This is a genomic window from Vibrio sp. M250220 (assembly GCF_036533795.1).
Taxonomy (GTDB): domain Bacteria; phylum Pseudomonadota; class Gammaproteobacteria; order Enterobacterales; family Vibrionaceae; genus Vibrio.
In genome coordinates this window covers 115,343-173,013 of the sequence record NZ_JATABI010000005.1, presented here as the reverse complement: position 1 = coordinate 173,013, position 57,671 = coordinate 115,343, and the positions used below count along the sequence as shown (strand labels likewise).

Here is a 57,671-nt window from a genome sequence, read left to right as displayed (position 1 = left end):
ATGAAGTCGCTAATCGTCCTAACTCATCCATCAATTCTGGAATTTTCTCATCGCGCATCGAGAGCATAGCTCCGATTTTGCCATCAATATCCTTGGTGGTAATCGCCTTGATACCTTTACCTTCAATCATGGCAAGACGACGCTGATGAACATCTGGATAACCATCAATCATCTTGAGTTCACTCGCTTCAGTTCCTGAAACGAGGGTGTGTCCATTACCAATGTGAATATTGAAACCTTCAGCGTTTTTACGTGGCGTGACGGTTACCTTGGTGTACTCAGACAGTTCCGCGACCAGTTTTTCATGGGTATCCATCAAATCATTGTGTGGCCCAGGTGTACGCATCATCAATCGATGTAAGTCTCTAATTTCCAAAGCAAGTTGATTGACACGCTCTATGCCAAGCTCAAGTTTTTTATTGGTGACATCGGATTGACGACGGATGGTTTCATGGAAATCATTAAAGTTTTGCGTAATCAGATTCGCTTTCTCTAGCACAACCTTACGTGCCCCCACATCATTCGGACTGTCTGCGAGTGATTTCACCCCATCGAACCATTCATTAAGATTTTCAGGAATTTTTTTCGATGCCACTGAAGAGAGCATGCTAGATAGCATCTCTAAATTGCCTTCGTCATCGACTTTATGCGCATAGTTAGTGGTAGAGACATTGAGTTCATTGACGGCAAACTGATCCCAAGAGCGGCGAACTTTTTCCACATGGACGCCCATACCGTAGGTTTCCCCACCGTATTGACGTGGCATGTTTGTGCCTTGTATCACCGACTGACGGCTGTAACCCTCTGTATTTACATTAGAGATGTTATGACCAGTGGTGTTGAGTTGTCTCTGAGCCGTCAGTACGCTTTGCGAACCAAGATTCAGAAGATCAGACGCCATATTGCCCCCAAGAAACCTTTAAAAATCAGTGTTAACTGAATATCTGAATTAAGATTTGCAATATGTGTGCCAAAGCGAGAAGCGAGAAGCGAGAAGCGAGAAGCGAGAAGCGAGAAGCGAGAAGCGAGAAGCGAGAAGCGAGAAGCGAGAAGCGAGAAGCGAGAAGCGAGAAGATTCTGAAAGGGTCGACAGTGCATATCAACACTTTCCTTTTAAATTCAGGTAATTAGACTAAAATATTAGCCTGCACTGCCTGCAACTTTCGACTCACTCACCACCAGCTCCTCTCGATGGACGAAGTCCGTTCTCGATTCTCGGAGCGAAGCGTTCTGGTTCTCCATCGGCGCAGCCCTCGAGTTACATCTGATCAATCCGCGCCTTAACGCTTAGCACCTTATCGGCGTAACGAGGATCAGTCGCGTAGCCAGCTTGATGAATGCCACGGATAAACTCTTCATTGTTTCCACCATGACGAAGTGCAGTGGTGTAACGAGGGTTTTGATTGAGAAAACGAACATAGTCGTTAAAGCTCTCTTCATAACTTTGATAAGAGCGAAATGCTGCGTGTTCTTTGACTGGCACCCCTTGATGGTACTCAAGAGTTTGTGTCGCAACACGGTCACCTGACCAGCTACGGTCAGCTTTAATATTGAACAGGTTATTACTGCTGCCGGCCGCGTTGTTCACAACCTTTTGGCCCCAGCCGGTTTCAAGTGCGGCTTGAGCAAGCAGCAATGAAGAATCAATACCTAATGCACGAGCTGCTTTCTCTGCGTAAGGCTTCATTGATGCGACAAACGACTCAGGCGAGTCAAATCGAGAAGGCTCTTTAGTTGCAGAAACTGCGGTTGGCGCTGAAGCGGTATTCGCTTGCTGTTGACGGATACGATCGACTCTTTCCATCATTGTCTCAAAATCAGCGTTGCGTGCGTTGGCGTTCTGGTTTTCAACCTTACCGGAAGTCAGCTGAGCGACAATCATATCGGCTAAGCCCAGAGAACCTGATGCACTCAATTCACTCGCCATCTGCTCATCCATCATCTGACGATAGAATTGTTGGTTTTGGCTATCCATCAAGCCAGACTCAAATGTGGAGTTAGCGTCACGCATTGACTTAAATAGCATGTTAGTGAAGATAGCTTCGAACTGTTTCGCGGCAGCAGCCAGCGCTTCTTTTTCACTCCCCTCATCACCTTCAACCGCTTTCTTACGCAGTTTATCTAGGTTAGCGATATCATGAATAAAACCGATGTCATTACCGTTGTTAATCATGTTCTACTCCTTAGATAACAATGAGTTGGCCTTCGATTGCACCCGCTTGTTTGAGTGCTTGAAGGATTGCCATTAAATCCGAAGGTGCAGCGCCAACTTCGTTCACCGCGCGAACGAGATCATCGAGCGTCAGACCTGGCTCAAACTTAAACATCTTGCCCTGCTCTTCAGTGACTTCAATGTCAGTATCCGGTACCACAACGGTCTCACCACCACCAAAAGCATTAGGTTGGCTAACATTGAGGTTTTCTTTAATCGCCACTGTCATGCCGCCATGTGTGACTGCCGCAGGTTTAAGTCGTACGTGCTTACCAACCACGATAGTGCCAGTGCGCGAGTTAACAATGATTTTTGCGGAGCCGTCTGCTGGGTCAAACTCAATGTTCTCAATCGCAGATAGGTAAGCAACGCGTTGTGTAACATCACGAGGTGCACGGACTTTGACGGAAGTTGCATCGACCGCCGATGCCGTTTGAGGACCGAGGAAGTTATTTACCGCATCAGCCATACGCTGTGCAGTTGTAAAATCTGATTCAAGCAAGTTAAAGGTAATGTAGTCGCCGCGGCTAAATGGCGTTGGTATTTCACGTTCGACCATCGCGCCGTTTGAAATCATACCTGCTGCTGGATTATTCCCAACAATTTTCGACCCATCCGCCCCCGAGGCACTAAAACCGCTCACGACCAAATTGCCTTGGGCAACGGCATAAATTTGCCCGTCGAGACCCTTTAGCATCGTCTGCATTAACGTACCGCCACGTAAGCTTTTTGCCGATCCAATTGAAGAGACCGTCACGTCAATGGTTTGTCCTTGCTTAGAAAATGCAGGCAGTTCAGCGGTAACGATAACGGCAGCCACGTTTTTACTTTTCGGTTTCGTACCTGGTGGCATCTGAATACCAAAGTTCTGCAACATGGCGTTAAAGCTCTGATCGGTAAAGGGAGTGGATTCTCCAGTACCTGGCAGACCTGTAACCAGACCATAACCGACCAGTTGGTTGCTACGAACACCAGCGACCTGAGCAACGTCTTTGATGCGTGCTGCTTGCGCTGAAGCCGCGAGGACCAACAAGCTTGTAAATAGGAGAAACAACTTTTTCATGACCATACCTTTACTCTAACTCTTTGCCATCTTTACTGTCGTGCCAAAAATGCGGCATCAGATGGATTTAGAGAGATACATTAAAGAATCGTGCCAAGAAACCTGGCTCTTGCATATCTTGCTGTGTTCCTGTACCTGAGTACTGAATTCTTGCGTTTGATATGCGGTTTGACGCAATAGTGTTGTCGTAATCAATATCATCAGGACGAATCGTTCCGCTGAGTCGGATATATTCATCGCCAGTATTAAGTGTCAACCACTTCTCACCACGTATGACCAAGTTGCCGTTCGCCAGTACTTCAATCACTTCAACTGTAATTGAACCAGAAATGCTGTTACTTTGATTTGCCGCGGCACTGCCACTGAATTTATTGTCGTTGCTTAAATTGTACGAAAAGTTGTAGTCACCAATGTTAAGTTGCTGACCACCCACTTCTAGTGGATCCATCGACGCATCATTGTTTTTAGATAGATCTGCGTCAGAGCTTTTTGCCGCTTTAGTGCTTTCATCTAACGTAACCGTGATGATGTCGCCGATACCGCGTGGTTTGGAATCGTCATATAGGCTGGTAGTTTGAGCCATGTTAAACAGCGATCCCGTTTCCGCCGCATAATGCTCAGGACGATGTGTCGGATGTATCGGTGCCCATGCAGGATCCCCCGCAACAGGGTCAGCTCGACCGCGCAAGGTATCGATAACGCCTGCGCTTTCGTCATCCGATTTGTCCCCTTCGACCGCGTCAACGGTTGTGGTTCCTTGAACGACATCAGGAGTTTCAATCGGTGGCTCAAGCATAGTACAGCCTGAAACAACTGTAAGAGCGAAAAGTGCGAGTAATCGATTCATTGCCCTATCCCTAAATTAAAGCTGCTGATTAACAAAGCTCATCATCTTGTCTACCGCAGAGATGACTTTGGAATTCATTTCATAAACACGCTGAGCTTCGATCATATTGACCAGCTCTTCCGTCACGTTGACGTTTGATGTTTCCAACATTGACTGTCTTACTTCACCGAAACCGTCGAAACCAGGAACACCTTCTTGTGGATCACCACTCGCACCTGTCGGTAGGTATAAGTTTTGACCAATAGGTTCTAAACCACCTGGGTTGACGAAATCTACCGTCGCGATCTGGCCAATCACTTGGTTATCTTGCTGGCCTCGCACGCGAACTGATACTTCACCGTCGGTACCGATCGTGACACTAATCGCGTCCTCAGGGATGGCAATTTCTGGCTCTAGGGCGTAACCCGCACCAGAGGTGACAATAACGCCTTCATCATTGACCGTGAACTGCCCGTTACGTGTATAACCGATGTTGCCATCTGGCATCAGGATCTGGAAGAAACCATCACCCTCAATCATCATATCGAGACTGTTGTTCGTTGTTTGAGTGTTACCCTGAGTGTGAACTTTTTGCGTCGCCACTACTTTAGAACCCGCGCCTAACATCAGGCCGCTTGGCAGTTCTGTATTTTGCGATGACTGACCACCTGGCTGATTGATGTTCTGGTAGAACAAGTCTTCAAAAACGGCGCGGCTCTTTTTGTAACCTACCGTTGATGCGTTAGCCAAGTTGTTTGAAATTGTTGAAATATTGGTTTGCTGAGCGTCTAACCCAGTCTTACTTACCCATAGTGCCGGATGCATAACCTTCTCCTAAAATTTGTTAGCTCATACGAAGCAGAGAGTCAGACGCTTTGTCCATATCTTCTGCGGTGCTCATCATTTTCACTTGCATTTCAAACTGACGTTGCAAGTCAATCAGGCTAGTCATCTCGCCAATTGCATTGACGTTGCTGCCTTCAATTGCGCCTGTGAGCAGTTTTACACCGGTATCCGCTTCGTATGCCGCATTAGGATCTTTTGCACGGAACAAGCCGTTTACATCTTTGAATAGTGATTGATTATTGGTGCTAGTGAGCTTGATTCGATCAACGATTTCTATTGCATCTGCCGGAGCTCCTTGAGGAACAACCGAGATGGTGCCATCGTTGCCGATTTCAATTTTGCTGACTGGAATTGGCAGAGTAATTGGCGCACCTGCTTCACCAAGAACAAGATTACCGTTGCCACTCACCAACATACCGTTAACGTCAACTTTTAAGTTGCCATCGCGTGTTAGGCCTTCTTTGCCGGTTTTATCGAGAACCGACATCCAGCCTTGACCTTGGATGGTAACGTCGAGATCTCGTCCTGTCGTGATCACGCTACCTTGTTGAAAATTATGTCCCGGACGTTCAGTCATGCTAAAGACGCGACTTGGTAAACCATCGCCATATGCTTGCATTGAACGAGCTTGCGCCAAATCAGCACGAAAGCCCGTAGTACTGACGTTCGCCAAGTTGTTTGCTCTAAGCTGTAGCGCTTGCATATTCTGCTTGGCTCCGCTCATCGCTAGAAACAGTGCACGATCCATAATTTGCTCCAAAAATCACAATTCAGATCAATGAAAGCAACTTATGTGCCAATATTAATTTTCCTTTATTATCAATAAACTAAAATGAAAGCGGCAAAAATAGAAAGGAGTAAGAGGAGTGCATTGCCTGTTGCGGCAACAATAGCAAGCTGATGATTGCCACCAGCTTGCTAAACAGATGATTGCGAGTATCGCTAAATAGAGATTAACGAATCTGTAGGATGTTTTGTTGCGTTTGGTTATGAACTTCAAGTGAACGAGAGTTCGCTTGGAAGTTACGCTGCGCAGAGATCAAGTCGACAAGTTCTTGCGTCATATCGATGTTAGATTGTTCAAGGACACCACTGTTAATGGAACCAAATGAACCTTTGTTCGACTCACCCCAGACTTTCGCGCCCGACATCTGAGTTGCATCCCATTGCGTACCACCTTTCTTGTCTAGACCCTGCTCATTTGCAACACGTACCAAGGCAACACGGCCCAGAGTGTTCGATTCACCATTTGAGTAGGTTCCAAGAACGCTGCCATTTTCATCGATGTCAACTTTGGTCAAGAAGCCGGTAGTCGCCCCATCTTCATCAAACCTAGTTAACTCAAATGGTGCGGCAAACTGAGTTGCACCATCAAGCCCGAACGACAGAGTTTGATTGATATCGGCACCGTTGAGGTCGACTGGGTTTGCTCCCGCACCTAATGGTTCAGATACAATGTTTTGTCCATTGTTCAAGCTTGCCAGTGTACCGTCGTTGTTAAAACGCATAGTATGACCGATGTGCCCGGTAGGGCTCGTAGCATCACCACCTACAATATTTATCGGTTTCTCACCCGCACTGTCGGTGACAGTGTAGTAAGTTTGCCACGTATTAGGCTGATTTTGATCTTTGAGGTAATACGTCGTCATCTTGTACGACTGCCCCATAGAGTCATAAATCGTTGATGACGTAGAACGGTTGTAGGTTTCTGGATCGGTATAGTCAAACAGCGTCGGATCTTTGAGGTCGCCATTTGCAGGTAGGTTAACACCGACTTCAATATTCGACGTTTGTTTTGGTTTACCGAACTCTTTTGGTATGTTGATAGGAGATGGCTCATAAGAGAGCACATCACCGGTGTCCGGGTTAACTTGGTAGCCAAGTAAGAACTCATCATTGGCCGTTACCATGTAGTTATCTTTATTGAGGTGGAATGCCCCATTTCGAGTTAACTCATTGGAGGTTGGTGTGAGTCTATCTTTAGCGACAGCAAAGAACCCTGTACCGGACACTCGCAAGTCCATCGGATTGTTCGTATAAATACTTGAACCTTCGTGGAACTGCTGAGCAACCTGCGCCGCTTGAACACCTTGCCCAGGCGTGGTTTTCGCATGAGTAAAGAGTGAATTTGAGTATACATCGCCAAACTCTGCACGTGACTCTTTAAAGCCGTACGTGTTTGCGTTCGCAATGTTGTTACTGGTGGTATTCAGATCTAACTGAGCTGCGGATAAACCGCTTAGTGCAACATATGACATTCCAAAATCTCCTATCTAGCTAGCATATCTACTTGAGAGTTACGCTTTGCCAACTTCTAGTACTTCAGCAAGTCGAACTGGCGACTCAAAGCCAGCCAGATTGAGTAGTACGTTACCATCGCCTTTACCTAACAGGACGCTATTGACGTTTGCATAGGTCGAAACCTCAAACTCTTTAGCTTTCCCATCTAGCAAGCCCGAGGCTTTCACCTTGTATTTGCCAGCCGGCAATGGGTTACCGTTTTGATCTTTGCCGTCCCATACAACTCGGTTATCGCCACCTGGCTTTGAACCGACATCGAAGGTACGAACTAGCTGCCCCATTTGATCTTCTATTCTCACCATCAAGTTATCGACGGCTTGAGGAAGTTTGATCATAGCAGCCATACTGCCGTTATCGTTTTTCACGCCAGCAGCACCAGGGACCAAGACGTCACGCCCTACTAAAGAGGACGCCTGTAGCGCTTGGTTTGATGTCATCGAAGTGTTCAGTGTTTCAAACTGATTGTTCATCTTCCCGATACCATCTACCGTCGCGAATGACGCCATTTGTGCAATCATCTGGTCATTACTGACCGGCTTAAACGGGTCTTGCTGGGCAAGTTGCTTGGTGAGCAAAGATAAGAAGTCTTCTTGCTTAAGTTCCTGCTTACCTGTTGTCTCGTTCGGCTTATTCTTGTCCTGAAGCTGTTTAAGCTGATCGATATAGGACAAGCCGCTTTGACCAACATTATTATTAATGCCTCCGGCCATACGTTACCTCCTTATCCCTATTGACCCATCTGCAGCGTACGCAGCAGCATTTGTTTGCTTGCATCTGCTAATTGAACGTTCGTTTGGTAAGAACGTGAAGCAGAAATCATGTTTGCCATTTCTTCCATCACATTGACATTAGGCTTGTAGATATAGCCCTCATCATTTGCGAGTGGGTGATCAGGGTTGTACTCCGCGGTAAGCGGTTTATCGCTTTCTATAATACCCATCACTTTCACCGGCACGGTATGGTCGCGGCCATACTTTGCCTTACTTAACTCAGCACCAAACACAGCATGACGCGCCTTATAAGTATCTTTTGCAGAGCTAGAGATACTGTCCGCGTTAGCCAAATTACTCGAGGTAGTATTTAGACGAACGGATTCAGCGCTCATGGCAGAACCAGTTACATTGAATACGTTAAATAAGCTCATCTATCTATTCCCCTTTAATTGCTTTCGTTAAGTTCTTGAATTTACTTCCTAAGAAGTCGAGTGATGCTTGGTGTCTGATTTGGTTTTGCATAAACAAGTTACGCTCTAAATCCACATCAACCGTGTTGCCATCACCGGTGTCAGGTTGTGTTGGAAGACGATACATTACTTCCCCTGTCACTTGAGTAGAGGCAGGTATGTGCCGACCATCGGTACGGCTAAGACCAATGCTTGCCCCCGAGGTTGCCGCCTGCAATGCCTTCTGGAAATCCATCCCTTTTGATTTAAAGCCAGGTGTGTTCGATTGAGCAATGTTGGTGGAGATCACCTCAGCATTGCGCTCACGTACGCCCACCGTGTGCTGGTGGATACCTAATGCGTTGTCAAAAGAAATAGCCATGTTGACCTCTACTCAAAGAACTGACCGTTACTATTAAATATAAAGCAATTAGCGTACCAACTTTTAAAGTCGTTCCACTGTTACTTCATTTTTTACTGAGCAATAACCACGCCAACTTTACATGTTGTTCGCAGCTAGGTGAGATTTTGGAATTACTCAATCAAAAGTATACAGGTAACTTTTGCCGTCGTACAAAAAAGCCCAGCACTATGGCTGGGCTTAATAAAACAACGCTTAACTATTTAAGCTTGTAGATAATTCCTGGATTACATCTGACCATCTCAAATCGATCCGTTAATCCGGTTAACGACTCTGATGCCCCGAGCAGCAGATAACCACCTGGATTTAAACTGTTAGCCATTTGATTAAGCACTTGAGACTTCATTTCCGGTGAGAAGTAAATCAATACGTTGCGGCAAAAAATAATGTCAAACTTACCGAGCAAAGCGTAGCTATCCATTAAGTTTTGCGGTCTAAAGTTAACCAGACGCTTAACGTTATCTTTAACCTTCATTCGACCATCGCCCGCATCTTCAAAGAAAGTGCGACGGCGCTCTGGAGAAAGTCCTCTCCCCAACGCTAGGTTGTCATACACGCCTGCTCGACACATATCAAGCATGCTTGCAGAGATATCCGTTGCGGTAATCGCAACGCTAGGCAACATGCCTGGTTTGCGTTGCTGGGTCTCTATGATGGTCATCGCCATTGAATAAGGCTCTTGACCTGATGAACTCGCAGCAGACCAAATCTTAATTGGTCTTTTATTTGCCGCGACTTCTGGCAACAACTTGTTCGCCAGTACTTCGAACGGATAGGTATCTCGAAACCAAAGCGTCTCATTTGTCGTCATCGCATCAACAGCAGCAACACGCAACTCACGATTGCGTCCCGTCACTACGTCTCTCAGCAAATCAGACAACGAAGCCAGCTTGAACTTGGTGACAAGTGGGCTTAGTCGGCTTCTTACCAGATACTGCTTACTGTCCCCAAGAACAATACCGCATTGTAACTCTAAGAAACGGCTGAAATCACGATATTCTTGATCGCTTATAGTTATTGCTGTCATTAACTTCTCTTTTTATTTTGTAAGTGCAGTTTTCACCGCATTACCAAGCTCATCGGGGTTAAATTTGGCAATAAATGCGTTTGCCCCAACTCGTTCAACCATTGCTTGGTTAAATACACCACTAAGTGATGAGTGAAGAATAACATAAAGATCTTTTAGATCAGGATTACGGCGTACTTCCGCAGTCAATGTATAACCGTCCATTTCTGGCATCTCGATATCAGAGATAACCAGAGATATCTGATCATAAATACTGCCTTCAGATGCCATTTCCACAAGCTTTTCATAAGCCTCTTTGCCATCTTTCACAGCAACGACGTCGAAACCTAAGGAAGTAATTGCACGCTCAACTTGCTTACGTGCCACGGTAGAGTCGTCAGCAATAAGTATACGACGTACAATTTCTTTTTCCGTTTCCGCCTGCGCAATTTCTTCACCAATGGATGCGTCCATCGTTTCATCAACAGGCGCAATCTCTGCCAGTATTTTTTCTACATCGAGAATTTCTACTAACTCATTATCGATATTCGTTACAGCCGTCAGGTAGTTCGCTTTGCCTGCTCCTTCTGGTGGCGGCAAAATCGCCTCCCAGTGCATATTAATAATGCGCTCGACTGAAGTAACTAAGAAAGCCTGAATTGTTCGGTTAAACTCTGCAATTACAACAAACGCTTTTTCAACGTCCATTGTCGGACGGCCACCAATAGCTAAACTTAAATCAATGACTGAAACTGTATGGCCACGAATATGGGCAACCCCTTTCACTAAAGGGTGCAAGTTTGGCATTGAAGTAAGTTTAGGACACTGGAGAACCTCTTTTACTTTAAATACGTTTATTCCATAACGCTGACGCCCCATTAGGCGAAAGGTTAGGAGTTCTAATCGGTTTTGACCGACGAGTTGCGTACGCTGATTCACAGAATCAAGAATACCCGTCATAAGCTCATCTCCATCTCAAACTTTCATGCTAAAAAAGTGGTAGTCTACTGTAGGCCATGAAAAACCAGAGAAACAAAATGACATATCCTAAATCACACTTGTGCTCATTTTCCATAACTAATTGTAGAGCTTTCTATAAAAAGTTTTGTAAGTCTATCGGCTTTTTATTCTTTTTCTTTAGTTTTTCAGCGACATCCGCAACAGAAAACCAAATTGCGCAGATTCAGCAAGCAGCCGAAGAGTACATTTTGTCCACAATTGAGTGGCCTACTGGTGGTACCTTACAGGCGACCGCTGCTAGCGTTGATAGCCGAATATTCGCTACTGACTGCCCCGCCCCGTTAGAGACTTCCTCCTCCTCTACCAATCCTAGTGCAAGTAACATCACTGTGCTCGTCGAATGTCCTGATGACAGTTGGCGAGTCTATGTACCTGTAAGATTAGTTCGTACTGGACCACAAGTCGTGCTGACCACCGCACTTTCTCGTGGGCAACTGATCTCTGGGCAAGATGTCGCTATTAATATGGTAGACTTGCAACGCTTTAGGCGGCAAGGCTTTTCCTCAGTTGATGCTGTTATTGGCGCAAAAGCCAAAAAAAATCTCCGTGCTGGAGAAATTCTTGAAGAACAAGATATTTGTGTAGTCTGCCGCAATGAAACCGTGACAATAAAAGCGGTGAAATCCGGTATGACCATCACAACAAAAGGCGTCGCTCTAACGGATGGCTCACATGGTGAACAGATTAGAGTGAAAAATAGTAAATCCAACCGTATAATTGAAGGGCGTGTATCTGGAATTTCGGAAGTGACGGTAATTTTTTAACTGGTTAGAAAAAAAGCTAAAGTTCTTACCCTAGTAGTCGATATTGACAGTACAAGTTCTAATTCGTAAAAGGCTCAACATATGGCAGGTATTGATAATATTCGTTCAGGGCAACCTCTTTCTACATCGACGAGGCACTCTGTACGTAACGACAGCACTCAAACGAGCGGTTCTGAATCCGCAAAGAAGTCGTCTGTCACGCAAGATGCAGTTTCACTTAGCTCACAAGGAAAAGCGGTGGGAGAAATGCACAATCAAATGGTCAGCCAACCTAGTTTCGACAAAGCAAAGGTTGCGGCAATTAAAGAGGCTATCGCGAATGGCTCCTACTCAGTTGATCCTGAAAAACTTGCTGATAACATGATGAAGTTCGAAAAAGAATTGGGCGGATTCTAAACCAAGAGATATCTGTAAATGGCAGCACTGCAAGGACTAGTTGAATTCCAATTTAAAAATGCACAAGAACTGAGTGAAGTCCTTGTGTTGGAAAAGCACGCTATCGCTAATCGACTATCCAAAGATATTGAACAGATTGCCAAACAAAAGATTACGCTTATTGAGCAACTTCAAACGACTGATGATCGTATTCGTCGCCACCCTGAAGTAGAGACTCTTACCACCAACCCAGAGTTGAGCCCTCTGGTAGAACAGATAAGAGCGCTTATTAGCCAATGCCAACAAGCTAACGATATTAATGGTCAAGCTCTCCAGCGTGCCCAACTGAGTTTTAACAAACTCAACAATCTGATGAAACAGTCACAAGGGAAACTTGGTATGACTTATACATCTGAAGGACAAACCAAAAATATCACCACTTTGGGCACAAATATCAAAGCCTAAAAGCATTCAATAAAAAGCGGCAATGATTGCCGCTTTTTTTGTATCAGAGAGAATGGGTAAGTTAGAAAAGAGTTTGCTGCCTTTTTTCAGGTACTTGCTGAACTTCGCCGTAATCACGCAGCTTGTTCATTTTCTGGATATCAAGACGCAGTTCAGTGACATAACTATCCCCGACTTTGTAACTTCTGACGACTTCCGCGCCACGGATAACGCCATCTACCGCCCCTGATGTGAGCTCTGTACCTAGACGTTGGTCTTGCAAATCAGCTCGACCACTCACGCGCATGCCGTAGACCTGCTCAGCAAGTTCACGATAAGCATCGATCTTCGAAGCTCGCATCGCACGTACTTGCTTCTCTTTCTCGTTACGTCCTTTCTGTTCGCTAATACTGGCGTAGCCAACAGCCGTTAACCAGTCACCAGAACGCATGTTACTTAACGGCTGACAACCGACCATTATGAGAACGACAGCAAGGAGTAATATCTTTTTCATCTCGGCTCCTACGGGCGTAAAATCACGGTGTAAGGTTGGGTAATCGTTGGGTCTGAGCGAATTAATACACCATCTTGAGTACGAATACTATTAAGGGTATCAAGATCTCGACCAATTCGATCTGCAGGTAAGAAGCCTTGAGCTGTAGCGACAACAACGCGAGATTGCATCCCTACCACACGGGCGTTCACAATAACACCGCCCTCTTGGCGCAGCATTGTCCCTGTCAGTACATATTGGATATCTTGCTCTTGAGCCAGATCTTTCCAATCTCGGCTAAATGCAAAGTCACCCTGATGAGTCACTTGAATAGAGCCTGTCGTTTTAAAGTCTACAACTTTAAAACCACGACGCTGGAACTGGTGAATAAAACCTTCTGATACCGAATTACCTAGCCAGTTTGTCGCATCCATATTTTGTAGATCTACAAATGATGTGACGGCAATAGGTGTCCGTGCAGAAACACTGGTGTTAGAAACCATCAAGTCTTCGGTCATACTCTCCACAAAGAAGTCAAGAGTATGACGCGGACTCTCCATCAGCATAAACTGAGAACCCGCATAAGGTTCTTTACCATTGTATATTGGGGCATAGGCACAAGCGGTTAAAAACACCACTGGTACTAGCGTTAGCCATTTTTTCATTCTCTAATCTCCGATACATTAAGGCCTAAAATGTCGTTTCTTTTAGCTCTCTTCTAAAAGTGGAACATTCCTTGCTTTTCTAATTATGCACCTATTCAGAAAGGCAATGCCTAAATCAGCTAAGATTCAATAAGCAAAAAATGAACCAACTTGGTAAATAAACATGAAAAAATCGCTTCTGAAGCTCTTTTCAACCGTATTCATCAGCCTCATTGCTAATTCAGCGTTGGCAGGTTGGTATGAAGTGACTGGCACAGCCACTGTCGTGTCATCCGAAGAGGTAGCTAGAATCCATGCGTTGGAAGATGCGCTCTACAAAGCCGTCCGATTCTCTGGCGCGGATATAGGCAGCATTGCAAACCTTCGTCCGCTGTTGGAAAGTGAACGCAAAGAGTACCAATTCACGAATAGTGAAGTACGTTACATCTTGGTTGAAGAGCAAAAGACACGTCGCGGAGTGATGTTTGTCAGAGCAAGGGTAGACATTTACCCATCGGCAACCAGTTGCCACGTTGAGCAGTACAAAAAGACGTTTTTGGTTGGCAACATTGCGCTTGCCTCTCCTAGCCAAGCAGTCATGGGGCAAATTTATGATGTGGGTGATGACTTTGCCAATGTTATTAACCGCCAACTGGATCAGGAATCAGCCAACTTTATCTCCGTTGGCACCACTGACTATGAAATCAGTAAAAAGTACCCAGAACGCCTTAAAATGATTGCCCAAGATACTGGCGCACAGTACATCATCGGCGGAGTGATTACGGATTTAACCGCGACCATAGAGCAAAACCTGATTAAGGACGACATTATTAATCGTCAGTTTGCTCTGGAAATGACGGTATTCGATGGTAAGACAGGTAATGAGGTTTATAACCGCAACTATCGCGAAGTCGCACGCTGGCCTTTCGCTAAAACCAGCCAAGTTGACACCAAAAGTGCTCGTTTTTGGGCTTCTACTTACGGAGATATGATGCTTCGAGTAAGCCGAAATATCATGCTCGACTTAGAATCAGAAGTGTCATGTAAAATCACGCTTCCAGAAGTGGTCGCCAAATGGGGAAATACCATTACCATGGATCTCGGTAGAATTCATGGTGTGGAACCTGGTGATAAATTGCAGTTGTGGCATACCGGTTCGTTTATCGACCAGCGCGGACTTCCACGTAACAAAGTCACCGAAACAGACATCACTTTAACGGTCTCACGTGTTTATGAGAACGAAGCAGAACTCACCATCGATCAAGCGGAACTTGCTGGCAGCATCCAGATTGGCGATGTAATGCACAAGCTGTTGTAAAACCACCACAATGAGCTTAACTTCTGGATTTAAATCAGTATCATAGCGTTACGCTCCCGTGGCACAGCTGGATAGCGCGATCCCCTCCTAAGGGATAGGTCACAGGTTCGAATCCTGTCGGGAGCGCCATATTTAAAAGGGCTAGCAAGTTAGTAACTACTAGCCCCATTCTGTCGGTGTGCAGATTGCCCTTGTCTCAATGTCGATTCAATTGACAAGTTTCACACAATTCCCTTACTCAAGCTGAAGCTATTCAAACTACACTCATATTTCAGCCTTGTTTTCAGCATAAGAAACCCGTACATCCTTACAAACAAACCTTCAACATTTGAATACAATCATCTAAAATAGTTATTAATAAAGTTATCGATAGCGAAAGAATGAAAAAGAGTAACTTAGAGACGAACACTGGTCACCGCTTCATCTCAAAAGCTAAAACAGCCTATAAAATCCATATTCACACTCCGGACGACAAAGTTCTTCACCGCTCTGTGGGCTACATTCGTATAGGTGAAAAGAAAGGACTGAAGAAAGCCATTAAGCTTCGCAATGAGCTGGGGAGTAAAATGTGGGGAAAGTTTTGGCGTAAGTTACTGAAAGATCCTTACCTGATGACGCGATTACCTCACTCTCTGGAACCCAAGATAATTTTCAAACCCCGGCCTACAAAGGAAAATCCAGCGGCAAAAGATGAGTGCTATATTGCGGCATGGCGTAACTACGATGAGCACGGCAAACTAATTTACAAAAGTGTCGTTTGCTCAATAAAGAAACATGGCCGTTTAGCTGCCTACACAAAGACGAAAAAAGCGCTGTTAGAAGCAAACAAAGAGAACCTTGAAATTCTCGAGTTTATGGGACGATTGAATAGCATCGATCTTAAGTAATTTAAAAAATAAAAGGCCTTGTTATACAACAAGGCCTTTCTTTTAGAGTCACTCTTTTAACCAAACGACCTATACAGTCTTAATAGATTACTGTTGGTATTCAAAAGCTGGTACAACAATCTACGCGACGATTTTGTTCTCGACCTTCGCGAGTTTCGTTCGAAGCGATTGGGTTATTTTCCCCTTCACCACGTACTGTGATACGACGACTTTCAATCCCTTCATTGATCAAAACATCCACGACAGATTGAGCTCGTTTTTCAGACAAAGTTTGGTTGTAAGCGGCTACGCCAGTCGAATCGGTGTAGCCTGTCACTTCGACATTAGACTGCGGGTACTGGTTCATAAACGCCACCAGTTCATCAAGAGTTGATTGGCTTTCTGGTTTTAGTTTAGTGCTATTTAGCTCAAAACTGCCTGAATCGACCAGTTTTATTTCGAAAGTCTTAACTACAGGCGTGACAACAACTTATTTCTCTAAACTGGAACCTATTGATAAGCATATTGGTAGTACTGCACATCTAATAACTATCGATATGCAAACAATATAACGATGGAATTATAGGTGCTTTTTCTTTCTCATATATAAGACAAAGCCCCAACCATGGGGTTGGGGCTCAATTACTAACGTTGTTATTTTAATTATTACTGCTGAACTTGGTACTCAAAGCTAGGTACGATCACTTCAACACGGCGGTTTTGCTGACGACCCTCACGAGTGTCATTTGATGCAATTGGGTTATTCTCACCTTCACCACGAACGGTAATACGAGACGCATCAATACCTTTTTGCTCAAGAGTAGACGCTACAGACTCTGCACGCTTCTCTGATACCACTTGGTTGTACTCAGCCGCACCAGATGAATCAGTGTGACCAATCACTTCGACTTTCGCTTGTGGGTAAGTATTAAGGAACTCTACCAGCTCATCCAGTTGAGAAGCGCTCTGTTGGTTTAGCTTTGTACTATTTAGTTCAAAACTACCTGTGCCTAGTAGCTGAGTCTCAAACGTCTTAGTCTCAACAACAGGCTCTGCTGGAGTCTCTTCAACGACTTCTTCAACCATCTCTTCTTCTACTACAACTGGTGCAGCTTCTTCGTTGCTACCAAACTTGTAAACTACGCCTAGCGTCGCACTATTACCCATTGCACGAACCAGCTCATTGTTTGCATCAGTAATGGTTTGGTATTCAACTCGCAAAGTCACGTTCTTATGTGAGTCAAATTCAATACCCGCAGCCCCCATGTATGAAGCATCTTCTTTGTCGCCATATTTGACGTATGCACCACCAAATTTACCGTAAAGTGAGATATCGTCAGTAATCGGTAGGTTTAACTTTGGAGCTAGCGTAAATGCTTCAACTTTATCGTCATTAAGACCATCAGTTGTAAACTTACCTAGGTAGTCGTAACCACCTTCGATTGATAGAAAGTCCCACATTTCGTAACCGATGAATGCACCTGCTGTTGAAGCTTCATCATCACAGTTTGCTGTCGCTGTTGTACATGCATCATCCAACCAAGATTTACCTACTTTACCACCGACATAAAGCTCTGCCATTGAAGGCGCAGATGCAAGAAGAAGTGATGCTGAAATTACCGCTGCTAATTTTTTCATGTTTTTTATTCCTCAAATCTGAAAGTTGTTTAGCCTTAGTGCACATTTCCATTTCCCCTTAGAAAAAGCCCATATGGGAACAGAATACGACTCATAATTTTATTTTGACCAAAACAATACCCACGGCATAAACATCTAAATCCGTAAGCGAACTATATACGCATTTCCCAACATTCAAAGTAGGATTTTGTCAGCGAACTGTCAGGGAATAATCCGAAAAAAAGCACGAAACCACGTAAAGCTAGTTAGGATAAGGGATTGGCGCATGTATGAATTTACCCAATAAAATTCAGCCAACTAGGGAACGAAAAACAAATTCTCAATAACGAGAAAATATATTGTAAGTACTCTCTCGCTCTGGTCTTTACTAGAGACAAAAAAACCGCAGCGTAGAGCTGCGGTTTTCGAACTGGCAATAACCATTATGCGTTGGCTTCGCGCTCTGCGATGTATGCCAATGCCATTTTGATACGAGCAACACAACGCTCTTTACCGATAAGAGCCATAACTGTATCTACCGATGGAGACTGACCGCCACCCGTAACCGCTACACGTAGTGGCATACCAATTTTACCCATACCAATTTCAAGCTCTTCACAAACAGCGGCAATAACACCATCTTTAATGCTTTCCGTCGTCCACTCTGTTAACGCTTCTGCTTTTGCTAGTGCTAGTTCTAGTGGCTCTTTCGCTACACCACGTAGATGCTTTTTCGCCGCACCCGCTTCAAATTCAGAGAAGTCTTCATAGAAGTAGCGAATCTGTTCTGCTAGCTCAACAAGCGTATTGCAACGTTCACCAACAAGCTTGATTACTTCAGTAATAGCAGGACCGTTAGTCACATCTAATTTCTGCTCATCAAGATGCCATTGTAGGTGCTCTGCAACATACTCAGGTTCTGAAGTCTTAATGTAGTGGTTGTTCAACCATTGTAGTTTATCTGTGTTGAACGCAGACGCTGACTTAGATACTGCGTTTAGACTGAACAGGTTAATCATTTCCTCTTCAGAGAAGATCTCTTGGTCACCGTGAGACCAGCCTAGACGAACAAGGTAATTGTTTAGTGCTGCTGGTAGGTAACCCATGTCACGATATTGCATTACAGAAACAGCGCCATGACGCTTAGACAGTTTCGCACCGTCATCGCCAAGAATCATTGCACAGTGAGCAAAAGTAGGTACTGGTGCACCTAATGCTTCATAGATATTGATTTGACGAGGCGTGTTGTTGATATGGTCTTCACCACGAACAACATGAGTAATGCCCATATCCCAGTCATCAACTACAACACAGAAGTTGTATGTTGGTGAGCCGTCAGTACGACGAATAATTAGATCATCCATCTGGCTGTTGCGAATTTCGATACGACCACGAATTTGGTCATCGAATACCACGCTGCCTTCCTTAGGGTTACGGAAACGGATAACGCATGGATCGCCATCTTTAGCTGCATCGTTTGCTGCTTTAATCTTAGGGTGTTCAGCATCGTAACGAGGCATTTCTTTGTTCGCTTCTTGTTGTGCACGAATTTCATCTAGCAACTCTTTAGATGCGTAACACTTGTATGCTTTGTCTTCAGCCAGCAGTTTATCAACCATCTCGTTGTAACGATCAAAACGCTGAGTTTGGAAGTAAGGCCCCTCATTCCACTCAAGACCTAGCCATTTCATACCTTCTAGAATCGCGTCTACTGCTTCTTGCGAGTTACGCTCAAGATCCGTATCTTCAATACGCAGTACGAATTCACCACCTTGGTTTTTAGCGTATAGCCAAGAGTAAAGTGCAGTACGCGCACCACCAACGTGTAGGTAGCCTGTTGGGCTAGGAGCAAAACGAGTTTTAACCGTCATGTAAAATACCTTGATTGTCTGAATGACTGCACCACGCCTTCAATATGTGCGATGGTGCTAAAATTGCGCGTTATTTTAGCACCGATATGCAAATCTACAATCAATCGTTAATATGTTTTACCGCCCAAGAGATAAACTCTTGGCGCTCTGATGACGTCATAGAGAGAAAATCACGCTGGATCACTTTCGATTGCACTTTTTGATCCACGTTGACAGACGCCACTGACGCGGAACTCGTCTTAATGTTTGGCTCAGAAGGTGTAACAGATATCGCCGCAATACCACCAGTCAAGTTGTAGTCGTTCAGCATCGCGTCGTAATCGTGAATCAACGCAAAAGACTGATTCACAATCTGATCCATCACGATCTGCACTGATTGTCCATTACTGGTAACTTTAACTGTTGGACTCTTTTCAAACTTACTTACCCCACGCTGATCTCGAATCGCGAAAGGCGTTTCAAACAATAGAGTTTCGTTCTGTGCGTCAAATGTGACCACCATTGGATGAGAGTTAAACTTCTTCTTGCCACCATTGCCATCAACCATTGCCGTGACTCGTAGCAATATCTGATTGTGACCATTAGCTATTTTCAGATCCCCCTTAGCCTTTTTTGGTATCTGATTGAGCTGTTGATTTACCGCTAGAATCTCTATTCGGCTATCGGTGTGAATCGTCACTTGAGCATGAGCCATACTACACATCAAAAGCACAATGGCCGCTGCAATGATTTTTTTCATTCTCTCTTCCTCACGGTTACAAACGGAAAAAGGCGGACAAACTGTCCGCCGGGTCATAATGTATTTATTAGAATGTCCACTCAGTACCGATACGAACCATTAGGTCATCATCGTACGAAGAGTCATCTTGTTGAGTTAAACGAACAAAGGTGTATACAGAACTAAATGAGTAACCCAATTCACCACTGATAGAGGTTGAATCCATATCTTTGTTGTCTACGCCATCTTGCTTACCACTTTGGTCTGCGTAACCAACACGAATGTTTGCGTTACCAAAGAAGTAGTTCGCTTGAATCGAGTAAGCGTCGATTTCACGTTTGGTGTAACCGTAGTCACCACCACCGTTAGTTGAGTCGTACGAACCCGTTTTGTATGCACCAAGGATATTAAAGTTGTCCATTGGACGAAGTTCGAAGCCTACAAAGTATGAATCCGTATCACCGACAGAAGCCGCTTTCCCTAGTTCTTTAATATCTAGAGGGTTACCTGGTGTTGCATTGTTTGTATCAAACACGTTGTCGGTAGCACTTTCAAATACTGTACCTTTAGCCGTTTCAAACGCTGCATGTAACGTTAGCATATCAGCTGGCGCCACTGTGATAGAACCACCGAAGAAGTTAGAATCTTCGTGGTTTTCACTACCATTACCACCCGCTAGGCTGAATTTAACCATCTCACCAAACATTGGTGAATCGTAGCGTGCCATTTGGCTCTTACGGTCAAAGTGGTAACGTTCGCCGCTGCGCCATGCGCGGTCAAAAGTACGACCTAGGTTAGATGCTGAGTATGGCCAGTCAACAAGTTCATATAACGGTGTCAACATACGACCAAAACGAACCTGACCCCAATCATCGCCGCGCAGACCGACGAAAGTATCGCGGTTACCTAAATCGGCACCGTAGTCCAATACCCAACCTGACTCAACTTGAGCAAACGCAGTTACGTTATCTGTCATTGCTTTAGCCGCGCGGAAACCGATGCGAGTTTCATTTTCAAGCGCCCAACCATCATCTGGACCTGTCGCTTTCGATGCTCCGTAGTCTACAGCAGAGATAGAGACGACACCGTAGACTTCTACGTTTGCATCATTCGGATCGCCCAGCATATACGCGTTAGCAGTACCAGCGGCCATGGTAGTTGCGGCGATTGCTGCGCCAAGAAGAGTCTTTTTAAAGTGAGACATAAGATTAACCCCTATTTATTTGAATTTTTCCTTGTTCCCCTCACACAAAACTAACTGGTTGTTTTGAAGGGAACTATTTATGGACGGGGTCATGGTGGCAAACTTTTTTCGCGACACAAAAGGAATGAAAAGATAATCTGACCAGCTTCAAATCAGAAAATTGTAAAATTGAGCAAACCAATTAAAATCAACAACTTAAAAAGAAACCTCAATAAACATAAACGTCAATACTGCTTGCGCGTTGCGTACATGGAGCGCTTGTTCGCCAAATCTGCTGGCTAGATCACTGTGATTTTTTATCTATTTACGGAACTTTATATTTCCCAAATAAAAAGTTTGAATTGCCTCGCATGCTTCCTGCCCACTAATTCACGGCAATCGGTGATTTTGACGTTTTATTTAAATACTTGACCTTACCCTTGCGGTAAGGTTTACGCTTAGCAACAGTTGAATAATTAAGGTGATGTTATGACTAAGTTTGATATCCCACTCTCTGGCTTAAACTGTATGGGCTGTGCAAGAAAAGTGGAGCGAACAATTACGGCAGAACACCAAGTCAGCATTGATCAGTTGTCTCCCACTCACATCTCTTTAGAGACAGGCAGTTCTTTTGCCGCACTTGCAGATTCAATTGAGAAGCTAGGCTATCAGGCAGGCCACAAACATCATTTGTTCTTAACTGGACTCAATTGCGGTAAATGTGTTGCTAAGTTGGAACAAGCTCTTGAGCAGTCTCCACTCAATGGCTCCTTTCGTGTATCGAAAACAGAGCTAGAGCTTGTATCGCTTCACTCACAACAAGAAGTCATCCAATTGATTGAGTCATTGGGTTATCAAGCAAGTCCATTCTCCCCGCAAGTGGAAGCTGTACCCGCTGACGAAGAAATCGCCGCCCCTATAGAGAGAGGGCAACCATTACCCATTAAACACTCGGCGCACCTTCTTATATCGGGTATGACTTGTGCCAGTTGTGTCTCTTCGGTCGAGAAAGCCTTAATCTCAGTAAAAGGCGTAGAAAAAGCTCAAGTCAATCTTGCTGAACAAAGCGCACTTATTTTTTCCAACCAACCCATTGAGGAGATCGAGACTCAGCTATTACGCTCGGTCTCTCAATCTGGCTATCAAGCCCAACTGATTGACGATCCTCAAAACCAGCAGCAAAAACAACTCGAATTGCAGCAAGCAGTTCAAACCCACCATAAGAAAAGTGCTTGGTTAGGTTTGATGATCGGTGCGCCACTCATGCTGTGGGGAATTGCAGGCGGTAATATGATGATTCGCAATAACGCAGACCAAATCTTTTGGGGCATCATTGGTGTTATCTGTTTATGGCTACTTGCGACAGCAGGAAAAACATTTTTCACTAACGCATGGCAAGCGCTCACTCACAAACGAGCGACAATGGATACCTTAGTCGCCCTAGGGACAGGTACAGCTTGGTTATTCTCAATGTTAGTGGTCACTTTCCCCAACTGGTTTCCTGCCGCATCTAGACACGTCTACTTCGAAGCAAGCGCAATGATTATTGGCCTGATATCGCTTGGTCACTATATAGAAGCCAAAGCTAAGGCGAATACCACCCGCTCACTTCAGGCTCTGATTAATCTTCAGCCTCAGGTGGCGACTCTGGTGACGGAACAAGGCGATCGAGACATCACCATCGACGAAATTAACCTGGGAATGAGACTGCGGGTGAAATCCGGTGAAAAAATACCTGTTGATGGCATCGTTGAGTCTGGTGAATCTTATCTAGACGAGTCAATGTTGACTGGCGAGCCAATACCGGTGAATAAGCAAGTTGGGGATTCTGTATCCGCAGGAACCATTAATCAGGATGGTAGTTTAATCATTCGCGCTTCAAGTGTAGGTAGCGACACCATGTTGTCACGCATCATCACTATGGTCCGCGAGGCTCAAAGTAGCAAACCAGCTATCGCTAAACTCGCAGACCAAATTTCTTCAATTTTCGTTCCAGTTGTAGTAGCAATTGCTCTCCTATCTGCATTGGTCTGGTTTATGGTTGGTCCAGAACCTAAAGCCAGCTACATGCTAATTGTCACTACTACCGTTCTTATTATTGCGTGTCCATGCGCATTAGGGTTGGCGACCCCGCTATCTGTAACGGTTGGTATTGGTAAAGCGGCCGAGATGGGGATCTTGATTAAAGATGCCGACGTTTTGCAGTCAGCAGGCAAAATAGATACGGTGGTCTTTGACAAAACAGGCACCTTGACTCAAGGCAAGCCAAATGTTCAAGGCATCTATGCAGTCAATGGTCATAATGACCAGTTGCTAACGCTCACAGCTTCAATAGAACAACAGTCAGAACATCCACTTGCTAAAGCTATTGTTCAACAAGCTCATCAGCAGTCTCTACCACTGTTCGAGGTATCGGAATTTGAAAACCGCCGCGGTCAGGGAGTGTTTGCAAAAGTAGAACAACAATCTATTACCGTTACCTCACTGGCTTATGCGCGTGAGCAAGCATGGCGTTTAGATGAGGTTGATAGTGAACTTCAGCAATATCTAGACAACGCTTGGACACCGATTATTGTCGCTGAAAACTCAACGGTGATTGGCGTTATCGCCATCGCAGATCCGATAAAGCCCGATGCGAAACAAGCTGTAGAAGCACTAAAAGCCATCAATATCACGCCAATAATGCTCACTGGTGATAATTCGAGTGTCGCACAAGCCATTGCACAAGAGCTGGGAATTGAGCAAGTAATCTCGCAAGTATTGCCAGATGAGAAAGCAGGCCATATTGCTGATTTACAAAGTCAAGGCCACTGCGTTGCAATGATAGGCGATGGCGTTAACGATGCGCCAGCTCTAGCCCTTGCTGATATTGGCATCGCGATGGGGGGAGGCAGCGATATCGCCATCGAGAGTGCACAGATGACACTGCTTAACTCGTCACCACTGTCTGTTGTTCGAGCAATTGAGCTCTCTAAAGCAACAGTACGTAATATGAAGCAAAATTTATTCGGGGCCTTCGTCTATAACTCGCTAGGTATCCCTATTGCCGCGGGTGTTCTTTATCCCGGCTTTGGCTTTTTGCTTAGCCCTGTAGTTGCAGGTGCAGCAATGGCACTTTCCTCGATTACCGTAGTAAGCAACGCTAATCGTTTAAGACTTTTTAAAAGCTCGTAGAGGTTATTATGAAACGTAAATTTTTTGCCCTAGCAACACTAACTCTGATTTCTGGTCACGCATTGGCTACCGATGTACTCAACCATAAATCACCATACTGTGGCTGTTGTACTGAGTGGACGAAACATATGCAAGATGCAGGCTTCACAGTTAAAGAGAAGTTACACGAAAACATGAATCCTATTAAGCAAACGTTGGGGATTACACCTGAACTTGCTTCTTGTCATACAGCAGAAATTAATGGCTACGTATTCGAAGGTCATATTCCTGCGGAAGACATTCAAGCTTTCCTTGAAAACCCACCACGCAATGCGAAAGGACTTGCTGTTCCGGGAATGCCAATGGGTTCTCCAGGCATGGAATATGGCAATGAAAAAGACGAATATTCAGTCTACGCGTTCAACGAAAAAGGTCAGGTATTTGAGTACCGACACTATAAAGGCAACAGCGGCTCTAACAAGTAGTGTACCTGCCAAGCAAGTTTTGGCTCACTATACGAGTGAAAACAGGCCGGCTGCCTGCTTAGATTTATGGAAAAATGCGCTCTCAAACATTGACTATATCCAAATGCCAGACAGCATTCTTTGGCAGGCAGTGGAACGGTTTTGCTCGCCTTTAGATGGCGCATAGATGGCAAAGCCCAGTATAGGATGCACAAAAAAGGCTGCCACCGGCAGCCCTTTTAGAATCAGTTAGCGCGCATTAACCTTGAGTAACTAATTGCGTCATCATCTCAATATGCAAGTCATCGTCATTGAGGCAAGGAATATAGGTAAATGTTTCACCACCATTCTCGGTGAAAATCTCACAACACTGCTCAGCCAGTTCTTCCAGTGTTTCCAAACAATCGACAGAAAATGCAGGCGCAAGAATATCGAGTTTTTTAATCCCTTTACTCGGTAGTGTTTCCAAGGTCTTGTCCGTATAGGGCTGTAGCCACTCTTCACGACCAAAACGAGACTGATAGGTCATACCGATTTGATTGGGTGCCAATCCTAACTCACGTGCAAGTAGCGTCGTGGTGACATCGCAATGCTGTGGGTAGATATCACCATTATCCGCATAGCGCTTAGGAATTCCATGGTAAGAACACAGCAGATAGTCACCTTTGCCGTTCTCTTGCCAAGAACGTTTTACGCTCTCTGCCAACGCTTTGATGTACAAAGGATGATCATGATAATCACGAATGAACCGATAACTTGGTACAACGGGCATCTTTTTAAATGCTTTGGTCAATCCATCCGAGACTGCCGCCGTCGTTGTACCTGAATACTGAGGATATAGAGGCAGAACAATAATGTCTTCCACACCTTGTGCCACCAGCGCTTCTAGTCCGGTTTGTAGGCTCGGGTTGCCATAAGTCATACCCAGTTCAACGGGCATATCAATTAAAACTTGTAGCTTCTCGACCTGCCTTTTCGAATAGACCATCAATGGCGAACCTTGCTCCATCCATACTGACTGATACAGCTTAGCCACTTTCGGTGCACGGATTGGGAGTATCACACCATGCAAAATCGGACACCACAACCAGCGCGTCATATCGACCACTCGTTTGTCATGGAGGAACTGACCCAAAAACTGCTTTACTGCAGGGGACGTTGCTTCATCAGGGGTACCCAGGTTAACGAGTAGCACACCTTGTCTCTTACTATTTTGCATAGCTTCCTATCAATCCTAAAAGGGATATTTACGTAAATAAGATCTTGATAGATCAACGAATAAACATAAAAAAGCGACCCAACTTGGGTCGCTTTAACTATAACAAATTTTCAAAATTCGCTGTTAGCTATTTATGCTAGCGCTTTCTCGATATCAGCACTGACTTCAGCAACTTGCTTAGTACCATCGAATTTAAGGTATTTAGTGTTACCCGCTTCTGCTTCTTTACCGTAGTACTCGATTAGTGGCGCAGTTTGATCATGGTAGACACCAAGACGAGCACGTACTGTCTCTTCTTTGTCGTCGTCACGAACAACAAGGTCTTCACCCGTTACGTCATCTTTACCTTCAACTTTAGGCGGGTTGTAAACAACGTGGTAAGTACGACCTGAAGCCAGGTGAGCACGACGGCCAGCCATACGCTCTACAATCACGTCATCGGCAACGTCAAATTCGATAACGTAATCGACCGCTACACCCATTTCTTTTAGACCATCAGCCTGAGGAATAGTGCGTGGGAAGCCATCTAGTAGGAAACCTTTTTCGCAGTCATCTTGAGCGATGCGCTCTTTGATTAGACCAAGGATGATTTCATCAGAAACTAGCTGACCAGCGTCAATAACAGCTTTAGCTTGCTTACCAAGCTCTGTACCTGCTTTGATAGCAGCACGTAGCATGTCACCAGTAGAGATTTGCGGAACACCGTATTTTTCCATGATGAAATTTGCTTGTGTGCCTTTACCTGCACCTGGAGCACCTAGAAGAATGATGCGCATGTTGAATCCTCTTAAGATAATGATGATTTATACCGAAGCTCACTATGGTGTCGTAAATCACACAGCCTTAGCTCACGGTAAGTTTCGGTATAACTGTTATTACAAGTTAACAATAAAACAGGCGTGCACATTACACGCCCGCTCGTTTGGTTTCAAGAATGCATTCTATCATACAATTTAAAACCAAAGCGCGAATTACGACTAAAGAATGCTTAAACACTCACATTTGCCGCTTATTTAACGCGCTTCATTCACAATTAAAGCAATTAAGCTAAAAAGCCCGCAAGATGCGAGCTTTTTACCAATTTTCAGCTATTAGCCCTTAGTCAAAAGCGCATTAATTGCACCTAAGAATTGAGATGGATCTTCCATTGAGCCACGCTCAGCTAACATCGCTTGACCAAGTAGAAGTTCAACCCAACGGCCAAAGGCTTCTTCGTCTGCTTCATCAGCCATACGCTTAACCAAGGTATGTTCAGGGTTAATTTCGAAGATGTACTTCACTTCTGGCGCAGCTTGACCTGCGGCTTCCAGCAGTTTGGCCATCTGCGTACCCATTTCAAAGTCGTCAGTCACTACAACGGCTGGCGTTGTTGCTAGCTTAAAGGTGGTACGAACCTCCTTAACACGATCACCTAAGTACTCTTTAGTACGTTCAACGACTGACTTGAACTCTTCTTCGGTTTCTTTGTGTTTCTCTTTCTCAGCTTCATCTTCAAACTTGCTAAGATCTAGCCCCGCCTTTGTGATCGACTGGAACTGTTTACCATCAAATTCGGTGAGGTAGTTCATCAGCCACTCATCAATACGGTCAAACATTAGAATGACTTCGATGCCTTTAGAACGGAACTGTTCTAAGTGTGGGCTATTCTTAGCCGCTGCATAACTATCCGCTGTTAAGTAGTAGATCTTATCTTGGCCTTCTTTCATGCGCTCAACGTATGACGCAAGGCTAACAGTCTGTTCAGAAGAGTCCACCTCCGTCGAAGCAAAACGCAACAAGGCCGCAATTTTTTCCTTATTGCTGAAGTCTTCTGCTGGGCCTTCTTTTAGGACCAAGCCAAACTCTTTCCAGAATGATTGATACTTTTCTTCATCATTCTTAGCCATGCGCTCTAGCATCGTTAGAACACGCTTAGTACAAGCATTGCGCAGAGACTGAGTCACTTTGTTGTCTTGTAGGATTTCACGCGATACGTTGAGTGGCAGATCGTTGGAGTCTATCAGGCCGCGTACGAAACGTAGGTACGATGGCATAAACTGCTCTGCGTCATCCATAATGAATACGCGCTGTACATACAATTTCAGACCAGACTTGTGGTCACGGTTCATCATATCCCAAGGTGCTTTCGCAGGGATATAAAGTAAGCTGGTGTAGTCGTTTTTACCCTCAACACGGTTGTGGCTCCATGTTAGAGGATCGGCAAAATCGTGAGAAACGTGCTTGTAGAACTCTTGATACTCTTCTTCAGAAATATCGGATTTATTGCGAGTCCAAAGTGCTTGAGCCTTATTGATCTGCTCCCATTTTTTCTCACCTGTTTCTTTACCTTCATCATCACGAACTGACGTTTGAATCGCAACAGGAATACCAATGTGATCGGAATACTTGCTGATCACTTCACGCAGACGCCATTCGTTTAGGAACTCTTTACCTTCTTCTCGCATATGAAGAACGACATCTGTACCGCGAGTTTCTTTGGTGATGTTTTCGATGGTGTACTCACCTTCACCCGCTGAGTGCCATTGAACGGCTTGGTCACTCGCTAGGCCAGCTGCGCGAGTGCGAACCGTGACGGCATCAGCAACGATGAATGCAGAGTAAAAGCCGACACCGAATTGACCAATTAACTGAGAGTCTTTCGATTGATCTTCTGATAGCTTAGAGAAAAACTCCGCTGTGCCAGATTTCGCGATGGTGCCCAGATGCTCGATGACATCCTCACGACTCATACCAATACCGTTGTCTGAGATCGTTAAGGTATTCGCTTCTTCATTAAAGGAAAGTTTTACGCCAAGTTCAGCGTCACCTTGGTACAAGTCTGGATTTGACAGTGCTTGAAAGCGCAGTTTGTCAGAAGCGTCAGACGCATTAGAAATCAGCTCGCGAAGGAAAATCTCTTTGTTTGAATAAAGAGAATGAATCATCAAATGAAGTAATTGTTTTACCTCAGACTGAAAACCGCGAGTTTCTTTGTTTTGTGTTACTGTTTCGCTCATGATAACTCCATAAGTTCTTTAGTTATCAAGCCACTACCCTAATCAAAAAAAGAGTAATTTGGCCCAAATCTGTCAGTTAACATGAGGGTGATAAATGTAAATTCAAGGTCAAGAATCATAAAAACAGTGTTTTTTTATCTCAATCTTTACTATCCTTGCACTCTCTAAAAATCAAAAAATCTAAACTAGAGTAATTTTGGACTAGTCTTAGAAAGCGCCTTACTTGAATAACTGTCTGAAACTTAAATTAAATGGCCATCATTAATGAGTAATATAGGTACTAAGTTTAATCTTGCGAACAGATTTACTTTTGATCCCAATACAAACTCCCTCACAGACAAGGAATGCGAAAACGAACTGATTCGTTTAGGGAGCAACGAAAGCCGGATTCTTCTTTTACTTTGTGAAAAACCGAGTGAAATCGTCTCGCGTAATGATTTACACGATTTCGTATGGCGTAAACAAGGCTTCGAAGTCGATGATTCAAGCCTAACGCAAGCCATTTCTACACTACGTAAGCTTCTCAAAGACTCAACAAAGTCACCAATGTTCGTTAAAACGGTGCCAAAACGCGGTTACCAGCTAATCTGCTCGGTAGAACGTACAACACCATTGATGAGTGGTGTTAACGAAGTTGAACAGCCTGCTGTTGCAATGGAAGACGTAGAAATACCTCTTCAGCATGCTTCTGAACCTGTAATTGATACTGAGCTTCTTTCTACAGAACCTCAATTAGAAGCACCTATTCCAGCGCCTGAAGTAACGAAGTCTTCAAGCTTAATGGCTAAGGTGTTGGTCGCACTCGCTCTGCTACTGCCACTGTGCGTTGTTTTATTTACTAACCCGAGTGAATCAAAATTCCGTCAACTTGCTGTTTATGACAATACTCCGGTTAAAACGCCACTCAATCATCCTGATTTAAGTCACTGGTACCCGTCAATTGAGCAATGTGTGAAAAAGTACAATGAAACACATACTAACGAGCTTGCGCCAGTCGAAGTCATTGCCACAGGTGGTCAGAATAATCAGTTGGTTCTCAACTACATTCATTCTCTGGATAACTCAGGCGAGAACGTGACATTACGTATCTTCGCTGAGCAACAAGATCTCAGTAAAGTTTGCCAATAGGAACCACCAAGATGAATCAGAAAATTGCAGCAGGCCTACTTATTCTGTCAGCGGTATTTAGTGGTTGGCTTTACTGGGGAAGTGACCTCAAAGTAGAGCAAGTGCTAACTTCAAATGAGTGGCAGTCAAAAATGGTTACTGTTATCGCGGCAAAGATTCCCGATGACTCAGTGGGTCCTTTACGTAAAGCGAATGTCGTCTCTAACGTTAAGTATCTGCCAAACAATACTTATATTCGTGTAGCGACAGTACGTCTCTATGGTAACGACACTGAAAATGAAAGCATTATCAACATTTCAGAGACAGGCCATTGGGACATCAGCGATAACTACTTACTCGTCTCTCCGACCGAGTTTAAAGATGTCTCTTCGGCGCAAAGTAAAGACTTTACCGAAGATCAGCTAAGTCTGATTACTCAGCTGTTTAAAATGGACGCACAGCAAAGTCGCCGTATCGATATTGTGAATGATAAAACATTACTTCTGACTAGCTTAAGTCACGGTTCTACGGTACTTTTCACCAACTAAACAATAAAGTAAAAGGGGCATGACGCCCCCTTTTTTCTAAGCATCACATGGATTGGACAAACACTGTTGGCCTATTTGTTGGCTCTCTGATTGCTAACACTCTCGCCTCACTCTCTGGCGGAGGCGCTGGACTACTTCAGTTCCCATTACTGATATTCTTAGGTCTACCTTTCTCGATTGCTCTAGCAACCCATAAGATAGCCAGCGTTGCGCTCGGCATTGGGGCCGCCTATACCCATATCAAACACAAAAGCTTTAGCTACAAGGTTGCGTTATATCTGGTTATCGTCGGTAGCTTAGGCGTCATTATCGGTGCGAATATTGTCCTTCTCATCCCAGAGCAAATCGCGGAAACCGCTCTCGGTCTGATGATACTCGCTCTAGGAATCTACTCTCGATTTAAGCCACAACTCGGCCAGCAAGAGATCCAACGCAACCGTCATCACTTTGGCTGGGCGCTAGGTGGAATTGGTATGATGGTCATCGGCGTTATCAACGGTTCGCTGACTGCGGGTTCAGGTCTCTTAGTGACCATTTTTCTTGTTCGTTGGTTTGGATACAGCTATAAACAAGCCGTTGCGTTAACCATGTTGTGTGTTGGTTTATTCTGGAATGGGATTGGGGGTGTCGCTATGGTTCACGCTGGAGCTCCCGTTTACTGGCCTTGGTTACCCGCTTTGCTGTTAGGCTCGTTTATTGGTGGTGGGCTGGGTGCCTACCTGACGACCCGTGTGAACAATCGCGCAATCAAGCTATGTTTCGAGCTGCTTACCTTTGCTGTCGGCATTAAATTAATTATCTAGAGGGAAGGACCATGCAAAAAGCCAATATTAATATCTACTACTGTCGTCAGTGTAACTGGATGCTCCGTTCAACTTGGCTCAGTCAGGAGTTACTGCATACCTTTAGTGAAGAGATTGAGTCACTCACTCTTCACCCTGATACAGGCGGGCGATTTGAGATCCACTGCAATGGAAAGATGATTTGGGAACGTAAGCGCGATGGCGGTTTTCCGGAAGCTAAAGTGCTTAAACAACGCGTCAGGGATCTGATCGACCCTGAGCGCGATCTTGGTCATTCTGATTCTAAGTAACGACGTTCAACTAACATCAACTGCGCCATTAACGTGGCGCTATCGTTGTTTGCATCACCACTTGATTGTCAAATGTCATGACTTTCAACTGAGAGTCGTCAAACATGCCATAGCTTGCTGCGTAACCTTGCCGAGGAAAGGTTGCAGAACCAGGATTAAAGATATACTGATCGCCATCTAACTCAGCAGACGGAATATGACTGTGCCCGTGAACAATCACATCTCCAACCTTTAGTGGTGGTCGATTAGCAGCGTTGTATAGGTGACCATGCGTTACAAATAGGCGTTGACCGCTTTCCAACATAACCCAGGCGTAATCCATCATCATGGGAAACGAAAGCAGCATCTGATCCACTTCACTATCACAATTTCCGCGAACAGCAATGATTTGCTTAGCATACTGATTAAGCCGTTCACTCACTTGCTGTGGGTTATATCCTTCTGGTACAGGGTTGCGGGGACCATGATTTAACGTGTCCCCCAACAAAAATAAGGTTTGCGCACCAGATTGCTCAAACGCATCCAAGACAAGTTCGGTTGCAGGCAAAGAACCATGCAGGTCAGAGGCAAAAAAGAGTTTCACGACATCATCTCCTCAAAAATACGCTGCAGATTCTACTCCCTGAGACCCAATTAGTCATCTCTGACCATGCCGTTTATCACTATGTTATTGTAGCTGACCATACCAACCACTTTGCCTTGTTCAATAACGGGAGCACGGCTGATACCAAAACGTTCAAACAAGCGAGCGCAATACTTCACATTCATATCAGGAGAAACAGACAACGCGGGTTTGGTCATGATTTCATAGATATTGGTGCGTTCTGGAGAACGATTCTGAGCGAGCACCTTCTTGGCTATGTCATTCATCAACACTACGCCGTACTCATCTTCATCGTTACGTTTGTCGACCACCAGCGCTTTCACTTCATGGCTGCGCGCTAGTTGAATACCCTCTTTAACGGTAGTTAAGCCATCCACAATGACATAGTTGCTAGTCATTACATCACGCACACGGACTTTCACATGCTCTGTCATATCTCATCCTCCACAACTTTTGTTAGTTTCTCGACCTGATGGGCGACACCCACCGCATCTTCAATATCGATCTGAATCGCAATCCCCTGTCCGGACTCCTGATCAAACTCCCCCACCTCATTAATCGTCTCCAAGATGTGTCTTGATAAGTGTTCTTCAACCACAAAGAGCAATACGTCCTTTTGGACATCTAGGGTTAAACCAAAAAAGGTCCTTTTTTGATTTAGGCCCTCACCACGAGCATTATTTATCACTGTCGCCCCTGTTGCCCCAGCCTTTCGAGCGGCGTCCAGCACAACATCTGTTTTACTATCTTCAACAAATGCAACGAGTAATTTAAAGCGCATTTTCTTTGTCCTCCTGCTCAGTACCTTTGTTGAGCCACTGAGTGATTTGTGCGTATCCCATCACCGAGATCATCGGAAATAAACTAGCAAAAGCAATTAGTCCAAACCCATCTATCATTGGACTTCGTCCCGGTACGGTTGAAGCAAGCCCTAACCCTAACGCTGCCACTAAAGGAACGGTAACCGTGGATGTCGTCACCCCGCCTGAATCGTATGCGAGGGGAATGATTAATTGGGGTGCGTAGAAGGTTTGGATAACGACAATGATGTAACCAGAAATGATGTAATAGTGAATTGGGTCTCCAACAACAATGCGATAGCTTCCCAACGCAATACCAAATGCAACCCCTAGCGCAACCGCAATTCTCAAACCGTTGACGCTAATACTGCCCCCCGAGACCTGATTGGCTTTTATAGCCACCGCGATTAAAGAGGGTTCGGCTATGGTCGTGCTAAAGCCGATAAAGAATGCGAACAAATAGACCCAGTAGTAGTCGAACCACTCAATTTTCTCGCCAACCGAGACACGAAACTCAGCAATAAAATTTGGCTCAGTTAGCTGGGTTGCCATGGTTTCACCCAGTGGGAATAAGGCAAAATCAAGGCCGATAAGAAACAGCGACAATCCAAGAATGACATAGAAGAAGCCCAAAATGACCTTAGGCAAGTTGTTAACTGGTCGTCTCAATACCGCAAACTGAAAACCAAATATAATCGTCGCAATCGGTACAACATCACTTATGGTACCGATGAAAACGTCAATAAAGTGGGACCATTCGATCATGCGATCACCATTCCGTAGACCATCACGAACATCATGGGAAGTAGCGATGCAAACGCAATTAAACCGAATCCATCAATCATCGGATTGCGTCCTTTAATCGCTGATGCAAGCCCAACCCCTAAAGCCGTAACCAAAGGTACAGTAATCGTAGAAGTGGTCACACCGCCAGAGTCGTAGGCAACACCAATAATGCTTTGAGGCGCAAACATGGTCAGAACCACGACTCCAATGTAACCACCGATGATCATGTATTGAATCGGCCAACCTTTCAGAATTCGAAGTACACCAAGTAAAATCGCGATACCAACAGAAAGCGCAACGGTGTAACGCAATCCATTCGCGTAATCTTCCATCGCTTGCTCTTGGTGGGCAATCATACCTCCTTCAGCGGCCACTTCTGCGGCTTCATCAGCAACAGCGGTAAGTGCAGGCTCTGCGACGGTAGTACCAAAACCTAAACAAAAAGCGAAAGCCAGCAACCAAAATACACTGCCTTTGCGAGCAAATGCCTGAGCCATCGTCTCCCCTATAGGAAAGAGCCCCATTTCCAAACCAAAGATGAAGAAGGTCAGACCGAACACCACCAGCACTAAGCCAAATAGGATTGAAACTAAGTTCGGTAAGGGTTCCTGTAATACCACCAGTTGAAAGAAAGCAATTACAACCACAATAGGCATTAAATCCCTGAGACTTCCAAGTAGCGCCTTAGCTAACGCTATCATTGCCTGCACATAACCTCCTGTCCGTCGGTGCTATATCCCTACTTATTAGCATGGCAAACAAATACGACTTCGGCTGTGACTGCCCCTACGTAGAGGAATAGAAAGGTAACAAAATGTAAAAATTGTGATATTGATACATGTGATCACTTTTCATGCTAAGTCGCTATAATTAGTAACAATAGTTGTCTATGGTAAAACCTAATTTAGGTTACCATGAATCATAAAAGGATAAGGAATGAAGGTACTGCTCACAGGTGGGACAGGTTTTATTGGCCGAGAACTCCTCAAACACTTAACCACCCATGAGATTGTACTGCTTACTCGCGACCCCAAAAGGGCAAAAGAGAGACTCAGCCACACCGATATGGGCAACGTGACCTACGTAACGACCTTAGATCGCTTTCAACATCTCAACGATTTTGATGCCGTAATTAACTTAGCCGGTGAACCTATCGCGGATAAACGTTGGAGTAAAACGCAGAAAGACATTATTTGTGACAGTCGCTGGTCATTAACAGAGCATTTAGTTGAATTGATTCATGCCAGCACAAATCCCCCTGACGTATTGATCAGCGGTTCTGCGGTGGGCTATTACGGCGATCAGCAAGAACACCCTTTCGATGAGTCTCTGCACGTATCCGATCGTGGATTTCCTCACCATGTGTGTAGCAAGTGGGAACAAATAGCCAATCGCGCGCGTTCCGAAATGACGCGTGTCTGTATTCTTCGCACTGGTGTCGTACTAGCCCCGCAAGGCGGTGCACTGCTTAAGATGCTACCACCCTATCGATTTGGTTTAGGTGGTCCTCTAGGGAGTGGACGCCAGTATATCCCTTGGATTCATATGCTAGACATGGTGAGGGGAATCATCTATTTACTCGAAACCCCTCACGCGCACGGTGAGTTTAACTTCTGTGCACCACATCCGGTGACAAACAAGCTGTTTAGTCAGACTCTAGCCAAAACCTTAAAGCGCCCTCACCTATTACGAACACCTAAATGGTTGATGTCCTTAGCGATGGGTGAAAGCTCCGTGTTGTTGTTTGACAGTATTCGAGCCAAACCTAAAAAGTTGACTGAGCTGGGTTTTCATTTTAGCTATTCACGTATTGAGCCAGCGCTAAAAAATCTGTTACAACACCAAGATTAATCCAGTACTCTAAAATTCACTATCGCTCAACTTATTACTTGAAATGCAAAAATCCATTCTCATTACCGGTTGCTCAACAGGCATCGGGTATACATGCGCCCATGCCTTACACAAGCGTGGTTATCAAGTCATCGCCTCTTGTCGTAAACAAGCTGACGTTGATAGGTTACGCTCCGAAGGACTGACTTGTCTGCAACTTGATCTCAATGACAGCAACAGCATCAAGCTCGCCGTCAAACAAACTCTCGAGCTAACCGATGGGAAGCTCGACGCGTTATTCAATAATGGTGCGTATGGTCAACCGGGAGCGTTGGAAGATCTACCTACTGACGGGTTACGTGAACAATTCGAGAGTAACTTTTTCGGTTGGCATCAGCTAGTGTGTGAAATCTTACCCACAATGCGCCGCCAAGGTTCAGGAAGAATCATTCAGAACAGCTCCGTGCTCGGATTTGCAGCCATGAAGTACCGAGGTGCTTACAACGCCTCTAAATTCGCACTTGAAGGTTGGAGTGATACATTACGTTTAGAACTCAAAGGCAGTAACATTCATATCAGTCTTATTGAACCCGGCCCTATCGAAACTCAATTTCGAGCCAATGCCTTAAAGGCATTCCAGCGCTGGATTGCCATTGAATCAAGTGTCCATCACAAGCAATATCAGCAACAAATGTCTCGGCTTGATAGCCAAAGTTCAAACAATGCTTTTGTCTTACCAACTGACGCATGTGTTGGTCCTCTCATCCATGCCCTTGAATCAAACAAACCAAAGATTCGTTATCGGATTACTACCCCGACTAAAGTTTTTGCCGTCCTCAAACGGATTCTGCCCACTCGGCTGTTGGATAAAATATTGTGGCATGCCGCGTAAAATAACTAACGCGGTTGTCATGATTTCGTAACATTGAGACACTATATTGAAGCTTGGGGAAACCCTTATACAGATTTTGCCAATGCTACATTATTCGGAATAACTCAATGTCTTTAATACAGTTAAACTGGCTGAGTGTGGGAGTTGCACTAACGTTGTTTATCGTTTTATAGACCCCCTTCGCTTGCCCGTTTGGGAAATATGAACACCGCCTACACTAGGCGGTGTTCTTGTTTTCGTCACGAGATATTTCAACTCGTTAACTTGAACTCAGCCTGTCACGCCCATATCTTGTCTATACAGACCATGTTGCAAGGAAACCTTACATGCAATCACCATTTATTGTTGAGCTCAATGAGCAGAACTTCCGCCAAGTACTTGAAGAATCGATGCAAACACCTGTGCTTATTCACTTCTGGGCGCCAATGAGCCAAGAGAGTTCACAAGTGATACCTGAACTGCAAACACTTGCCCAACAATATAACGGCGCATTTACTCTGGCACTGCTTAACTGTGAGCAAGAACAGATGATTGCAAGTCAGTTTGGCGTTCAAGCCTTGCCTACGATTGCACTGTTTATGAATGGTCAACCCGTGGATGGACTGGGCGGCCCTCAGCCGATTTCAGCAATCCAAGAGATGCTGACTAAACACCTGCCAAGCCAAGACGAACGCAACCTACAACAAGCATTTGAGTGGATCCAAACAGGTAACCATGCACAAGCGCTACCGCTATTAGAATCATTAGATGCAGCGATTCAACAAAAAGGCGACGTTAAGTTGGCTCTTGCAGATTGCTACATTGAAGGAAAAGATTACCAGCAAGCGAGAGCGCTGCTTGACCACATCCCCCTTGAATACCAAGACAACTACTACAAAGGCTTAATTGCCAAACTCGATCTGCAAGCCCAAGCTGCAAATAGCCCTGAGATCCAGTTGCTGGAACAAGCACTAGAAGCAGCTCCAAACGATTTAAAGCTCACCAACGAACTCGCGCTCAGCTACCATCAGGTGAACAGAGATGAAGAGGCACTTGAATTACTAATGTCAGCACTAAAGGGCAACCTGAATGCCCTTGATGGTGAAATTAAAAAATCATTTATGGATATTCTTGCTGCTTTGGGACAGGGAAATACAATCGCCAGTAAATACCGCCGACAATTGTATTCAATGCTATATTAGTGCCCTCTAAATCATAAAATTAAAGTCGGTCATTCCGGCTTTTATTTTGTCAAAACTCGCCTTAAGTTCTCACTTATGCCATTGTTTCAGTCGTTCAATTAAGCAACAATTATAAAATGACTCTCATAAGGAACTCTAATATGGCTATTGATTCATTAATTACTATTGGCGTCTTCATCATCGTCGCCATTGCCTTAGTGGTGGCAGGAGTAAAAACTGTCCCTCAAGGCAATAACTGGACGGTTGAGCGCTTTGGACGTTATACACATACCCTAAAGCCAGGTCTTAACTTAATCATTCCGTTAATCGATCAAGTTGGACATAAAATCAACATGATGGAACGAGTGTTGGATATCCCCGCACAAGAGGTCATCTCCAAAGATAACGCCAACGTCACTATTGATGCAGTTTGTTTCGTTCAAGTCATTGATGCCTCGCAGGCTGCCTATGAAGTTAACGACCTCGAACATGCCATTCGTAATTTAACCCTAACAAACATCCGTACAGTGCTAGGCTCAATGGAACTCGATGAAATGCTTAGCCAGCGCGACATGATCAACACCAAGTTACTGGCAATCGTTGATGAAGCAACCAATCCTTGGGGTGTAAAAGTAACCCGTATTGAAATTAAAGACGTACAACCACCTGCCGATCTAACCGCAGCGATGAACGCGCAAATGAAAGCAGAGCGTAACAAACGCGCTGAGGTACTTGAAGCTGAAGGGGTTCGACAAGCAGAAATCTTGCGTGCAGAAGGTCATAAACAATCTGAGATTCTTAAAGCTGAGGGCGACAAACAAGCCGCTATACTTCAAGCAGAAGCTCGTGAACGTGCTGCCGAAGCGGAGGCTCGTGCGACCACAATGGTTTCTGAAGCGATCGCCAAAGGAGACATGCAAGCCGTCAATTACTTCATTGCTCAAGGTTATACCGAGGCTTTAAAATCAATTGGTCAGGCAGAAAACGGTAAGATTATCATGTTGCCTCTCGAAGCCGCTGGCTTGATGGGTTCGATCGCTGGTATCGCTGAAATGTTTAATCACAACAAACCTACAGACAAATAGAGGTTCAATTGCTGGAATTACTTGAAACTGTTAACTACTGGCATTGGCTGGCCTTGGGGCTTGTGCTGCTCGCTTTTGAACTGCTCGGCACCGCTGGCTACTTACTTTGGTTAGGTCTGTCCGCAATGGTGGTTGGGGCTCTGCTGACTTTGATACCCATGAGTTGGCAGTTGCAGTGGGTCTCGTTTGGCGTATTTTCCTTGGTAACCACATGGCTATGGTGGCGCAGGCAATTTAAAAGTGATAAGAGTAGCGATGCTCATCGTGATCTTAACCAGAAGCACAAACAGCTTATTGGGCAAACGGTTCGTTTAGAGCAAGATTTCCCTGCGGGTAAAGGTCGAGTAAAAGTCGGTGATACGACTTGGAGTGCTCAATCAGATTCATCTATTAATGCGGGTAAAATGGTACAAATAACGCAAGTAAAAGGAATTATCTTAACCATTAAACCAATTTAATATTCTAAAAGAGCACAACATCAGTATCAGCCATAAAATAGATTTAACTGGCTGATAGCGTAGTTCTTAACACAAAGTTATCTCTTATCCTAAGAGTAGTTACTTTATAGAGAAATAAGATGAGATAAGATCTGTTTTCTTTGTTCGACGCTAGCTTTGTTGTACCAGTAACCTAGCATTTGCAGAGCTTGACTCTCGCCTTCAGGAATCGAGATTGAAGCTTGCTTACGACCCTCAAATGCAATTTGTGCAAATTGATCGATATCCTCTGCGTTAGCTTGTTTGAGCCAGTATTCGAACATATTCGGCTCAGAGCTCTCTGAGACTAATTCAAGGGTAGATGTATTGCCAACTTCTGCAGTACTAACCGCCGAGGCGGTTGATGCGACGGCTAAACTTGGATGATGTTTTTTGTTAAATTTAGCAAGTTCTTTTTCATAGTCTCGGGTCAGACCACCCAAGTTTGGCAATTCCGCCAATTCAAACTCTATCTCTTCATTTTGCGCATTTTTCACAGAGAACTTAGGCGCTTCGTCAAACTCTTGCGCTTGTTCTACTCGCACAATTTTAGCGTTTGGTTCAATAAATAGTTCTTGATCAGTTTGATCAAAAGTTAAAACAAAGGCCTTAGAATTAAACTTTTCTTTTTCACCTAATTTTTCAACTAGTTTCGACACCCTTAGTACGATTTGATTATTACCATCTGGAAGCATGTATGAAGACTTGGCAAAAAAAGAGTATCCCACAGGATCTCCGCCAACTAACAGTGGTGAGATGTCAGAATGAAAATCAACACTTACCTCCGCTCGTGGAGCAAATGAAGCAATCATAGCACCAACAACAACCAAACTTCTTATTACCTTCATTTATCTATCTCCTTGAGTGAAAAGAGCATTCTTAAAAAGAATGCTCTTGATTGGGTATGGTTAAGAGTCTTTAACTTAGAAGTAGTATTCCATACCTAGCAAGATACGGTGTGCCCAATCACCATTGTAGCTATTGTCTTTGTTGTTGATTTCGTAGTTACGAGAATCAATGTACCAGTATGAGCTTGGTAGTAGGTAACCAAAACGTGCAGTAATTGCTGTATCAGCACTGTTGTCAATACCATCAGCATCATCTGTAGCAGCATAACCTGCTTTTAGAACGTACTTGCTATCAATTACGTATTGTGCAGTTGCAGAGTAAGCGTTCTGACCAACACTACCTACTTCCATCGCTTTGTATGCTGCTGTTAGCGTTAAGTCACCTAGGAATACAGAACCACCGATAATTGCGTAGTTACGGCTGTCAATTGTTTCTTTCTGAGTGCCGCCACCATTATTTTTCCATTCAGTCCAGTCTGGGTTTACTGAAACTTCATCATTTGCACCGGTAACGATGAACTTATCTGGCTCACCTGCAGCTTGCTCGTACGAACCTTGGTGGTAGTAACCAGCGTGAACGCTGAACGTATCAGTAGAGAAAGAGGTACCAACACTTGAGATCATCTGGTCAACATCTTGCGTCATGCCGCTAAGTGTTGCTTGGAAGTTAAAACCGCCAAAATTAGCAGAGTCAAAACGTAGAACACTGTCAGCACGGTCTTGGTAACCACCATTGATATCATTGTTCCAGTCAAATACGTTACCTAGACCTGGATTTGAGTGTGGCCAGTCTACGTAGTTATATGCAGCAACTAGCTGACGACCATATTTGAATTGACCAACGCCTTCAAACTCAAGACCAAGGTAAGTATCACGAGCACCTAGACCACCAGTTTTGTCGCTGTTGTTCGCGTTACCACCTTCTATCTGCCAAATAAAGTTTGGTGCAATATCATCAAACTCAACCACGCCACGGAAACCAATACGTGATTCGATTTCAGCACCAATACTTTCGCTATCACCAGCGTCGATTAGCGTGATGTTACCTGCTGCCTGACCGTAAAACTGAACTGCTTTACCAGCTAGCTCGATAGCTGCATTTGCCGAACCTGACATTGCAGCAGTAGCTACTGCAGCACCAAGAAGAGTACGTTTAAACATTTTGTCCATGGAAAAACTCCTAAAAATGGATATAGCTGTCTTATTTTTTCTCACCTTAAGTTGGCCGCCGAAGGGAGAAATCATTTCCTATCTGAGAGCTGCAAGTTAGTCATTAATTGTTAGCTCTCTATTTCCTGCATACACACCGTGTATCCATGGCTACAGACTAACTTCGCGGCAAAAAACATCAATCAGAACTTAATTTTCATATAAAAAAATATGACCAGCTACAAAGTTTTATCAAACGAGTGATCTAGATCGACAATAAGCATACACCGTTAATCAAAAAACAAATTAAAATATAAAAAACAGATACTTACATATAAAAAGTCAAAAATCACATTGAAGTGCATCGCATTTTTTTGTCAAAAGAAGATAAATTTCAATTTTATTGACAAGCTTCACAGACGCAAAAATACGCCAAACCTAGACAAAAAAACCCTATTAATTACAAACAAAAAAAAAGCCACCATAACGGTGGCTTTCATCATTTTTTCCAGTGTTACATTAAGGCAATTAAGTCTGCTTCTGTGCGAATTTCCACACCCAGTTCCTGCGCCTTCGCGAGCTTAGAGCCGGCGTTGTCGCCAGCAAAAAGAATATCTGTTTTCTTAGACACACTACCGGTCACTTTTGCGCCAAGCCCTTCTAAGGCGGCTTTTGCATCCGTTCTCGTTAGCTGCGACAACGATCCAGTTAATACAACTATCTTGCCAGCCAAAGGTTGAGGGGCACTTGAATCTTTCGCTTCAACATCTGGCCAATGAACACCTTGAGCACGCAGTTCATCTATCACCAGTTTGTTTTTATCCTGAGCAAAAAATGTCGTGATATGACTCGCAACAATGCCACCAATATCTTGAACTTCGATAAGTTCTTCATGACTCGCCGATTGCACCGCTTCCAATGATTTGAAATGTTGAGCTAGGTTTGCCGCCGTTGCCTCACCTACTTCACGGATCCCCAACGAATATAGGAATCGAGGCAATGTGGTGGCTTTGGCTTTAGATAACGCATCCACGATATTCTGCGCCGATTTTGGCCCCATTCGATCGAGCACGGTTATCACACCAGCAGAAAGTTTAAACAGATCAGCAGGAGTTTCGACCATCTCGCGATCCACAAGTTGCTCGATGACCTTTTCGCCTAAACCATCGACATCAAGCGCCTTTCTCGATACGAAGTGTTTAAGTGCTTCCTTACGTTGAGCCTGACACACTAAGCCGCCGCTACAGCGAGCAACAGCTTCACCTTCGACACGCTCAACAGCGGAGCCACATACTGGACAAAGGGTTGGAAACACGATCTCTTGAGCGTTTTGCGGACGGAGGTCTAAAACAATTGAGACAATCTGTGGAATAACATCGCCAGCTCGGCGAATGACAACACTATCACCAATTTTTACGCCTAGACGAGCGATTTCATCCGCGTTATGCAAAGTGGCATTGCTGACCGTAACACCACCGACAAAGACAGGTTCTAGTTTTGCTACTGGCGTAATGGCGCCAGTGCGTCCAACTTGGAACTCAACATCATTTAAAAGAGTAATTTCTTCTTGCGCAGGAAACTTGTAAGCAATGGCCCAGCGTGGAGCTCTAGCGACGAAGCCTAGTTGCTCTTGGATAGCAATATCATCCACTTTGATTACAACGCCATCAATTTCATACGGCAGTTGATCTCGGCGATTGAGAATATCGCGATAGTAATCCTTAACTTGATCGAGATTTGCTACCCGTCGAGTTTCTGGACACATCGGCAGCCCCCAGCCTTTTAATTGGAGAAATCGCTCGTAATGACTTTCTGATAATGACGTCCCCTCTACCACGCCCACGCTGTAGGCATAAAAGCTCAACGGGCGCTTAGCCGTAATGCGAGAATCAAGCTGACGTAAACTACCCGCTGCGGCATTGCGAGGATTAACAAAGACTTTGTCACCTTTCTTTAGTGCCTGTTCATTGAGCTTGGCAAAACCTTCTTTAGGCATAAACACTTCACCACGCACCTCAAGTCGCTCCGGCCAGCCTTCTCCTTGCAACTTCAAAGGGATCGCTTTAATCGTGCGCACATTTTCCGTGATGTTTTCTCCTGTGGCACCATCACCGCGAGTTGCCGCTTGGACAAATAGACCATTGACGTAGAGAAGACTCACCGCCAAGCCATCAAGCTTAGGCTCACAACAAAATGTGTCTATCTGAGTACCAGTGAGTCGATCAGACATACGCTTGTTAAACGCGTCAAGTTCGCCATCATCGAAAGCGTTGTCGAGAGATAGCATTGGGATCTCATGGCTGACAGAATCAAAGCCATCTAATGGAGCACCGCCAACACGCTGGCTTGGAGAGTCAAGTGTTACTAGGTCAGGATGCTGGGCCTCAATGTCCATCAGCTCGCGCATCAAGCGATCATACTCGGCATCTGGAATTTCGGGACTATCCTCTACGTAATACTTTACACCGTGATAATGCAGGCTTTCACGTAACTGGTTTAGTTTTTCTTGAATCTGTTGCGACATAACTAACTCTGATTTTTATCTAGTTTGAATTACAGACCGCATTGATATGCAGTACGGCAATTTAGTTGCCATGAAGTATGACCATGCCAGTACAAGTTATCAATAGCCTCAAGCTGTAATCAAAAATAATAAAGGCTCCATTTAGGAGCCTTAAAATTGCGGTTCGTGGTAACACCACTACGCTGTAGCGGCGGCCTTAAACTTTTGGATTTGAGCTTTGTAAGCATCGATACGATTTGGCGTCATTAAGTTTCTCGCATCGTCGAGTACATTCGCACCAAGATCGTCAGCAATTTGCTGTGCCGTTTTTAGCATCAGTTTGAAGTTTGGATCTGGGTCACCGTAACATGGTAGTGTCATAAAGAACGAGATGCCTTTTGTAGAAAACTCTGCTGGATCATCATGCTGCAACGTCCCTGGCTGCATCATATTGGCAACGCTAAATAACACTTTTCCAGTCCCAGAAAGATCTGCATGTCGGTGGAAAATATCCATCTCACCGTAAATTAGGCCATTCTGCTGCATACTTTCAAACAGTTTAGTGCCAATAAAAGGCTCATCACCCGAGCAGTGCACATTAAGCACAATCACTTCTAATGGCGCTTCTTCAACACGGTCTGCTTCTTTAACTTCCAAAGCTTCAGACTCGGCAGCTATTTCGATGCTCGTGTCGCCAATCGGTTCAATCTCATCCAACATTTGAGTTGAAATGGATGGTACCTCCAGCTCTAGCTCGTCTTCTCTCTTAGCAGGTTGCACAGGCTCTGCTTGCTCAAGATCTTGATAACTATCAATCAACGGATCCGCTATCACTTCATCCTGCGCAACAAATCCCGGCTCTTTACGCTCTTTTTTGATAATCTCGAAATCGTCTTCTGGAGCAAAGGCTCGTTCAGGTACTACGTCCGACTCTTCATTTTCGACATCTAACTTACCAAGTGGCTTACTTCCAAACTTGGTCTTACCTTCTTTTTTACTTGTCCATAAACCATGGAACAAAAGAGCGGCAATCGCTAATGCTCCAACAATTATGAGTACAAATCGCAGTTCCTGCATGTTTAGCTCTCATTTGTTCAATAAGACAATGCGATAACATTGCTTAGATTGAATCTGTTTAAACCTATATCTAAGTTACTCTACCAAAACTCTGGCCCGTTTTAGAACAACTTAATGTTAGAAGTTCTGATAATGTTGTGATTTTGAACACGCTTTTTTCTTGATAAGATAGAATACGTTCGTTTTTAAACCACTAAAAATCACTATGAATACACATATTCGACAGCGTTCTGGATTTGGCTATTTCTTTCATGGCTTGGAATTGGCGCTCACTCCTGGCATTCGCCAGTTTGTTGTTTTACCTCTGTTGGCCAATGTCCTACTGGTCGGTGGTGCCCTATTTTATCTTTTCTCTCACCTAGATATGTGGATTGAGCAGTTGCTAGGGCAATTGCCAGAGTTTCTTTCTTGGTTGAGCTACCTTTTATGGCCTTTGCTTGTGTTAACTATACTGGCTACGTTTTCATACTTTTTTAGTACTCTAGCAAACTTCATCGCAGCTCCCTTTAATGGGCTTCTGGCTGAAAAAGTAGAAGTTTACCTCACTGGACATAAAGTTAATGACGATGGAATGCTGGCGGTAGTGAAAGATACACCAAGGATCCTTGCGCGTGAATGGCGCAAGTTGGTCTATGTCCTGCCAAAGGCAATTGGTTTATTTTTGCTCCTGCTCATCCCAGCTCTAGGCCAAACAATGGGTCCGATACTCTGGTTTATATTTACAGCTTGGATTTTAGCGATTCAGTATTGTGACTACCCGTTTGACAATCACAAAGTCTCCTTTAACGAGATGCGTTACAATTTGAAACAAAAACAAGGGAAGGCATATAGCTTTGGCGCACTGGTGTCGGTATTTACGACGATTCCTATCTTAAACCTTATTGTTATGCCTATTGCCGTATGCGGTGCCACGTCGATGTGGGTGGCGGAGTTTAAGAAGTAGAGGCGAGAGGCGAGAGGCGAGAGGCGAGAGGCGAGAGGCGAGAGGCGAGAGGCGAGAGGCGAGAGGCGAGAATATTATCTCTGCGCAGGGACAAGTTATGTCAATGCCTTTGCACTAAAGGTTCTATCAACTCACTCCCCGCCCACACCTCTCGCAGGGCGGAGCCCGATCTAAACTCTCTCAGCAAGAAGTCCAGTCTCGGAGCGACGCGTTCTTTAGGGCGGAGCCCGCTCCTTCCTCTCACCCTTTCATATCATATAACTATTTAATCCTTTTCTCATTTTTCAAGCTGTCCTAATCTCTACCCAATAAATTATCTCCATACATACTTCTGTTTGATAACTATCAAGCAGACCGAAACAAAGATGAAGGATCACACCATGAGCAAAATCTACGAAGACAATTCTCAAACTATTGGTAACACTCCTCTAGTACGCCTAAACAAAGTAAGTAACGGTAAGGTGTTAGCGAAAATCGAAGCACGTAACCCGAGCTTCAGCGTTAAATGTCGTATCGGTGCAAACATGATTTGGGAAGCAGAAAAGGCTGGTACTCTTAAACCAGGCGTAGAGCTTGTTGAACCAACGAGTGGTAACACTGGTATTGCTCTAGCCTTCGTTGCAGCAGCTCGTGGTTACAAACTGACTCTTACAATGCCTGAGTCAATGAGTCTAGAACGTCGTAAGCTGCTAAAAGCTCTAGGTGCAAACTTAGAACTGACTGAAGCAGCAAAAGGGATGAAAGGGGCAATTGCTAAAGCAGAAGAAATTGTTGCTAGCAATCCTGATAAGTACTTGCTTCTTCAGCAATTCAACAACCCAGCAAACCCGCAGGTTCACGAAAAAACAACCGGACCTGAGATTTGGGATGCCACTGACGGTCAAATTGACGTATTCGTTGCGGGTGTTGGTACTGGCGGTACTATCACAGGTACGAGCCGTTACATTAAGGGCGAAAAAGGCAAGAACATTGTCTCTGTTGCGGTAGAGCCAGCTGAATCTCCAGTTATCGCTCAAGCGCTAGCGGGTGACGAAATCCAGCCTGCACCACACAAAATTCAGGGTATCGGTGCTGGTTTCATTCCAGGAAACCTCGATTTAGAGATAATTGACCGTGTTGAAGCCGTGACTTCTGATGAAGCGATTGCGATGGCTCGTCGCCTAATGGAAGAGGAAGGTATCCTAGCGGGTATCTCTTCTGGCGCGGCAGTGGTTGCAGCCAACCGCCTTGCAGAACTTCCTGAATTTGAAGGAAAAACCATCGTTACTATCCTACCAAGTTCAGGTGAACGTTACTTGAGCACGGCCCTATTTGCTGGCATTTTTACTGAGAAAGAGAACCAACAGTAATATGTGTCGAAATCAATTTTTCGTCTAAAAAAGCCCCATTCAGGGGCTTTTTTGTTGATCCCTGCCTCACCTTTGGTAATATCAGGACTGTTTTATTTCTAGCTTCAAAATAAAAGCCAGATAAGAATTCATCTCAATTGCGAATGACAGCAAAGATTGAAAGCGCAATTGTTAAATTTACAACCAGTATCACTTATAACACGAATTGAACGTTCTGCAACTAGCGGAATACTATAATTGGAGTTAAGCTGATTCTGGTTAAGAAACTATCAAAATATAAATCAATTGGGGTATATAACATGTACGAGAAGCAAGTAGAAATCACTGCAGAAAACGGCCTTCACACTCGTCCAGCTGCACAGTTCGTAAAAGAAGCTAAAGCATTCGACGCGGACATCACTGTGACTTCTAACGGCAAAAGCGCTAGCGCGAAGAGCCTTTTCAAGCTACAAACTCTTGGCCTAGTTAAAGGTACAGTAGTTTCTATCTCAGCTGAGGGCCCACAAGCTCAACAAGCTGTTGACCACCTAGTTGCTCTAATGGATCAACTACACTAATTCGGTCTCCTATTTTCAAAGCCATTTTGCCAACGCAAAATGGCTTTGTTGGAAATAGGCCAAAATATAAGCTACAACTATTCGTTAGCGCACTCATTATCTCCCGTTTTAAAGTTGACCAATTTAAGGTAAGGCTATGATTTCAGGCATCCTAGCATCTCCTGGTATTGCTATCGGTAAAGCACTACTACTTCAAGAAGATGAAATTGTCCTAAACACAAACACCATTTCTGATGATCAAGTTGAAGCAGAAGTTGCGCGTTTCTATGACGCTCGCAACAAATCATCTGCTCAGTTAGAAACTGTTAAGCAAAAAGCACTTGAAACCTTCGGTGAAGAGAAAGAAGCGATCTTTGAAGGTCATATCATGCTTCTTGAAGACGAAGAGCTAGAGGAAGAAATCCTAGCACTGATTAAAAATGACAAGATGCACGCTGATAACGCGATCTACACGGTTATCGAAGAGCAAGCATCGGCGCTAGAATCTCTAGACGACGAATATCTAAAAGAGCGAGCAACTGATATCCGTGATATCGGCTCTCGTTTTGTTAAAAATGCTCTAGGCATCAACATTGTTTCACTAAGCGATATTAACGAACAAGTGATCCTAGTCGCTTACGACCTAACACCATCTGAAACTGCGCAAATCAACCTAGACTACGTTCTTGGTTTCGCTTGTGACATCGGTGGTCGTACTTCTCACACATCTATCATGGCTCGTTCTCTTGAACTTCCAGCTATCGTTGGTACTAACGACATCACATCGCGCGTTAAGAACGGCGATATGCTGATTCTTGATGCGATGAACAACAAGATCGTTATCAACCCATCAGAAGCTGAGCTAGAAGAAGCAAAAGCAGTTAAGGCCGCTTTCATCGCAGAGAAAGAAGAACTGGCTAAACTGAAAGATCTACACGCCGAGACTCTAGACGGTCACCGTGTAGAAGTTTGCGGTAACATCGGTACTGTTAAAGACTGTGACGGTATCATCCGTAACGGTGGTGAAGGCGTAGGTCTGTACCGTACTGAATTCCTATTTATGGACCGTGATGCCCTACCAACGGAAGATGAGCAATACCAAGCTTACAAAGAAGTAGCTGAAGCTATGAACGGTGAGTCAGTGATCATCCGTACTATGGATATCGGTGGCGATAAAGATCTGCCGTACATGGATCTTCCTCAAGAGATGAACCCGTTCCTAGGCTGGCGTGCAGTGCGTATCAGCTTAGATCGTCGTGAAATCCTACGTGATCAGCTACGTGGTATCCTACGCGCATCTGCGCACGGTAAACTGCGCATCATGTTCCCAATGATTATCTCTGTTGAAGAAATCCGTGAACTGAAAAACGCTATCGAAGAGTACAAAGCTGAACTACGTGCAGAAGGTCTTGCATTCGACGAAAACATCGAAATCGGTGTAATGGTTGAAACACCAGCAGCAGCAGCGATTGCACACCACCTAGCAAAAGAAGTGGCTTTCTTCTCTATCGGTACTAACGACCTAACTCAATACACGCTAGCCGTTGACCGTGGTAACGAGATGATTTCTCACCTATACAACCCACTGTCTCCAGCTGTACTAACCGTGATCAAGCAAGTTATCGATGCATCTCACGCTGAAGGTAAGTGGACTGGTATGTGTGGTGAGCTTGCGGGCGATGAGCGCGCTACGCTACTTCTACTAGGCATGGGCTTAGATGAGTTCTCTATGAGCGGTATCTCTATCCCTAAAGTGAAGAAAGTTATTCGTAGCTCTAACTTCGCAGAAGTGAAAGCGATGGCGGAAGAAGCTCTATCCCTACCAACTGCAGCTGAGATCGAAGCAGTTGTTGAGAAATTCATCGCAGAGAAAACTCAATAACCAACTAATTCCAATGAGATAGACGGTAAAAAAAGTCGTCTATCTCTCTATATTGGTATACTATAATTCGACAGAATTAAATGAAAACGTTAGGAGCATGACACAATGGGTCTGTTTGACAAACTTAAGAAGCTAGTATCTGACGATAGCGCTGACGCTGGTGCAATCGAAATCATCGCACCTCTATCTGGTGAAATCGTAAACATCGAAGATGTGCCAGATGTTGTTTTTGCTGAAAAAATCGTTGGTGATGGTATTGCTATCAAACCTGCTGGTAACAAAATGGTAGCTCCTGTAAACGGTACTATCGGTAAGATCTTCGAAACGAACCACGCGTTCTCTATCGAATCTGACGATGGTGTAGAGCTATTTGTTCACTTCGGTATCGACACTGTTGAGCTGAAAGGTGAAGGCTTCAAGCGTATCGCTGAAGAAGGTCAAGCAGTGAAAGCTGGCGACACTATCATTGAGTTCGATCTAGCACTACTTGAAGAGAAAGCAAAGTCTACTCTTACTCCAGTTGTTATCTCTAACATGGACGAAATCAAAGAGCTGAACAAGCTTTCTGGTTCTGTAACTGTTGGTGAAACTCCAGTTCTACGTGTAACTAAGTAATTTTTACTTAGCTAGATATTAAAAAACGCAGCCGATGGCTGCGTTTTTTTTTGCTTATCTTGTTACTTCAACCCCAAGGCATATTTCAGCACTTGAGTTTTCAGAGGTCCAGCATTCTCAGCGACCTTAAGTGCCGCATTTCTTAACAGTTTAAGCGGCGCAAAATCATTGCTGAAACCCTTATAGAAAAAATCCATCCCGGATTGCATTAGCAAGTTGTCATAACGCCTATTACGTTCATATTGCACAAGTAAGGATTGAGTTAATACCTCGTGATTTTGAGTGGCCGTCAGCAGCGCTTCGACATCTTTAAATCCAAGATTCACACCCTGTCCAGCTAATGGATTGATAGTATGTGCAGAATCACCGACTAACACACAGCCTAATGCAGAATAGCGTTGAGCATGACGGCGCGTTAACGGAAACGAACCGTATTGAAGCACTTCGATATCACCCAATTCCGCAGGAAAGTAAGCCAATACTTCTTCTCGAAGTTGTGCTGGCGTCATCGCGCATAACTGCCTGATACGCTTTGGGGAATCATACCAAACCAGTGAGCCTTGATTGCCACATAATGGCAAAAAGGAACGAGGGCCTGATGGGGTGAACTGTTGCCACGTAATATCTTGCTGTTCGATCTCAGTTTTGACGTTGATTAGCATACAGTGCTGGCGGTAATCCCACGCGGTAACCCCTATCCCCGCTAAATCACGAACCTTTGAATTCGCTCCATCAGCGCCAACCACCAAATCAACCACCAGTTCTTCTCCCGAGCTGAGAGTCACTTTCGATACTTCACCAAACTCAATATCAGATAAGGTATCTGGACAGCATAAACTAATATTCGAGTAGTGGGAGAACTGAGCCCACAGTCCAAGCTGAATCAGGCGATTTTCAACAATATAGCCCAGACGGTCCATACCAAGTTCGTCGCAATGAAAACGGGTTCGGCACTCAGGATGCTCCCACGTCTCTAAACGGCGGTATGGACACACGCGCATTTGCGATGTCGTATGCCAAGCCCCAAGCTCACGCAAAATATCGACCGAATGCTGTGATATCGCAGAAACACGTATATCCATAGGTTGCTCAGGGGAGAACTCTTCAGGTGCTGTGCCTTCGACAACAACTACCTTCCGCCCCTGTTTAGCGAAGCCCACTGCAACTGCAGCTCCAACCATACCACCACCGATAACTGCGACATCAAATCTGCTCATATTTTGCACTTCAATTACTTGATAAATTGACTGTTTTTTATTGTACGTTTTCATTACCAAAATGTAACGAAAAACCTTACCCACTATCAGGGCAAACCCCTTGCGCAATATGGGGTTTAACTGTTTTTGCACCAACACTAGTCAGTAGGTTTTTAAAGCAGTACAATACGCGGCTTACCGCCGAGATGGCGGCTAAAATAAGGTCACCCAAGCATGTAGATGCGAGTGACTCACTGGAAATATTGGGCGATTTGCTCCCTTAATTTAAACTAACGATCGAGCGAACAACATGAGTAAAAAACTGCTAATTAAAACCTGGGGCTGCCAGATGAATGAATACGATTCGTCTAAAATGGCGGATCTACTGAACGCGGCTAACGGCTATGAGCTGACAGAAGAACCAGAAGAAGCAGACGTGTTATTACTTAATACCTGTTCTATCCGCGAAAAAGCGCAAGAGAAGGTATTCCACCAGCTAGGTCGTTGGAAAACCCTAAAAGACAAAAAACCAGGTGTTGTGATTGGTGTTGGTGGCTGTGTAGCAACACAGGAAGGCGACCACATTCGCGAACGTGCACCATTTGTAGACGTAATTTTTGGTCCTCAAACACTTCACCGCTTACCAGAGATGATTAAACAGTCTCAACTGGATGAAGCACCGGTGATGGACATTTCATTCCCTGAGATTGAAAAGTTTGACCGTCTTCCAGAACCACGTGCAGAAGGCGCAACTGCTTTCGTTTCAATCATGGAAGGCTGTTCTAAATACTGTACTTACTGTGTAGTGCCATACACTCGTGGCGAAGAAGTTAGCCGTCCAATGGATGATGTTCTGTTTGAAATTGCTCAACTGGCTGACCAAGGCGTGCGTGAAGTTAACCTACTGGGTCAAAACGTTAACGCTTACCGTGGTCCGATGCACGATGGTGAAATCTGCTCATTTGCTGAACTGCTTCGTCTTGTCGCATCGATTGATGGTATTGACCGTATCCGCTTTACTACTAGTCACCCACTAGAGTTTACTGATGACATCATTGCGGTATACGAGGACACACCAGAGCTAGTAAGTTTCTTGCACCTACCAGTGCAGAGCGGTAGCGACCGTATTCTTACGATGATGAAACGTCCACACACGGCGATTGAGTACAAGTCAATCATCCGTAAGCTACGTAAAGCGCGTCCTGACATTCAAATCAGCTCAGACTTTATTGTTGGTTTCCCAGGCGAAACGGCAAAAGATCATCAAGATACAATGAAGTTAATTAAAGACGTTGATTTTGATATGAGCTTCAGCTTTATCTTCTCACCGCGCCCAGGTACGCCTGCGGCAGACTATCCATGTGATGTTCCAGAGCAAGAGAAGAAAGAGCGTCTATATGAACTACAGCAAACCATTAATGCTCAAGCAATGCGTTACTCTCGCTTAATGCTTGGTACTGAGCAACGTGTTCTTGTTGAAGGTCCTTCTAAGAAGAACCTAATGGAGTTACGTGCTCGTACAGAGAACAACCGAGTGGTTAACTTTGAAGGTAGTGCGGATCTTATCGGTCAATTTGTTGATGTTAAGATCACTGACGTATTCGCTAACTCTCTTCGTGGTGAGCTAGTGCGTACAGAGAAAGAGATGGATCTGCGTACAGTCATTTCACCGACTCAAATGATGGCGAAAACCAAGCGTGAAGATGAGTTAGGTGTAGCAACATTTACACCTTAATTACGACTCTTCGCCACTAGAAGCTTGAAAATACCTCTCTAAGTGACCATCTTAGAAATAGGTATCGTAACCATTCGAAGCCCGGTCTAAATCGGGCTTCATGGCAATGGTCAAATATGAGAGGCAACTTTGAGCACGAAAATCGTTACGCTAGAAATCAATCTAGAACCTTCTGACAACCGCCGTTTAGCCAGTCTTTGTGGTCCTTTCGACGACAACATTAAACATCTTGAACGCCGCCTAGGTGTTGAAATCAGCTACCGTGGCAACTTCTTTACCATCGTTGGCAAACCACATACTTCCGCGGCCGCCTTGGAAATCATCAAAACACTGTATGTGAATACTGCGCCAGTCCGCGGCAACATTCCCGATATCGAACCTGATGAGATCCACTTAGCGATCAAAGAGACTGGTGTTCTAGAGCAAAATGTAGAATCCAGTATTGAACATGGCAAAGAAGTGTTCATTAAGACCAAGAAAGGGGTGATCAAACCTCGTACTCCAAATCAGGGACAGTATCTGGTCAATATGGTCACTCATGATATTTCATTTGGCGTTGGTCCAGCGGGTACGGGTAAAACCTATCTTGCTGTTGCCGCAGCCGTTGATGCGCTAGAGCGACAAGAAATTCGTCGAATCCTGCTGACTCGACCTGCTGTCGAAGCGGGTGAAAAGCTCGGTTTCCTTCCGGGAGATCTCAGCCAGAAAGTCGACCCTTACCTTCGTCCACTTTACGATGCTCTATTCGAAATGCTCGGATTCGAAAAGGTTGAAAAACTGATTGAACGAAACGTTATCGAAGTCGCCCCACTTGCCTATATGCGTGGTCGAACTTTAAATGATGCGTTTATTATTCTCGATGAAAGCCAGAACACCACTGTAGAACAGATGAAAATGTTCCTCACTCGTATCGGCTTCAACTCTCGAGCGGTGATCACTGGCGATATTACTCAGATCGACTTACCTCGTGGTGCCAAGTCTGGTCTGCGCCATGCCATTGAAGTTTTGAGCGACGTCGAGGAAATCAGCTTTAACTTTTTCCAATCTGACGACGTCGTTCGTCACCCAGTTGTGGCACGCATTGTTAATGCCTACGAGAAATGGGAAGCTCAAGACCAAAAAGAGCGCAAAGAATATGAGAAACGTCGCCGCGAAGAGCGTGAAGCAAAACTTATTGAAGCCCAAGTTGCAGCTGCACCTCAACCTGAAGTGACAACAGAGAGCAAACAGTGATGACAATCGAACTTGATCTACAATTAGCTGTCGAAGATGAAAGCGGCTTACCAAACACTGAAGATTTTCAACTTTGGTTAAGCTCATCCGTTACCAAGTTTCAGCCTCAAGCTGAAGTGACCGTTCGAATTGTTGACGAGCAAGAGAGCCAGCAGCTCAATAGCGACTACCGTGGAAAAGACAAACCGACTAATGTGCTGTCTTTTCCTTTCGAAGCGCCACCAGGAATCGATATCGACCTACTTGGCGATTTAATCATCTGCCGTCAGGTTGTAGAACGTGAAGCCATCGAGCAAAACAAGCCTTTAATGGCTCACTGGGCGCATATGGTTGTACATGGTAGTCTGCATCTGCTAGGTTATGATCATATCGAAGATGACGAAGCCGAAGAGATGGAGTCACTCGAAACTGAAATTATGCAAGAGATGGGATTTGATGATCCATATCTTGCTGAAAAAGAGTAGTCAAGACTCAACCGGAACCAGCAAGCAGAGTCGCCTCTCTCGCTGCAAGCTGATGTCTTACTACTAATGTGTGCTATCACACTTCTGATAGCGTTACTTAAATGAGAAACAATGAACGAAGACAATTCGCCCTCTTCTCTAGAAGGTAAGAAAGAAAAATCTGAAGGTCCGAGTAGAAAGTCCTTCTTCGGACGCCTAGGCCAACTTTTTCAAGGTGAACCAAAAGATCGCCAAGAGCTCGTCGATGTCATCCGCGACTCTGAAGAAAATGACCTGATCGACCACGACACTCGAGATATGCTCGAAGGTGTCATGGAGATCTCAGAAATGCGTGTGCGCGACATCATGTTGCCACGTTCGCAGATGGTTACCGTTGATCGCAGTGACGATTTAGACACCTTGATCAACCTCATCACCGATGCTCAGCACTCTCGCTACCCAGTCATCAGTGAAGATAAGGACCATGTTGAAGGTATTCTGTTAGCGAAGGACTTACTTAGATACTTAGGTTCTGGAAGTGAACCATTCGATATTGAGCAAGTGATCCGTCCTGCGGTTGTCGTTCCTGAAAGCAAACGAGTAGATCGTCTGCTAAAGGAATTCCGCGAAGAGCGTTATCACATGTCTATCGTTGTCGATGAGTTTGGTGGTGTATCCGGTCTTGTGACTATCGAAGATATTCTCGAAGAGATCGTGGGCGATATTGAAGACGAGTTCGATGATAATGAAGAACTTGATATTCGTAAGCTCAGCAAACATACATTTGCGGTAAAAGCACTGACCACTATCGAAGAGTTTAATACTACATTCGGTACCACTTTCAGTGATGAAGAGGTCGACACTGTCGGCGGTATGGTGATGACGGCATTTGGCCATTTACCATCTCGTGGCGAAGTTGTTGATATTGATGGTTACAGCTTCAAAGTAACCTCTGCGGACAACCGCCGAGTACTCCAACTTCAGGTAACCATTCCTGATGAAGAGCTGGTTACTGACTCTACTGAAGAGTAACGCTACTCCCCCTAAGGGAAACGAAATAATACGATGATGGATTCACTTTTTCATCGCCTCAAACGGCCGCTTGCGGCCGTTTTTGTTGGCGCATTAACAACTCTAGCATTTGCCCCTTATCAAATTTGGCCTCTGGCAATTGTCAGCCCTGCGCTTCTATTACTGCTTATTGACAAGCAGTCTGCTAAACACTCGCTATGGATAGGCTATGCTTGGGGCATCGGGCAATTTTCTACAGGCATTAGCTGGGTACATGTCAGTATCGACAACTTCGGCGGTATGCCCAAAATTGCCAGCGTCTTCCTCATGGTGCTATTAGTTGGCTACCTCGCTGTTTATGCCGCATTATTTGCATGGAGTCTAAACCGCTTTTTTCCGCACAAGCAGCGCTCACGATTGCTGCTCGCAGCGCCTGCTCTCTGGCTAATCATGGATTGGTTGCGCGGCTGGGTAATGACGGGCTTTCCTTGGTTATGGCTAGGCTATAGCCAAATAGACAGTCCACTCGCCAATTTTGCTCCGTTAGGTGGAGTTGAACTTATTACCTTGTTGGTGATGATTAGTGCGGGCTCTATCGCTTACGCTACTCTTTCGCGTCAATGGCGACATCTACTTATTCCTGCCGTTATTCTGATGACAGGCTTTGGATTACAATCCGCTCAGTGGGTGTCTCCTTCAATGGATAAAGTGACTAAAATAGCACTTATTCAGGGCAATATCGCGCAAGAACTGAAATGGCAACCGAGTCAACGCTGGCCAACCATAATGAAGTATACCGACCTGACTCGAGAAAATTGGGATGCAGACATTATCATCTGGCCTGAAGCGGCAATACCTGCTTTTGAATTCGAGATCTCCTCATTTCTAAGCAATCTCGATGCCGCAGCTCGTATGAACAACAGCGCGGTCATTACTGGAATTGTCAACCAAGGTGAAGACAAGAAGTTCTACAATAGCATTCTCACTGTAGGTCAAACGCCTTATGGTGATTATCGTTACGATATGAACCAGCGTTACCACAAACATCACCTGCTACCATTTGGGGAGTTCGTACCATTTGAGAGCATCCTGAGACCGCTTGCTCCATTCTTCAACTTACCCATGTCTTCCTTCAGCCGAGGAGATTTTATCCAGCCGAATATTGATGCCAATGGTAAGCAGATGGCTCCTGCATTGTGTTACGAGATTATCTTCAACGAGCAAGTCAGGCAAAATGTCGATGACGATACAGATTTTATTTTAACGCTTTCAAATGACGCTTGGTTTGGTCGCTCTATCGGCCCACTCCAGCACATGGAGATTGCCCGTATGCGAGCTCTAGAGTTAGGTAAGCCGGTGATTCGTGCAACAAACAATGGCATCACTGCTGTGACTGATTATCGCGGTCATATCACTGCGCAAGTGCCACAATTTGAAACGGCAGTGCTGCGCGCTGAAGTTCCTGCGACAAAGGGCGAAACACCCTACCGAAACCTTGGCACTTGGCCGCTGTATATCTGGGTTGGATTAAGTCTGGTGATTGGGTGGAGAATGAGGAAGGGAGTCTCTAGTCTCTAGTCTCTAGTCTCTAGTCTCTAGTCTCTAGTCTCTAGTCTCTAGTCTCTAGTCTCTAGAAAAAGATTGAAGGGTTGGTGTGAAAGCATCAACCCTTTTTTGAGAATCGAGAAAATTATGGCTTGGTAAAGAGTCGTTCTGTCAACACCTTATGGACAAAGCTAACTTCTACTTACTACTAACATCCACCTCTCGCGCAGCGCGAAATGCGGT

At 44.7% G+C, this 57,671-nt stretch carries 57 protein-coding genes, 1 tRNA gene and 1 pseudogene (1 of these 59 cut by a window edge); 27 read left to right on the top strand and 32 right to left on the bottom strand.

The genetic code is table 11. From position 1 onward, the window contains the following. From flgK to QTN94_RS03755, 12 genes are all read right to left on the bottom strand, one after another. Positions 1–901: the 5' end (the start) of a flagellar hook-associated protein FlgK gene (flgK, locus tag QTN94_RS03810; protein WP_331426928.1), read on the bottom strand. It extends 974 nt beyond the left edge of the window; only the first 901 of its 1,875 coding nucleotides appear in the window; it begins with the start codon at positions 899–901; its stop codon lies beyond the left edge, outside the window. A 357-nt stretch (positions 902–1,258) separates the two neighbouring features. Further along, on the bottom strand, positions 1,259–2,173 hold the full coding sequence (gene flgJ, locus QTN94_RS03805; protein ID WP_269378007.1) for a flagellar assembly peptidoglycan hydrolase FlgJ: 915 nt from the start codon (positions 2,171–2,173) through the stop codon (positions 1,259–1,261). A 10-nt stretch (positions 2,174–2,183) separates the two neighbouring features. Further along, positions 2,184–3,275 carry a flagellar basal body P-ring protein FlgI gene (locus QTN94_RS03800; protein WP_331416045.1) on the bottom strand — a complete coding sequence of 364 codons (1,092 nt, stop codon included), beginning with the start codon at positions 3,273–3,275 and terminating at the stop codon, positions 2,184–2,186. Positions 3,276–3,342: 67 nt separating this feature from the next. Further along, on the bottom strand, positions 3,343–4,122 hold the full coding sequence (gene flgH / locus QTN94_RS03795; protein ID WP_331416046.1) for a flagellar basal body L-ring protein FlgH: 780 nt from the start codon (positions 4,120–4,122) through the stop codon (positions 3,343–3,345). Positions 4,123–4,137: 15 nt separating this feature from the next. Continuing rightward, complete coding sequence (flgG, locus tag QTN94_RS03790; protein ID WP_331416047.1) at positions 4,138–4,926, bottom strand: flagellar basal-body rod protein FlgG; 789 nt, start codon at positions 4,924–4,926, stop codon at positions 4,138–4,140. Positions 4,927–4,945: 19 nt separating this feature from the next. Continuing rightward, entirely contained in the window at positions 4,946–5,695 is a 750-nt protein-coding gene (gene flgF, locus QTN94_RS03785) for a flagellar basal-body rod protein FlgF (protein WP_331426927.1), read from the bottom strand. A 205-nt stretch (positions 5,696–5,900) separates the two neighbouring features. Next, positions 5,901–7,205, bottom strand: a complete 1,305-nt coding sequence (flgE, locus tag QTN94_RS03780) for a flagellar hook protein FlgE (RefSeq protein WP_331416048.1) — start codon at positions 7,203–7,205, stop codon at positions 5,901–5,903. A gap of 39 nt (positions 7,206–7,244) precedes the next feature. Beyond that, complete coding sequence (flgD, locus tag QTN94_RS03775; RefSeq protein ID WP_331416049.1) at positions 7,245–7,958, bottom strand: flagellar hook assembly protein FlgD; 714 nt, start codon at positions 7,956–7,958, stop codon at positions 7,245–7,247. A gap of 17 nt (positions 7,959–7,975) precedes the next feature. Further along, positions 7,976–8,392, bottom strand: a complete 417-nt coding sequence (flgC, locus tag QTN94_RS03770) for a flagellar basal body rod protein FlgC (protein WP_138971528.1) — start codon at positions 8,390–8,392, stop codon at positions 7,976–7,978. A 4-nt stretch (positions 8,393–8,396) separates the two neighbouring features. Then, positions 8,397–8,792, bottom strand: a complete 396-nt coding sequence (gene flgB, locus QTN94_RS03765) for a flagellar basal body rod protein FlgB (RefSeq protein ID WP_138971529.1) — start codon at positions 8,790–8,792, stop codon at positions 8,397–8,399. Positions 8,793–9,030: 238 nt separating this feature from the next. Next, positions 9,031–9,858, bottom strand: a complete 828-nt coding sequence (locus QTN94_RS03760) for a protein-glutamate O-methyltransferase (RefSeq protein ID WP_331426926.1) — start codon at positions 9,856–9,858, stop codon at positions 9,031–9,033. Positions 9,859–9,870: 12 nt separating this feature from the next. Then, positions 9,871–10,797, bottom strand: a complete 927-nt coding sequence (locus QTN94_RS03755) for a chemotaxis protein CheV (protein ID WP_331426924.1) — start codon at positions 10,795–10,797, stop codon at positions 9,871–9,873. Positions 10,798–10,874: 77 nt separating this feature from the next. Between QTN94_RS03755 and flgA the strand changes: the two genes are divergently transcribed. The 3 genes from flgA to QTN94_RS03740 all read left to right on the top strand — a co-directional run bounded on the left by flgA (position 10,875) and on the right by QTN94_RS03740 (position 12,461). Further along, the gene (flgA, locus tag QTN94_RS03750; protein WP_331426923.1) at positions 10,875–11,621 is read left to right on the top strand and encodes a flagellar basal body P-ring formation chaperone FlgA; all 747 of its coding nucleotides are present in this window, start codon (positions 10,875–10,877) and stop codon (positions 11,619–11,621) included. 81 nt (positions 11,622–11,702) lie between these two features. Then, positions 11,703–12,017, top strand: coding sequence for a flagellar biosynthesis anti-sigma factor FlgM (gene flgM / locus QTN94_RS03745; protein ID WP_331426922.1), 315 nt, complete (start codon positions 11,703–11,705; stop codon positions 12,015–12,017). Between the two features lie 18 nt (positions 12,018–12,035). Continuing rightward, on the top strand, positions 12,036–12,461 hold the full coding sequence (locus tag QTN94_RS03740; protein WP_331426921.1) for a flagella synthesis protein FlgN: 426 nt from the start codon (positions 12,036–12,038) through the stop codon (positions 12,459–12,461). 61 nt (positions 12,462–12,522) lie between these two features. On the opposite strand, the gene flgP is transcribed toward QTN94_RS03740, so the two are convergent. Together flgP and QTN94_RS03730 are read right to left on the bottom strand one after the other, a co-directional pair. Next, positions 12,523–12,954: a flagellar assembly lipoprotein FlgP gene (gene flgP / locus QTN94_RS03735; RefSeq protein WP_331426920.1), complete on the bottom strand. Its 432-nt coding sequence runs from the start codon at positions 12,952–12,954 to the stop codon at positions 12,523–12,525. Between the two features lie 8 nt (positions 12,955–12,962). Next, a complete protein-coding gene (locus tag QTN94_RS03730) occupies positions 12,963–13,598 on the bottom strand; it encodes a FlgO family outer membrane protein (protein ID WP_138971536.1) in 636 nt (211 codons plus the stop codon). 163 nt (positions 13,599–13,761) lie between these two features. Between QTN94_RS03730 and QTN94_RS03725 the strand changes: the two genes are divergently transcribed. The 3 genes from QTN94_RS03725 to QTN94_RS03715 all read left to right on the top strand — a co-directional run bounded on the left by QTN94_RS03725 (position 13,762) and on the right by QTN94_RS03715 (position 15,782). Further along, positions 13,762–14,895, top strand: a complete 1,134-nt coding sequence (locus tag QTN94_RS03725) for a flagellar assembly protein FlgT (protein ID WP_138971537.1) — start codon at positions 13,762–13,764, stop codon at positions 14,893–14,895. Positions 14,896–14,947: 52 nt separating this feature from the next. Next, positions 14,948–15,024: transfer RNA gene (locus tag QTN94_RS03720), tRNA-Arg, on the top strand. Positions 15,025–15,275: 251 nt separating this feature from the next. Next, complete coding sequence (locus QTN94_RS03715) at positions 15,276–15,782, top strand: Fe3+-citrate ABC transporter substrate-binding protein (protein WP_331416054.1); 507 nt, start codon at positions 15,276–15,278, stop codon at positions 15,780–15,782. A gap of 87 nt (positions 15,783–15,869) precedes the next feature. Here the strand turns inward: QTN94_RS03715 and QTN94_RS03710 are convergent. From QTN94_RS03710 to QTN94_RS03690, 5 genes and pseudogenes are all read right to left on the bottom strand, one after another. Then, positions 15,870–16,245: pseudogene (locus QTN94_RS03710) on the bottom strand (OmpA family protein); the annotation flags it as partial. Positions 16,246–16,427: 182 nt separating this feature from the next. Then, complete coding sequence (locus tag QTN94_RS03705) at positions 16,428–17,399, bottom strand: OmpA family protein (protein ID WP_331426918.1); 972 nt, start codon at positions 17,397–17,399, stop codon at positions 16,428–16,430. Positions 17,400–17,821: 422 nt separating this feature from the next. Beyond that, positions 17,822–19,249 (bottom strand): glutamate--tRNA ligase, encoded by a 1,428-nt coding sequence (gene gltX / locus QTN94_RS03700; protein WP_331426917.1) that lies wholly within the window; start codon positions 19,247–19,249, stop codon positions 17,822–17,824. Between the two features lie 100 nt (positions 19,250–19,349). Next, positions 19,350–19,988, bottom strand: coding sequence for a DUF2057 family protein (locus QTN94_RS03695; RefSeq protein WP_331426916.1), 639 nt, complete (start codon positions 19,986–19,988; stop codon positions 19,350–19,352). A gap of 67 nt (positions 19,989–20,055) precedes the next feature. Next, positions 20,056–21,171: a porin gene (locus QTN94_RS03690; protein WP_331426914.1), complete on the bottom strand. Its 1,116-nt coding sequence runs from the start codon at positions 21,169–21,171 to the stop codon at positions 20,056–20,058. 468 nt (positions 21,172–21,639) lie between these two features. Here QTN94_RS03690 and QTN94_RS03685 point away from each other — a divergent pair, with 468 nt between their 5' ends. Together QTN94_RS03685 and QTN94_RS03680 are read left to right on the top strand one after the other, a co-directional pair. Next, positions 21,640–24,324: a heavy metal translocating P-type ATPase gene (locus QTN94_RS03685; RefSeq protein WP_331416059.1), complete on the top strand. Its 2,685-nt coding sequence runs from the start codon at positions 21,640–21,642 to the stop codon at positions 24,322–24,324. An 8-nt stretch (positions 24,325–24,332) separates the two neighbouring features. Further along, a complete protein-coding gene (locus QTN94_RS03680) occupies positions 24,333–24,788 on the top strand; it encodes a DUF411 domain-containing protein (RefSeq protein WP_331416060.1) in 456 nt (151 codons plus the stop codon). Positions 24,789–25,026: 238 nt separating this feature from the next. Here the strand turns inward: QTN94_RS03680 and hemH are convergent, their stop codons facing one another. From hemH to htpG, 3 genes are all read right to left on the bottom strand, one after another. Next, the gene (gene hemH, locus QTN94_RS03675; protein WP_331426912.1) at positions 25,027–25,986 is read right to left on the bottom strand and encodes a ferrochelatase; all 960 of its coding nucleotides are present in this window, start codon (positions 25,984–25,986) and stop codon (positions 25,027–25,029) included. A 131-nt stretch (positions 25,987–26,117) separates the two neighbouring features. Further along, the gene (gene adk / locus QTN94_RS03670) at positions 26,118–26,762 is read right to left on the bottom strand and encodes an adenylate kinase (protein ID WP_138973371.1); all 645 of its coding nucleotides are present in this window, start codon (positions 26,760–26,762) and stop codon (positions 26,118–26,120) included. 315 nt (positions 26,763–27,077) lie between these two features. Beyond that, complete coding sequence (gene htpG, locus QTN94_RS03665; protein WP_331426910.1) at positions 27,078–28,982, bottom strand: molecular chaperone HtpG; 1,905 nt, start codon at positions 28,980–28,982, stop codon at positions 27,078–27,080. A gap of 264 nt (positions 28,983–29,246) precedes the next feature. On the opposite strand from htpG, the gene QTN94_RS03660 reads away from it, so the two are divergent. From QTN94_RS03660 to QTN94_RS03645, 4 genes are read left to right on the top strand one after another with little or no spacing between them, the layout of a single operon-like run. Further along, on the top strand, positions 29,247–30,110 hold the full coding sequence (locus QTN94_RS03660; RefSeq protein WP_331426909.1) for a winged helix-turn-helix domain-containing protein: 864 nt from the start codon (positions 29,247–29,249) through the stop codon (positions 30,108–30,110). An 11-nt stretch (positions 30,111–30,121) separates the two neighbouring features. Further along, complete coding sequence (locus QTN94_RS03655; protein WP_331426908.1) at positions 30,122–30,637, top strand: regulatory protein ToxS; 516 nt, start codon at positions 30,122–30,124, stop codon at positions 30,635–30,637. 47 nt (positions 30,638–30,684) lie between these two features. Continuing rightward, positions 30,685–31,440, top strand: coding sequence for a sulfite exporter TauE/SafE family protein (locus tag QTN94_RS03650; RefSeq protein WP_138973375.1), 756 nt, complete (start codon positions 30,685–30,687; stop codon positions 31,438–31,440). An 11-nt stretch (positions 31,441–31,451) separates the two neighbouring features. Next, on the top strand, positions 31,452–31,730 hold the full coding sequence (locus tag QTN94_RS03645; protein WP_138973376.1) for a SelT/SelW/SelH family protein: 279 nt from the start codon (positions 31,452–31,454) through the stop codon (positions 31,728–31,730). A 28-nt stretch (positions 31,731–31,758) separates the two neighbouring features. On the opposite strand, the gene yfcE is transcribed toward QTN94_RS03645, so the two are convergent. Genes yfcE through QTN94_RS03620 form a run of 5 tightly spaced genes read right to left on the bottom strand, consistent with a single transcriptional unit; the run spans position 31,759 to position 34,630 of the window. Beyond that, positions 31,759–32,313, bottom strand: a complete 555-nt coding sequence (gene yfcE / locus QTN94_RS03640; RefSeq protein WP_331426907.1) for a phosphodiesterase — start codon at positions 32,311–32,313, stop codon at positions 31,759–31,761. 50 nt (positions 32,314–32,363) lie between these two features. Next, the gene (locus QTN94_RS03635) at positions 32,364–32,768 is read right to left on the bottom strand and encodes a CBS domain-containing protein (protein WP_331416067.1); all 405 of its coding nucleotides are present in this window, start codon (positions 32,766–32,768) and stop codon (positions 32,364–32,366) included. Beyond that, positions 32,765–33,115: a P-II family nitrogen regulator gene (locus tag QTN94_RS03630; protein ID WP_331416068.1), complete on the bottom strand. Its 351-nt coding sequence runs from the start codon at positions 33,113–33,115 to the stop codon at positions 32,765–32,767. The genes QTN94_RS03635 and QTN94_RS03630 overlap by 4 nt, the downstream gene beginning before the upstream one ends. Then, positions 33,105–33,899 (bottom strand): DUF1538 domain-containing protein, encoded by a 795-nt coding sequence (locus QTN94_RS03625; protein ID WP_331426905.1) that lies wholly within the window; start codon positions 33,897–33,899, stop codon positions 33,105–33,107. Before QTN94_RS03625 ends, QTN94_RS03630 begins: the two co-directional genes overlap by 11 nt. Further along, positions 33,896–34,630 (bottom strand): DUF1538 domain-containing protein, encoded by a 735-nt coding sequence (locus QTN94_RS03620; protein ID WP_138973381.1) that lies wholly within the window; start codon positions 34,628–34,630, stop codon positions 33,896–33,898. Before QTN94_RS03620 ends, QTN94_RS03625 begins: the two co-directional genes overlap by 4 nt. 226 nt (positions 34,631–34,856) lie before the next feature. Between QTN94_RS03620 and QTN94_RS03615 the strand changes: the two genes are divergently transcribed. The 5 genes from QTN94_RS03615 (at position 34,857) to QTN94_RS03595 (ending at position 39,345) form a co-directional block, all read left to right on the top strand. After that, on the top strand, positions 34,857–35,771 hold the full coding sequence (locus tag QTN94_RS03615; protein ID WP_331426904.1) for a TIGR01777 family oxidoreductase: 915 nt from the start codon (positions 34,857–34,859) through the stop codon (positions 35,769–35,771). Between the two features lie 43 nt (positions 35,772–35,814). Next, entirely contained in the window at positions 35,815–36,642 is an 828-nt protein-coding gene (locus tag QTN94_RS03610; RefSeq protein ID WP_331426903.1) for an SDR family oxidoreductase, read from the top strand. A 326-nt stretch (positions 36,643–36,968) separates the two neighbouring features. Further along, on the top strand, positions 36,969–37,823 hold the full coding sequence (locus QTN94_RS03605; RefSeq protein WP_331426902.1) for a co-chaperone YbbN: 855 nt from the start codon (positions 36,969–36,971) through the stop codon (positions 37,821–37,823). 140 nt (positions 37,824–37,963) lie between these two features. Continuing rightward, positions 37,964–38,887: an SPFH domain-containing protein gene (locus QTN94_RS03600; protein ID WP_331416072.1), complete on the top strand. Its 924-nt coding sequence runs from the start codon at positions 37,964–37,966 to the stop codon at positions 38,885–38,887. Positions 38,888–38,895: 8 nt separating this feature from the next. After that, the gene (locus QTN94_RS03595) at positions 38,896–39,345 is read left to right on the top strand and encodes an NfeD family protein (RefSeq protein ID WP_331426901.1); all 450 of its coding nucleotides are present in this window, start codon (positions 38,896–38,898) and stop codon (positions 39,343–39,345) included. Between the two features lie 104 nt (positions 39,346–39,449). Here QTN94_RS03595 and QTN94_RS03590 read toward each other — a convergent pair whose 3' ends face one another. From QTN94_RS03590 to zipA, 4 genes are all read right to left on the bottom strand, one after another. After that, positions 39,450–40,211 (bottom strand): YccT family protein, encoded by a 762-nt coding sequence (locus tag QTN94_RS03590; protein WP_331426900.1) that lies wholly within the window; start codon positions 40,209–40,211, stop codon positions 39,450–39,452. A gap of 75 nt (positions 40,212–40,286) precedes the next feature. Next, positions 40,287–41,381 (bottom strand): porin, encoded by a 1,095-nt coding sequence (locus QTN94_RS03585; RefSeq protein ID WP_331426899.1) that lies wholly within the window; start codon positions 41,379–41,381, stop codon positions 40,287–40,289. Positions 41,382–41,874: 493 nt separating this feature from the next. Beyond that, the gene (gene ligA, locus QTN94_RS03580) at positions 41,875–43,884 is read right to left on the bottom strand and encodes an NAD-dependent DNA ligase LigA (RefSeq protein WP_331426898.1); all 2,010 of its coding nucleotides are present in this window, start codon (positions 43,882–43,884) and stop codon (positions 41,875–41,877) included. Positions 43,885–44,061: 177 nt separating this feature from the next. Next, positions 44,062–44,940, bottom strand: coding sequence for a cell division protein ZipA (zipA, locus tag QTN94_RS03575; protein ID WP_331426897.1), 879 nt, complete (start codon positions 44,938–44,940; stop codon positions 44,062–44,064). 205 nt (positions 44,941–45,145) lie between these two features. Between zipA and cysZ the strand changes: the two genes are divergently transcribed. The 5 genes from cysZ (at position 45,146) to crr (ending at position 50,265) form a co-directional block, all read left to right on the top strand. Further along, entirely contained in the window at positions 45,146–45,883 is a 738-nt protein-coding gene (gene cysZ / locus QTN94_RS03570; protein ID WP_331426896.1) for a sulfate transporter CysZ, read from the top strand. Positions 45,884–46,263: 380 nt separating this feature from the next. After that, on the top strand, positions 46,264–47,232 hold the full coding sequence (gene cysK / locus QTN94_RS03565; protein WP_331416078.1) for a cysteine synthase A: 969 nt from the start codon (positions 46,264–46,266) through the stop codon (positions 47,230–47,232). 299 nt (positions 47,233–47,531) lie between these two features. Further along, positions 47,532–47,789 (top strand): HPr family phosphocarrier protein, encoded by a 258-nt coding sequence (locus QTN94_RS03560; protein WP_004415108.1) that lies wholly within the window; start codon positions 47,532–47,534, stop codon positions 47,787–47,789. 136 nt (positions 47,790–47,925) lie between these two features. Beyond that, the gene (gene ptsI, locus QTN94_RS03555; protein WP_331426895.1) at positions 47,926–49,650 is read left to right on the top strand and encodes a phosphoenolpyruvate-protein phosphotransferase PtsI; all 1,725 of its coding nucleotides are present in this window, start codon (positions 47,926–47,928) and stop codon (positions 49,648–49,650) included. Positions 49,651–49,755: 105 nt separating this feature from the next. Then, complete coding sequence (gene crr / locus QTN94_RS03550) at positions 49,756–50,265, top strand: PTS glucose transporter subunit IIA (protein ID WP_138973394.1); 510 nt, start codon at positions 49,756–49,758, stop codon at positions 50,263–50,265. Between the two features lie 62 nt (positions 50,266–50,327). Here crr and QTN94_RS03545 read toward each other — a convergent pair whose 3' ends face one another. After that, complete coding sequence (locus QTN94_RS03545; RefSeq protein ID WP_331426893.1) at positions 50,328–51,482, bottom strand: 2-octaprenyl-3-methyl-6-methoxy-1,4-benzoquinol hydroxylase; 1,155 nt, start codon at positions 51,480–51,482, stop codon at positions 50,328–50,330. A 289-nt stretch (positions 51,483–51,771) separates the two neighbouring features. On the opposite strand from QTN94_RS03545, the gene miaB reads away from it, so the two are divergent. The 5 genes from miaB to lnt all read left to right on the top strand — a co-directional run bounded on the left by miaB (position 51,772) and on the right by lnt (position 57,461). Then, entirely contained in the window at positions 51,772–53,196 is a 1,425-nt protein-coding gene (miaB, locus tag QTN94_RS03540) for a tRNA (N6-isopentenyl adenosine(37)-C2)-methylthiotransferase MiaB (protein ID WP_331426892.1), read from the top strand. Between the two features lie 129 nt (positions 53,197–53,325). Then, positions 53,326–54,429 carry a PhoH family protein gene (locus QTN94_RS03535; RefSeq protein ID WP_269378073.1) on the top strand — a complete coding sequence of 368 codons (1,104 nt, stop codon included), beginning with the start codon at positions 53,326–53,328 and terminating at the stop codon, positions 54,427–54,429. Next, positions 54,429–54,893: an rRNA maturation RNase YbeY gene (gene ybeY, locus QTN94_RS03530; RefSeq protein WP_331426891.1), complete on the top strand. Its 465-nt coding sequence runs from the start codon at positions 54,429–54,431 to the stop codon at positions 54,891–54,893. The genes QTN94_RS03535 and ybeY overlap by 1 nt, the downstream gene beginning before the upstream one ends. A 111-nt stretch (positions 54,894–55,004) precedes the next feature. Then, a complete protein-coding gene (gene corC, locus QTN94_RS03525; protein WP_331416081.1) occupies positions 55,005–55,904 on the top strand; it encodes a CNNM family magnesium/cobalt transport protein CorC in 900 nt (299 codons plus the stop codon). A 33-nt stretch (positions 55,905–55,937) separates the two neighbouring features. After that, positions 55,938–57,461 carry an apolipoprotein N-acyltransferase gene (gene lnt / locus QTN94_RS03520; protein ID WP_331426890.1) on the top strand — a complete coding sequence of 508 codons (1,524 nt, stop codon included), beginning with the start codon at positions 55,938–55,940 and terminating at the stop codon, positions 57,459–57,461. Positions 57,462–57,671 lie beyond the last annotated feature (210 nt).

Bases quoted from the DNA above. Each gene is read 5' to 3' on its own strand.
- flgJ (WP_269378007.1), bottom strand. From the start codon at position 2,173: ATGATTAACAACGGTAATGACATCGGTTTTATTCATGATATCGCTAAC.
- QTN94_RS03800 (WP_331416045.1), bottom strand. From the start codon at position 3,275: ATGAAAAAGTTGTTTCTCCTATTTACAAGCTTGTTGGTCCTCGCGGCT.
- flgH (WP_331416046.1), bottom strand. From the start codon at position 4,122: ATGAATCGATTACTCGCACTTTTCGCTCTTACAGTTGTTTCAGGCTGT.
- flgG (WP_331416047.1), bottom strand. From the start codon at position 4,926: ATGCATCCGGCACTATGGGTAAGTAAGACTGGGTTAGACGCTCAGCAA.
- flgF (WP_331426927.1), bottom strand. From the start codon at position 5,695: ATGGATCGTGCACTGTTTCTAGCGATGAGCGGAGCCAAGCAGAATATG.
- flgE (WP_331416048.1), bottom strand. From the start codon at position 7,205: ATGTCATATGTTGCACTAAGCGGTTTATCCGCAGCTCAGTTAGATCTG.
- flgD (WP_331416049.1), bottom strand. From the start codon at position 7,958: ATGGCCGGAGGCATTAATAATAATGTTGGTCAAAGCGGCTTGTCCTAT.
- flgC (WP_138971528.1), bottom strand. From the start codon at position 8,392: ATGAGCTTATTTAACGTATTCAATGTAACTGGTTCTGCCATGAGCGCT.
- flgB (WP_138971529.1), bottom strand. From the start codon at position 8,792: ATGGCTATTTCTTTTGACAACGCATTAGGTATCCACCAGCACACGGTG.
- QTN94_RS03760 (WP_331426926.1), bottom strand. From the start codon at position 9,858: ATGACAGCAATAACTATAAGCGATCAAGAATATCGTGATTTCAGCCGT.
- QTN94_RS03755 (WP_331426924.1), bottom strand. From the start codon at position 10,797: ATGACGGGTATTCTTGATTCTGTGAATCAGCGTACGCAACTCGTCGGT.
- flgA (WP_331426923.1), top strand. From the start codon at position 10,875: ATGACATATCCTAAATCACACTTGTGCTCATTTTCCATAACTAATTGT.
- flgM (WP_331426922.1), top strand. From the start codon at position 11,703: ATGGCAGGTATTGATAATATTCGTTCAGGGCAACCTCTTTCTACATCG.
- QTN94_RS03740 (WP_331426921.1), top strand. From the start codon at position 12,036: ATGGCAGCACTGCAAGGACTAGTTGAATTCCAATTTAAAAATGCACAA.
- flgP (WP_331426920.1), bottom strand. From the start codon at position 12,954: ATGAAAAAGATATTACTCCTTGCTGTCGTTCTCATAATGGTCGGTTGT.
- QTN94_RS03730 (WP_138971536.1), bottom strand. From the start codon at position 13,598: ATGAAAAAATGGCTAACGCTAGTACCAGTGGTGTTTTTAACCGCTTGT.
- QTN94_RS03725 (WP_138971537.1), top strand. From the start codon at position 13,762: ATGAAAAAATCGCTTCTGAAGCTCTTTTCAACCGTATTCATCAGCCTC.
- QTN94_RS03715 (WP_331416054.1), top strand. From the start codon at position 15,276: ATGAAAAAGAGTAACTTAGAGACGAACACTGGTCACCGCTTCATCTCA.
- QTN94_RS03705 (WP_331426918.1), bottom strand. From the start codon at position 17,399: ATGAAAAAATTAGCAGCGGTAATTTCAGCATCACTTCTTCTTGCATCT.
- gltX (WP_331426917.1), bottom strand. From the start codon at position 19,249: ATGACGGTTAAAACTCGTTTTGCTCCTAGCCCAACAGGCTACCTACAC.
- QTN94_RS03695 (WP_331426916.1), bottom strand. From the start codon at position 19,988: ATGAAAAAAATCATTGCAGCGGCCATTGTGCTTTTGATGTGTAGTATG.
- QTN94_RS03690 (WP_331426914.1), bottom strand. From the start codon at position 21,171: ATGTCTCACTTTAAAAAGACTCTTCTTGGCGCAGCAATCGCCGCAACT.
- QTN94_RS03685 (WP_331416059.1), top strand. From the start codon at position 21,640: ATGACTAAGTTTGATATCCCACTCTCTGGCTTAAACTGTATGGGCTGT.
- QTN94_RS03680 (WP_331416060.1), top strand. From the start codon at position 24,333: ATGAAACGTAAATTTTTTGCCCTAGCAACACTAACTCTGATTTCTGGT.
- hemH (WP_331426912.1), bottom strand. From the start codon at position 25,986: ATGCAAAATAGTAAGAGACAAGGTGTGCTACTCGTTAACCTGGGTACC.
- adk (WP_138973371.1), bottom strand. From the start codon at position 26,762: ATGCGCATCATTCTTCTAGGTGCTCCAGGTGCAGGTAAAGGCACACAA.
- htpG (WP_331426910.1), bottom strand. From the start codon at position 28,982: ATGAGCGAAACAGTAACACAAAACAAAGAAACTCGCGGTTTTCAGTCT.
- QTN94_RS03660 (WP_331426909.1), top strand. From the start codon at position 29,247: ATGAGTAATATAGGTACTAAGTTTAATCTTGCGAACAGATTTACTTTT.
- QTN94_RS03655 (WP_331426908.1), top strand. From the start codon at position 30,122: ATGAATCAGAAAATTGCAGCAGGCCTACTTATTCTGTCAGCGGTATTT.
- QTN94_RS03650 (WP_138973375.1), top strand. From the start codon at position 30,685: ATGGATTGGACAAACACTGTTGGCCTATTTGTTGGCTCTCTGATTGCT.
- QTN94_RS03645 (WP_138973376.1), top strand. From the start codon at position 31,452: ATGCAAAAAGCCAATATTAATATCTACTACTGTCGTCAGTGTAACTGG.
- QTN94_RS03635 (WP_331416067.1), bottom strand. From the start codon at position 32,768: ATGACAGAGCATGTGAAAGTCCGTGTGCGTGATGTAATGACTAGCAAC.
- QTN94_RS03630 (WP_331416068.1), bottom strand. From the start codon at position 33,115: ATGCGCTTTAAATTACTCGTTGCATTTGTTGAAGATAGTAAAACAGAT.
- QTN94_RS03625 (WP_331426905.1), bottom strand. From the start codon at position 33,899: ATGATCGAATGGTCCCACTTTATTGACGTTTTCATCGGTACCATAAGT.
- QTN94_RS03615 (WP_331426904.1), top strand. From the start codon at position 34,857: ATGAAGGTACTGCTCACAGGTGGGACAGGTTTTATTGGCCGAGAACTC.
- QTN94_RS03610 (WP_331426903.1), top strand. From the start codon at position 35,815: ATGCAAAAATCCATTCTCATTACCGGTTGCTCAACAGGCATCGGGTAT.
- QTN94_RS03605 (WP_331426902.1), top strand. From the start codon at position 36,969: ATGCAATCACCATTTATTGTTGAGCTCAATGAGCAGAACTTCCGCCAA.
- QTN94_RS03600 (WP_331416072.1), top strand. From the start codon at position 37,964: ATGGCTATTGATTCATTAATTACTATTGGCGTCTTCATCATCGTCGCC.
- QTN94_RS03590 (WP_331426900.1), bottom strand. From the start codon at position 40,211: ATGAAGGTAATAAGAAGTTTGGTTGTTGTTGGTGCTATGATTGCTTCA.
- QTN94_RS03585 (WP_331426899.1), bottom strand. From the start codon at position 41,381: ATGGACAAAATGTTTAAACGTACTCTTCTTGGTGCTGCAGTAGCTACT.
- ligA (WP_331426898.1), bottom strand. From the start codon at position 43,884: ATGTCGCAACAGATTCAAGAAAAACTAAACCAGTTACGTGAAAGCCTG.
- zipA (WP_331426897.1), bottom strand. From the start codon at position 44,940: ATGCAGGAACTGCGATTTGTACTCATAATTGTTGGAGCATTAGCGATT.
- cysZ (WP_331426896.1), top strand. From the start codon at position 45,146: ATGAATACACATATTCGACAGCGTTCTGGATTTGGCTATTTCTTTCAT.
- cysK (WP_331416078.1), top strand. From the start codon at position 46,264: ATGAGCAAAATCTACGAAGACAATTCTCAAACTATTGGTAACACTCCT.
- QTN94_RS03560 (WP_004415108.1), top strand. From the start codon at position 47,532: ATGTACGAGAAGCAAGTAGAAATCACTGCAGAAAACGGCCTTCACACT.
- ptsI (WP_331426895.1), top strand. From the start codon at position 47,926: ATGATTTCAGGCATCCTAGCATCTCCTGGTATTGCTATCGGTAAAGCA.
- crr (WP_138973394.1), top strand. From the start codon at position 49,756: ATGGGTCTGTTTGACAAACTTAAGAAGCTAGTATCTGACGATAGCGCT.
- QTN94_RS03545 (WP_331426893.1), bottom strand. From the start codon at position 51,482: ATGAGCAGATTTGATGTCGCAGTTATCGGTGGTGGTATGGTTGGAGCT.
- miaB (WP_331426892.1), top strand. From the start codon at position 51,772: ATGAGTAAAAAACTGCTAATTAAAACCTGGGGCTGCCAGATGAATGAA.
- ybeY (WP_331426891.1), top strand. From the start codon at position 54,429: ATGACAATCGAACTTGATCTACAATTAGCTGTCGAAGATGAAAGCGGC.
- corC (WP_331416081.1), top strand. From the start codon at position 55,005: ATGAACGAAGACAATTCGCCCTCTTCTCTAGAAGGTAAGAAAGAAAAA.
- lnt (WP_331426890.1), top strand. From the start codon at position 55,938: ATGATGGATTCACTTTTTCATCGCCTCAAACGGCCGCTTGCGGCCGTT.